This window comes from Burkholderia sp. Bp9090 (genome assembly GCF_003857985.1).
GTDB lineage: Bacteria > Pseudomonadota > Gammaproteobacteria > Burkholderiales > Burkholderiaceae > Burkholderia.
This window is the reverse complement of sequence record NZ_QTPV01000003.1, coordinates 225121-281020: the sequence shown is the minus strand read 5'-3', so window position 1 is coordinate 281020 and position 55900 is coordinate 225121. Positions and strand designations below refer to the sequence as shown.

56 protein-coding genes (2 of these 56 running past the window's edge) are annotated in these 55900 nt (G+C 69.0%); 26 read left to right on the top strand and 30 right to left on the bottom strand.

Annotation, left to right across the window (positions count from 1 at the left end; genetic code table 11):
* Positions 1 to 1534: the 3' portion of an adenosylcobalamin-dependent ribonucleoside-diphosphate reductase gene (locus tag DIE16_RS04780; protein WP_124891915.1), read on the top strand. The gene continues 263 nt to the left of window position 1, outside the view; 1534 of the gene's 1797 nt are visible here — the last part of the coding sequence; the start codon falls outside the window, past its left edge; it ends in the stop codon at positions 1532 to 1534.
* A gap of 68 nt (positions 1535 to 1602) precedes the next feature.
* On the opposite strand, the gene ftsH is transcribed toward DIE16_RS04780, so the two are convergent.
* The 3 genes from ftsH to DIE16_RS04765 are packed head-to-tail and all read right to left on the bottom strand — an operon-like array spanning position 1603 to position 4740.
* Entirely contained in the window at positions 1603 to 3510 is a 1908-nt protein-coding gene (gene ftsH / locus DIE16_RS04775; protein WP_124891914.1) for an ATP-dependent zinc metalloprotease FtsH, read from the bottom strand.
* A gap of 33 nt (positions 3511 to 3543) precedes the next feature.
* Complete coding sequence (locus DIE16_RS04770) at positions 3544 to 4053, bottom strand: BCAM0308 family protein (RefSeq protein ID WP_124519797.1); 510 nt, start codon at positions 4051 to 4053, stop codon at positions 3544 to 3546.
* 39 nt (positions 4054 to 4092) lie between these two features.
* Entirely contained in the window at positions 4093 to 4740 is a 648-nt protein-coding gene (locus DIE16_RS04765; RefSeq protein WP_124891913.1) for a BON domain-containing protein, read from the bottom strand.
* A gap of 379 nt (positions 4741 to 5119) precedes the next feature.
* Between DIE16_RS04765 and DIE16_RS04760 the strand changes: the two genes are divergently transcribed.
* The 9 genes from DIE16_RS04760 to DIE16_RS04720 all read left to right on the top strand — a co-directional run bounded on the left by DIE16_RS04760 (position 5120) and on the right by DIE16_RS04720 (position 16367).
* Positions 5120 to 6613 (top strand): efflux transporter outer membrane subunit, encoded by a 1494-nt coding sequence (locus DIE16_RS04760; RefSeq protein WP_124891912.1) that lies wholly within the window; start codon positions 5120 to 5122, stop codon positions 6611 to 6613.
* Positions 6610 to 7683 (top strand): HlyD family secretion protein, encoded by a 1074-nt coding sequence (locus DIE16_RS04755; RefSeq protein WP_124570390.1) that lies wholly within the window; start codon positions 6610 to 6612, stop codon positions 7681 to 7683. Before DIE16_RS04760 ends, DIE16_RS04755 begins: the two co-directional genes overlap by 4 nt.
* A complete protein-coding gene (gene rbbA, locus DIE16_RS04750; protein ID WP_124891911.1) occupies positions 7680 to 10493 on the top strand; it encodes a ribosome-associated ATPase/putative transporter RbbA in 2814 nt (937 codons plus the stop codon). Before DIE16_RS04755 ends, rbbA begins: the two co-directional genes overlap by 4 nt.
* Before the next feature lie 2 nt (positions 10494 to 10495).
* Positions 10496 to 11620, top strand: coding sequence for an ABC transporter permease (locus tag DIE16_RS04745; protein WP_124891910.1), 1125 nt, complete (start codon positions 10496 to 10498; stop codon positions 11618 to 11620).
* 141 nt (positions 11621 to 11761) lie between these two features.
* Positions 11762 to 11947: a DUF2964 family protein gene (locus tag DIE16_RS04740; protein WP_124519791.1), complete on the top strand. Its 186-nt coding sequence runs from the start codon at positions 11762 to 11764 to the stop codon at positions 11945 to 11947.
* A 32-nt stretch (positions 11948 to 11979) separates the two neighbouring features.
* The gene (locus DIE16_RS04735; RefSeq protein ID WP_124519790.1) at positions 11980 to 13116 is read left to right on the top strand and encodes an ABC transporter permease; all 1137 of its coding nucleotides are present in this window, start codon (positions 11980 to 11982) and stop codon (positions 13114 to 13116) included.
* Positions 13113 to 13817 carry an ABC transporter ATP-binding protein gene (locus DIE16_RS04730; protein WP_185733734.1) on the top strand — a complete coding sequence of 235 codons (705 nt, stop codon included), beginning with the start codon at positions 13113 to 13115 and terminating at the stop codon, positions 13815 to 13817. The genes DIE16_RS04735 and DIE16_RS04730 overlap by 4 nt, the downstream gene beginning before the upstream one ends.
* Positions 13814 to 14899 (top strand): HlyD family secretion protein, encoded by a 1086-nt coding sequence (locus tag DIE16_RS04725; protein ID WP_124666220.1) that lies wholly within the window; start codon positions 13814 to 13816, stop codon positions 14897 to 14899. Before DIE16_RS04730 ends, DIE16_RS04725 begins: the two co-directional genes overlap by 4 nt.
* The gene (locus tag DIE16_RS04720) at positions 14877 to 16367 is read left to right on the top strand and encodes an efflux transporter outer membrane subunit (protein WP_124891909.1); all 1491 of its coding nucleotides are present in this window, start codon (positions 14877 to 14879) and stop codon (positions 16365 to 16367) included. The genes DIE16_RS04725 and DIE16_RS04720 overlap by 23 nt, the downstream gene beginning before the upstream one ends.
* A gap of 48 nt (positions 16368 to 16415) precedes the next feature.
* On the opposite strand, the gene DIE16_RS04715 is transcribed toward DIE16_RS04720, so the two are convergent.
* Entirely contained in the window at positions 16416 to 16865 is a 450-nt protein-coding gene (locus DIE16_RS04715) for a hypothetical protein (protein ID WP_124519786.1), read from the bottom strand.
* A 280-nt stretch (positions 16866 to 17145) separates the two neighbouring features.
* Between DIE16_RS04715 and DIE16_RS04710 the strand changes: the two genes are divergently transcribed.
* Complete coding sequence (locus DIE16_RS04710) at positions 17146 to 18549, top strand: MBL fold metallo-hydrolase RNA specificity domain-containing protein (protein WP_124645759.1); 1404 nt, start codon at positions 17146 to 17148, stop codon at positions 18547 to 18549.
* A gap of 72 nt (positions 18550 to 18621) precedes the next feature.
* On the opposite strand, the gene DIE16_RS04705 is transcribed toward DIE16_RS04710, so the two are convergent.
* Genes DIE16_RS04705 through DIE16_RS04685 form a run of 5 tightly spaced genes read right to left on the bottom strand, consistent with a single transcriptional unit; the run spans position 18622 to position 23797 of the window.
* Complete coding sequence (locus tag DIE16_RS04705; protein ID WP_124519784.1) at positions 18622 to 19662, bottom strand: zinc-dependent alcohol dehydrogenase family protein; 1041 nt, start codon at positions 19660 to 19662, stop codon at positions 18622 to 18624.
* Positions 19659 to 20690, bottom strand: a complete 1032-nt coding sequence (locus DIE16_RS04700) for a bifunctional enoyl-CoA hydratase/phosphate acetyltransferase (RefSeq protein ID WP_124891952.1) — start codon at positions 20688 to 20690, stop codon at positions 19659 to 19661. Before DIE16_RS04700 ends, DIE16_RS04705 begins: the two co-directional genes overlap by 4 nt.
* Positions 20691 to 20698: 8 nt before the next feature.
* Positions 20699 to 22534 carry an alpha/beta hydrolase gene (locus DIE16_RS04695; protein ID WP_124891908.1) on the bottom strand — a complete coding sequence of 612 codons (1836 nt, stop codon included), beginning with the start codon at positions 22532 to 22534 and terminating at the stop codon, positions 20699 to 20701.
* Positions 22531 to 23277, bottom strand: coding sequence for a beta-ketoacyl-ACP reductase (locus DIE16_RS04690; RefSeq protein ID WP_124570385.1), 747 nt, complete (start codon positions 23275 to 23277; stop codon positions 22531 to 22533). The genes DIE16_RS04695 and DIE16_RS04690 overlap by 4 nt, the downstream gene beginning before the upstream one ends.
* Positions 23267 to 23797, bottom strand: coding sequence for a hypothetical protein (locus DIE16_RS04685; RefSeq protein WP_124891907.1), 531 nt, complete (start codon positions 23795 to 23797; stop codon positions 23267 to 23269). The genes DIE16_RS04690 and DIE16_RS04685 overlap by 11 nt, the downstream gene beginning before the upstream one ends.
* 190 nt (positions 23798 to 23987) lie before the next feature.
* Between DIE16_RS04685 and DIE16_RS04680 the strand changes: the two genes are divergently transcribed.
* From DIE16_RS04680 to DIE16_RS04665, 4 genes are all read left to right on the top strand, one after another.
* On the top strand, positions 23988 to 24827 hold the full coding sequence (locus DIE16_RS04680) for a universal stress protein (protein WP_124891906.1): 840 nt from the start codon (positions 23988 to 23990) through the stop codon (positions 24825 to 24827).
* 8 nt (positions 24828 to 24835) lie between these two features.
* Positions 24836 to 26038: an acetate/propionate family kinase gene (locus DIE16_RS04675; protein ID WP_124891905.1), complete on the top strand. Its 1203-nt coding sequence runs from the start codon at positions 24836 to 24838 to the stop codon at positions 26036 to 26038.
* A 69-nt stretch (positions 26039 to 26107) separates the two neighbouring features.
* Positions 26108 to 26611 (top strand): universal stress protein, encoded by a 504-nt coding sequence (locus tag DIE16_RS04670; protein ID WP_124891904.1) that lies wholly within the window; start codon positions 26108 to 26110, stop codon positions 26609 to 26611.
* Positions 26608 to 27441 carry a universal stress protein gene (locus DIE16_RS04665; RefSeq protein WP_124519778.1) on the top strand — a complete coding sequence of 278 codons (834 nt, stop codon included), beginning with the start codon at positions 26608 to 26610 and terminating at the stop codon, positions 27439 to 27441. Before DIE16_RS04670 ends, DIE16_RS04665 begins: the two co-directional genes overlap by 4 nt.
* 52 nt (positions 27442 to 27493) lie before the next feature.
* Here the strand turns inward: DIE16_RS04665 and DIE16_RS04660 are convergent, their stop codons facing one another.
* Positions 27494 to 27964 (bottom strand): universal stress protein, encoded by a 471-nt coding sequence (locus tag DIE16_RS04660; protein ID WP_124519777.1) that lies wholly within the window; start codon positions 27962 to 27964, stop codon positions 27494 to 27496.
* A gap of 250 nt (positions 27965 to 28214) precedes the next feature.
* On the opposite strand from DIE16_RS04660, the gene DIE16_RS04655 reads away from it, so the two are divergent.
* The 3 genes from DIE16_RS04655 to fnr all read left to right on the top strand — a co-directional run bounded on the left by DIE16_RS04655 (position 28215) and on the right by fnr (position 32064).
* Entirely contained in the window at positions 28215 to 30221 is a 2007-nt protein-coding gene (locus DIE16_RS04655) for a PAS domain S-box protein (RefSeq protein ID WP_124891903.1), read from the top strand.
* Positions 30218 to 30865 (top strand): response regulator transcription factor, encoded by a 648-nt coding sequence (locus DIE16_RS04650; protein WP_124519775.1) that lies wholly within the window; start codon positions 30218 to 30220, stop codon positions 30863 to 30865. The genes DIE16_RS04655 and DIE16_RS04650 overlap by 4 nt, the downstream gene beginning before the upstream one ends.
* Positions 30866 to 31290: 425 nt before the next feature.
* Positions 31291 to 32064 (top strand): fumarate/nitrate reduction transcriptional regulator Fnr, encoded by a 774-nt coding sequence (gene fnr, locus DIE16_RS04645; RefSeq protein ID WP_124519774.1) that lies wholly within the window; start codon positions 31291 to 31293, stop codon positions 32062 to 32064.
* A gap of 25 nt (positions 32065 to 32089) precedes the next feature.
* Here the strand turns inward: fnr and DIE16_RS04640 are convergent, their stop codons facing one another.
* Positions 32090 to 33079: a zinc-dependent alcohol dehydrogenase family protein gene (locus tag DIE16_RS04640; RefSeq protein WP_124528575.1), complete on the bottom strand. Its 990-nt coding sequence runs from the start codon at positions 33077 to 33079 to the stop codon at positions 32090 to 32092.
* A gap of 172 nt (positions 33080 to 33251) precedes the next feature.
* Between DIE16_RS04640 and DIE16_RS04635 the strand changes: the two genes are divergently transcribed.
* The 4 genes from DIE16_RS04635 to DIE16_RS04620 all read left to right on the top strand — a co-directional run bounded on the left by DIE16_RS04635 (position 33252) and on the right by DIE16_RS04620 (position 36048).
* On the top strand, positions 33252 to 34259 hold the full coding sequence (locus DIE16_RS04635; protein ID WP_124891902.1) for an Acg family FMN-binding oxidoreductase: 1008 nt from the start codon (positions 33252 to 33254) through the stop codon (positions 34257 to 34259).
* A 19-nt stretch (positions 34260 to 34278) separates the two neighbouring features.
* Positions 34279 to 34614: a c-type cytochrome gene (locus DIE16_RS04630; RefSeq protein WP_124521041.1), complete on the top strand. Its 336-nt coding sequence runs from the start codon at positions 34279 to 34281 to the stop codon at positions 34612 to 34614.
* 22 nt (positions 34615 to 34636) lie between these two features.
* Positions 34637 to 35665, top strand: coding sequence for an LOG family protein (locus tag DIE16_RS04625; protein ID WP_124519770.1), 1029 nt, complete (start codon positions 34637 to 34639; stop codon positions 35663 to 35665).
* Positions 35666 to 35805: 140 nt separating this feature from the next.
* The gene (locus DIE16_RS04620) at positions 35806 to 36048 is read left to right on the top strand and encodes a hypothetical protein (RefSeq protein ID WP_124519769.1); all 243 of its coding nucleotides are present in this window, start codon (positions 35806 to 35808) and stop codon (positions 36046 to 36048) included.
* Positions 36049 to 36170: 122 nt separating this feature from the next.
* Here DIE16_RS04620 and DIE16_RS04615 read toward each other — a convergent pair whose 3' ends face one another.
* The gene (locus DIE16_RS04615) at positions 36171 to 36410 is read right to left on the bottom strand and encodes a hypothetical protein (protein WP_124891901.1); all 240 of its coding nucleotides are present in this window, start codon (positions 36408 to 36410) and stop codon (positions 36171 to 36173) included.
* 48 nt (positions 36411 to 36458) lie between these two features.
* The gene (locus tag DIE16_RS04610; protein WP_059452433.1) at positions 36459 to 37109 is read right to left on the bottom strand and encodes a BON domain-containing protein; all 651 of its coding nucleotides are present in this window, start codon (positions 37107 to 37109) and stop codon (positions 36459 to 36461) included.
* A 230-nt stretch (positions 37110 to 37339) separates the two neighbouring features.
* Here DIE16_RS04610 and DIE16_RS04605 point away from each other — a divergent pair, with 230 nt between their 5' ends.
* Positions 37340 to 38005 (top strand): nitroreductase family protein, encoded by a 666-nt coding sequence (locus tag DIE16_RS04605; protein ID WP_124528579.1) that lies wholly within the window; start codon positions 37340 to 37342, stop codon positions 38003 to 38005.
* Positions 38006 to 38109: 104 nt separating this feature from the next.
* Here the strand turns inward: DIE16_RS04605 and DIE16_RS04600 are convergent, their stop codons facing one another.
* The 4 genes from DIE16_RS04600 to DIE16_RS04585 all read right to left on the bottom strand — a co-directional run bounded on the left by DIE16_RS04600 (position 38110) and on the right by DIE16_RS04585 (position 40156).
* The gene (locus tag DIE16_RS04600; protein ID WP_124519766.1) at positions 38110 to 38544 is read right to left on the bottom strand and encodes an Hsp20/alpha crystallin family protein; all 435 of its coding nucleotides are present in this window, start codon (positions 38542 to 38544) and stop codon (positions 38110 to 38112) included.
* A 177-nt stretch (positions 38545 to 38721) separates the two neighbouring features.
* A complete protein-coding gene (locus DIE16_RS04595) occupies positions 38722 to 38997 on the bottom strand; it encodes a DUF1488 domain-containing protein (RefSeq protein WP_124891951.1) in 276 nt (91 codons plus the stop codon).
* A gap of 41 nt (positions 38998 to 39038) precedes the next feature.
* Complete coding sequence (locus tag DIE16_RS04590; RefSeq protein WP_124519764.1) at positions 39039 to 39512, bottom strand: universal stress protein; 474 nt, start codon at positions 39510 to 39512, stop codon at positions 39039 to 39041.
* 203 nt (positions 39513 to 39715) lie between these two features.
* The gene (locus DIE16_RS04585) at positions 39716 to 40156 is read right to left on the bottom strand and encodes a hypothetical protein (RefSeq protein ID WP_124519763.1); all 441 of its coding nucleotides are present in this window, start codon (positions 40154 to 40156) and stop codon (positions 39716 to 39718) included.
* A 319-nt stretch (positions 40157 to 40475) separates the two neighbouring features.
* Here DIE16_RS04585 and DIE16_RS04580 point away from each other — a divergent pair, with 319 nt between their 5' ends.
* The gene (locus DIE16_RS04580; protein WP_124645768.1) at positions 40476 to 42080 is read left to right on the top strand and encodes a bifunctional aminoglycoside phosphotransferase/ATP-binding protein; all 1605 of its coding nucleotides are present in this window, start codon (positions 40476 to 40478) and stop codon (positions 42078 to 42080) included.
* A 62-nt stretch (positions 42081 to 42142) separates the two neighbouring features.
* Here the strand turns inward: DIE16_RS04580 and DIE16_RS04575 are convergent, their stop codons facing one another.
* Positions 42143 to 42592, bottom strand: a complete 450-nt coding sequence (locus DIE16_RS04575; protein WP_124519761.1) for a CBS domain-containing protein — start codon at positions 42590 to 42592, stop codon at positions 42143 to 42145.
* A gap of 289 nt (positions 42593 to 42881) precedes the next feature.
* Between DIE16_RS04575 and DIE16_RS04570 the strand changes: the two genes are divergently transcribed.
* The gene (locus tag DIE16_RS04570) at positions 42882 to 43475 is read left to right on the top strand and encodes a rhomboid family intramembrane serine protease (protein ID WP_124891950.1); all 594 of its coding nucleotides are present in this window, start codon (positions 42882 to 42884) and stop codon (positions 43473 to 43475) included.
* A 31-nt stretch (positions 43476 to 43506) separates the two neighbouring features.
* On the opposite strand, the gene DIE16_RS04565 is transcribed toward DIE16_RS04570, so the two are convergent.
* The 12 genes from DIE16_RS04565 to DIE16_RS04505 all read right to left on the bottom strand — a co-directional run bounded on the left by DIE16_RS04565 (position 43507) and on the right by DIE16_RS04505 (position 55619).
* Entirely contained in the window at positions 43507 to 43971 is a 465-nt protein-coding gene (locus DIE16_RS04565) for a hypothetical protein (RefSeq protein WP_124570371.1), read from the bottom strand.
* A 153-nt stretch (positions 43972 to 44124) separates the two neighbouring features.
* On the bottom strand, positions 44125 to 45384 hold the full coding sequence (locus DIE16_RS04560) for a nitrate/sulfonate/bicarbonate ABC transporter ATP-binding protein (RefSeq protein WP_185640832.1): 1260 nt from the start codon (positions 45382 to 45384) through the stop codon (positions 44125 to 44127).
* A 119-nt stretch (positions 45385 to 45503) separates the two neighbouring features.
* The gene (locus DIE16_RS04555; RefSeq protein WP_124891900.1) at positions 45504 to 47237 is read right to left on the bottom strand and encodes an ABC transporter permease subunit; all 1734 of its coding nucleotides are present in this window, start codon (positions 47235 to 47237) and stop codon (positions 45504 to 45506) included.
* Positions 47238 to 47435: 198 nt separating this feature from the next.
* Entirely contained in the window at positions 47436 to 48395 is a 960-nt protein-coding gene (locus DIE16_RS04550) for an acetyltransferase (RefSeq protein ID WP_124891899.1), read from the bottom strand.
* Positions 48392 to 48565, bottom strand: coding sequence for a hypothetical protein (locus DIE16_RS36505; RefSeq protein WP_185641226.1), 174 nt, complete (start codon positions 48563 to 48565; stop codon positions 48392 to 48394). Before DIE16_RS36505 ends, DIE16_RS04550 begins: the two co-directional genes overlap by 4 nt.
* A 66-nt stretch (positions 48566 to 48631) precedes the next feature.
* Entirely contained in the window at positions 48632 to 50008 is a 1377-nt protein-coding gene (locus DIE16_RS04540; RefSeq protein ID WP_124891949.1) for a nicotinate phosphoribosyltransferase, read from the bottom strand.
* Positions 50009 to 50553: 545 nt separating this feature from the next.
* Positions 50554 to 50793, bottom strand: a complete 240-nt coding sequence (locus tag DIE16_RS04530) for a hypothetical protein (protein WP_124519755.1) — start codon at positions 50791 to 50793, stop codon at positions 50554 to 50556.
* A gap of 164 nt (positions 50794 to 50957) precedes the next feature.
* Positions 50958 to 51407 carry a CBS domain-containing protein gene (locus tag DIE16_RS04525; protein ID WP_124519754.1) on the bottom strand — a complete coding sequence of 150 codons (450 nt, stop codon included), beginning with the start codon at positions 51405 to 51407 and terminating at the stop codon, positions 50958 to 50960.
* A gap of 61 nt (positions 51408 to 51468) precedes the next feature.
* Positions 51469 to 52119: a BON domain-containing protein gene (locus DIE16_RS04520; protein WP_124528591.1), complete on the bottom strand. Its 651-nt coding sequence runs from the start codon at positions 52117 to 52119 to the stop codon at positions 51469 to 51471.
* A gap of 72 nt (positions 52120 to 52191) precedes the next feature.
* Positions 52192 to 52605: a hypothetical protein gene (locus tag DIE16_RS04515; protein ID WP_124570368.1), complete on the bottom strand. Its 414-nt coding sequence runs from the start codon at positions 52603 to 52605 to the stop codon at positions 52192 to 52194.
* Between the two features lie 168 nt (positions 52606 to 52773).
* Positions 52774 to 55107: an FAD-dependent oxidoreductase gene (locus DIE16_RS04510; RefSeq protein ID WP_124891898.1), complete on the bottom strand. Its 2334-nt coding sequence runs from the start codon at positions 55105 to 55107 to the stop codon at positions 52774 to 52776.
* The gene (locus DIE16_RS04505; protein ID WP_260427850.1) at positions 55104 to 55619 is read right to left on the bottom strand and encodes a flavodoxin domain-containing protein; all 516 of its coding nucleotides are present in this window, start codon (positions 55617 to 55619) and stop codon (positions 55104 to 55106) included. Before DIE16_RS04505 ends, DIE16_RS04510 begins: the two co-directional genes overlap by 4 nt.
* Positions 55620 to 55782: 163 nt before the next feature.
* On the opposite strand from DIE16_RS04505, the gene phaZ reads away from it, so the two are divergent.
* A protein-coding gene (phaZ, locus tag DIE16_RS04500; protein WP_124891948.1) for a polyhydroxyalkanoate depolymerase crosses the window boundary here: on the top strand, positions 55783 to 55900 show its 5' portion. The gene runs 1097 nt beyond the window's last position; 118 of the gene's 1215 nt are visible here — the first part of the coding sequence; the start codon lies at positions 55783 to 55785; its stop codon lies beyond the right edge, outside the window.

Below are 55900 nucleotides of genomic sequence, written 5' to 3'. Positions count from 1 at the left end.
CGACGCCCCCGTGCAGGCCCTCGACACGGCGCTCGCGCATGCGCTCGACGACGCCCGGGTCACGCTGTTGATGGGCGGCGGAATCGGCTACGACTTCTCGCCGGTGCCACCCGCCGACGCGTACGAACGGCGCCTGTCGTCCGCACGCGGCGCGTGCGCGGCGCTCGACCGCTTCGATGCGATGTGCCGGGCGCTGCCGTTCACCGGCCCGCGCCGCGGCGCGCAGATGGGCGTGCTGCGCTGCGATCATCCGGACCTCGTCGCGTTCGTCGCGGCCAAGCGCGGACGCGCGCGCTGGCCGACGTTCAACCTGTCGGTCGGCGTCACGAACGCATTCATGGAGGCGGTCCGGCACGACCTGCCGTGGGCGCTCTTCCACCACGCGCCACCCGCCTGCACGTCCGGCGCATCGCCCCGGCTGCCCGACGGACGCTACCTGTACACAACGGTGCCGGCCCGTACGCTCTGGCACGCGATCGTCACTGCCGCGCGCGACAGCGCCGAACCGGGGCTGCTGTTTATCGACACGATCCGCGCCGCGAATCCGCTGCGCGAGCACGAGCGGATCGACGCGACGAACCCGTGCGGCGAGCAGCCGCTGCCGCCCTATGGCAGCTGCGTGCTCGGACCGATCGACCTGTCGCGGTTCGTCCTCCACCCGTTCGGTATCGACGGCGAGCCGCGCTTCGATTTCGCGACGTTCGCCGATGCGGTGCGCATCCAGGTCCGCATGCTCGACAACGTGCTCGATCTGACCGAGTGGCCGCTCGCCGCGCACGAGCACGAAGCGCGCCGCACGCGCCGCATCGGGGTCGGCGTCACCGGGCTGGGCGACGCGCTGACGATGCTGAGGCTGCGCTACGACAGCGCGGAAGCACGCGCGCTTGCACGCAGGATCGCGCTCGCGATGCGCGAGCATGCGTTCGCCGCGTCGGCCGCGCTTGCCGCCGAGCGCGGCGTGTTTCCGGCCTACGACCCGGCCGCCTATCTGAGCGGCCCCGCGTATCGAACGCTGTTGCCGCTGAAGGTGCATCACGCGATCGCGCGGCACGGTCTGCGCAACAGCCACCTGCTGTCGTTCGCGCCGGCCGGCAGCGTGAGCCTCGCGTTCTGCGACAACTGTTCGAACGGAATCGAGCCGGCCGTCGGCTGGACGCAGCGCCGCATGGTCCGCACCGCGGACGGGCAGGTCCGGCCGTTTCGTGTGGAGAATCACGCTTACCGGCTGTTTCGCGCACTGCATGGCGACAACGTCAGGCTGCCGGGATATTTCGTCACGGCGGCGGATATCGCGCCGGCCGATCACGTCGCGATGCTCGCGGCGCTGCAGCCGTGCGTCGACGCCGGTATCTCCAAGACGGTGACGATGCCCGGCCAGTGTTCGCTCGCGGCGGTCGACGCGCTGTTCTTCCAGGCGTGGCGCGAAGGGCTCAAGGGCATCACGATTTTCCGGCCCGATCCGCGGCTCGCGTCGGTCGTGACCGATGACGCGTCGCACGCGCGGCGCGACGGCCCCGTCTGCATCGGCTGTTGAACGACACGATGAGCGGCGGCGAGCGTCCGGGCAAGCATCCGGGGCGATAGCGGGCGCCGATCGCTCCTTCAGGCGGAGACGCCCGTGGTCGTTTCCGTGTCGGCTTCCGGCGCCCGAGGCGGCTCGCCGTCATCGTCCGGCGGCGTGATGAGTGCCACCAGCATGTCGTGATCGATCGATTCGTGCTGCAGCAAACTGCGCGCGATCCGTTCGAGCGCATCGCGATGCGCGCCGAGCGTTGCCGTGACCCGCGCGTGCGCCTCCTCGAGCAGCGCACGCACCTCTTCGTCGATCAGTTGCGCCGTGTGCTCGCTGCAGTGGCCGTCGCCCGGCGTCCACACGCCCGGCGCCCCGCCCTGGCGTGCGCCATCGTCGAGTGTCGCCAGGCCGATCTTCTCGCTCATCCCGTACTGCATCACCATATGGCGCGCCAGCGCGGTCGCGCGGTCGAGATCGTTCTGCGCGCCGGTCGACACGTCGCCGAACGCGATTTCCTCGGCCACGCGTCCGCCGAGCAGCACGTCGAGCCGGTCGAGCAACTCGCTCCGGCGCAGCACGTAGCGATCCTCCGTCGGCACCTGCTGCGTGTAGCCGAGCGCCGCGATCCCGCGCGGGATGATCGACACCTTCTTCACCGGATCGCAGTGCGCGCGGCTTTGCGCGACGAGCGCATGCCCCGATTCGTGGTACGCGATGGTCCGCTTCTCCTGTTCGTTCATCACGCGGCTCTTGCGCTCCATGCCGGTCATCGCGCGGTCGATGGCTTCGTCGAAATCGGCCATCCCGATCGCGGGCTTGCCCAGTTCCGCCGCATGCAGCGCGGCTTCGTTGACGACGTTCGCGAGATCGGCGCCGACGAAGCCCGGCGTGCGCTGTGCCAGCTCGGCCAGGTCGACTTCCGGCGCGAGCTTCACGCGCTTCGTATGCACGGCCAGGATCTGCTTGCGTCCGGTCAGGTCCGGCCGGTCGATCGCGATGTGCCGGTCGAAGCGCCCGGGGCGCAGCAGCGCGGGATCGAGGATCTCCGGCCGGTTGGTCGCGGCCATGATGATGACGCCCGAATTGGCCTGAAAGCCGTCCATCTCGACGAGCAGCTGGTTCAGCGTCTGCTCGCGCTCGTCGTTGCCCGACATCAGGCCGACGCCGCGCGCCTTGCCGAGCGCATCGAGCTCGTCGATGAACACGATGCACGGCGCCTTCTGCTGGGCCTGCTCGAACAGATCGCGCACGCGCGCCGCGCCCACGCCGACGAACATCTCGACGAACGCCGAGCCGCTGATCGTGAAGAACGGCACCGCCGCCTCGCCGGCGACCGCGCGGGCGAGCAGCGTCTTGCCGGTGCCGGGCGCGCCGACGACGAGCACGCCCTTCGGAATCTTGCCGCCGAGCCGCTGGTAGCGTTCGGGGCTGCGCAGGAACGCGACGATCTGCTGCAGCTCGGCCTTCGCCTCGTCGATGCCCGCGATGTCGTCGAACGTGATGCCGGTTTCCTTCTGCATGTAGACGCGGGCGCGGCTTTTGCCCATGCCGCTCAGATCCCGCATCCCGCCCGGCCTTCGCATCATGAAATTCCAGATCAGGACGAAGCCGATCAACGGGAAGATCCAGGTCGCGAGCGTGCCGATCCAGCCCGTATCCGTCGCGCCGCGGTAGCGAATCCCGGCAGTCGTCAGCGCGGCGACCAGCCCTTCGTCGCTCACCCGGTTCGTCGTGAAGCGCCACGGCGCGCCGGCCTCCTTCACCCCGGCCGCGTCGGACGCGGGCAGCGCGGCGCCGGCTTGCGGCATGCGCAGCGTGCCCGAGATCGTCGCCGGGCCGATCTCGAGATCGTCGACGAGCCGTGCGTCCACCAGGCGGTGAAAATCGCTGTAGGAAATCGTTGTCGACGCCGGCTGGCGCGCGAGCAGTTGAACCGCGACCAGCACGGCGAACGCGACCGGAATCAGCAGCCCGGAGTAGTCGAATGATTTTTTCACGGGGTCGAACCTCTCCGGCAGGCCAGCATCCGCTCACGCATCGTCGCGCTTCCAGTGCGCACGCAGCACGTCCTCGCCGTCGCGATAGTCGAGCGCGAGATCGCCGTGATGCGCATGCAGCAATGCTTCGCCGAGGCGCCGGACCATGTGCACGCCCGTCGTGCGAACGATGAGCGAATCGGCGGATGTGTCGATGTCCATGATGCGTTCGAGCGCGTGCTCGCTCGTCTCCAGATCGGCCTGATGCCGCAGCAGTTCGAGAATCGTCGAACGGTGCGCGCTCAGGTAGGCCCCCTGCAACACCAGTTCGCCCGCCGGCACGTTTTCCCGCATGCGCTTGCAGGCCGGGCATTCGAGCTGGCGCCGGTCGAGCGGGGTCGCATACCAGGTCCAGCGGCCCGCGTCGCAGACGGCGCCGCAGCCTTCGCAGATGCGGTCGCCCGCGGGCCGCTTCGGTTCGCGATAACTGTCCTTCGTATGCGGCTGCATGCGCTTGTCGCGGCGCAGATAGTTTCGGCCGGGGCCGGTATGCGAACGGTTCATCGCAGCTTCTCCTGGTAGTAGACGGCACGTGCAAGCCGGTCAGGCGACGCTCAGTCGGTCGACGACCTGCCGGACACCCCTCACCGACCCGGCCGCACCACACGCGGCGCGCCTTTCGGCCAGCGACGCGACCGTGCCCGTCAGCGTGACGACGCCGTCGGTTGCGTCGATCGAGATTCCCGCGGTTTCGCGCTGCGCGCGGCGCGCAAGCGCCTCGGCGATCCGGGCGCCGACGTCGGGCACCGTATGGTCGGCACGCACCCGGATGCGGTTGGCCACGCCGACGACGCCGATCATCCGGCTCACCATCGCTTCCGCCGCGCGGCTCTGATACGCATGATCGACTTCGCCGTCGAGCGTCACGCAGCCGTGATCGACCTCGACGCTGATCTTGTGATCGCGCAACGCCTCCTGCCAGCCGAGCGCGAACGTGATCGCGATCGCCAGTTCCTGGTCCGCGCACGCGTTCTCCGGCGGGGTGACGTTCAGTTCGAGCACCAGCGCGCGCGCGTCGGCGACGTGCAGTGCCGTCTTCTGCGCCTCGAGCTTCTGGGCCCAGCTGTCGACCGTGCCGCGCAACGTCACGATCCGGTCGTGAACCTCGACGTCGATCCGGCGCGCCTCGATCGCCGGATTCCAGAACAACGCCTGCTCGACATCCTGCTTGAGTACTGCATCGGACTTCATGTCGGTCTCCCGTCGGCCCGTGCCGGCCGCAATGCCTGCGAGCGAATGCGTGCCGCACCGTGTTCAGCATCGCGCACGGCCGCGCCGGCGGCTTGACGAGGATCAATCAACCGCGGGCTCGCGACGGACGTTGCCGCACCGGGCGTGCCGCCCGTGACAGGCATTGCGCGGCCCGGTCCGGCACGCCGTCGCGAAAGCGTCCGACGCATGCTCCGGCACGCGCGTCAAGCGAGCGGCCCCTCGAAACGCATCCCCGCCCGAGTGACACAGATCAAGGGGAAACCCGGTAATCGTCGGATATAAGTGAATCCGAAGCGGCGACGCCCCGCGGGCGGCGCCATCCCGAATTCCCGCATTTCCGTATTCGACGAGGCATTCCATGCGCGCTGCCGCGCTTCCCGTTCGCTGTCATCCTGCCGTCGTGCGGCGCATGCGTGCCATTGCGCTGGCGGCGGGCATGGGGCTGCTGTCGGGCTGCCTGTCGCTTGCGCCACCGGACGAGCGTCCCGCCGCACCGATTCCCGCGTCCTTTCCGGAGCCGTCCGCCGACGCGACACCCGCCGCGCCCGTGCCCGACTGGCAGGCTTACTTCGTCGACCCGCGCTTGCGCGCACTGATCGGCCAGGCGCTCGCCGACAACCGGGATCTGCGCGCGGCGGTCGCACGCGTCGAGCAGGCGCGCGCGGTGTACGGCATCCGCGGCGCGGATCAATGGCCGACCATCGGTGCGGGCGCGGCCTACGCGCGGTTTCGCACGCCGGGCGGCTTTCTCACTCCGGTGCCCGTCATCGGCCAGGTCTATCAAGTCCAGCTGGCCGAGACGCAATGGGAGATCGATTTCTGGGGCCGCGTGCGCAACCTGAAGGAAGCAGCGCTTCAGCGCTACCTCGCGAGCGACGCGGCCAGGCAGGCGGTGACGCTGAGCGTCGTCACCGGTGTGGCGGACGCGTATCTGACCCTGTGCGAGATCGACGAACGCATCGCGCTGACCCGCGCGACGATCGACACCCGCCGCGAATCGCTGCGGATTTTCCGGCTTCGTCACTCGGCCGGCGCGATCTCGCGCCTCGATCTCACGCAATCGGAGATCCTGCTGCAGCAGGCGGAATCGCTCGGCGTGCAGTTGCAGCAGGCCCGCGCGACGGCGGCCGATGCGCTGGCGTTGCTCGTCGGTGCGCCGCCGGCGCTGGGCGCCACGCCGCTCGCGCTCGACGACGGCGCGGTGCTGCCGTCGCTCGCGCCCGGCCTGCCCTCATCGCTGCTGACCCGGCGCCCGGACGTGATCGCGGCGGAGCGCGAACTGCAGGCGAGCCGCGCGAACATCGGCGCGGCGCGCGCGGCATTCTTTCCGCGCATCGCATTGACGAGTGCGATCGGTTCGGGAAGCAGCGCGCTGCACGACCTGCTGTCGTCGGGGGCCGGCGTGTGGTCGGTGATTCCCAACGTCACGCTGCCGCTCGTCGACGGCGGCCGCAACCGGTCGAATCTCGCACTGGCGCGCGCGCAACGCGAAGAAGCGCTCGCCCGCTACGAACAGACGCTGCAGCGCGCGTTCCGCGACGTGTCCGATGCGCTCGCCGCGCGCCATTGGCTCGCCGACCAGCTCGCCATCGAGCGCGCCACGCTGGCGTCGCAGGCCGAGCGGGCGCGCCTCGCGAAGCTGCGCTACGACAGCGGGGCAACCCGCTTCCTCGAGGTGCTCGATGCGCAGCGGGACCTGATGAACGCCGAGCAGCAGCTGGTCACGACCCGTCGTGCGCTGCTGTCGAGCCGCGTCGCGCTGTACGGCGCGCTCGGCGGCGGCGTGATCGACACCGGCAAGACTGCCGCGGCAACGGCGCCCCTTTCGACAGACTCGGACAACACACCATGAAAACCATCCCGCGCCCTCTTCTGATCGGTATCGGTGCGGCCGTGCTTGCGATCGGCCTCGCGTACTACGGGTGGACGCGCTGGCACGACGGCCAGGCGGACGCGGGGCTCGTCAGCGGCAACGGCCGCATCGAGGCGACCGAAATCGACGTCGCGACCAAGCTGCCGGGGCGCGTCACCGCGATGCTCGTCGACGAAGGCGACTTCGTGACGGCCGGCCAGCCGCTCGCACGCATGGACGTCGTCGTCCTGCAGGCGCAGCTCGACGAGGCACGGGCGCGCGAGCAGCAGGCGGTGAACACCGCGGCGAGCATCGACGCGCAGGTCGCGCAGCGCCGCAGCGACAAGGCCGCGGCCGCGGCCGTCGTCGTGCAGCGGGAAAGCGAGCTGGACGCGGCCACGCGGCGGCTCGCGCGGTCCGAAACGCTGTCGCGCGACGGCGCGTCGTCGATGCAGGAACTGGACGACGATCGCGCGCGCGCCGGCAGCCTGCGCGCGACCGTGAATGCCGCGCGGGCCCAGGTGCAAGCCGCTCAGGCCGCGATCGACGCCACGCAGGCCCAGCTCGTCGCGGCGCGCTCGGCCGTGACGGCCGCGCAGGCGACCGTGGCGCGCGTGCGGGCCGACCTCTCGGACAGCGAACTGACCTCGCCGCGCGACGGGCGCGTCCAGTACCGGATTGCCGAGTCGGGCGAAGTCCTGCCGGCGGGCGGCAAGGTGCTCAACGTCGTCGACCTGTCCGACGTGTACATGACGTTCTTCCTGCCCGAAGCGGCCGTCGGCCGGGTCCCGCTCGGCGCCGACGTGCGGATCGTGCTCGATGCGGCACCGGAATACGTGATTCCGGCACGCGTGTCCTATGTGTCGAGCACCGCGCAGTTCACGCCGAAGACGGTCGAAACGGCCACCGAGCGGCAGAAGCTGATGTTCCGGGTGAAGGCACGCATCGATCGCGACCTGTTGCAGCGCCACCTGAAACTCGTCAAGACCGGGTTGCCGGGCGTGGCGTGGCTGAAGACCGACCCGCACGCGGGCTGGCCGGATCGCCTCGCGATCAGGGTGCCGCAATGAAGGCGGCGCCGCCCGTCGAGACGGATGCCGGCGCGACCGGCGCTGCGCCGGTGTCGGCCGATCCGGGCTGGGTCGCACGGCTGTCCGGCGTCTCGCTGCGCTACGGCGACAAGGCCGCGCTCGACGACGTGACGCTCGATATCCCGGCCGGCCGCATGATCGGGCTGATCGGGCCGGACGGCGTCGGCAAGTCGAGCCTGCTCGCGCTCGTTTCCGGCGCGCGCGCGATCCAGCAGGGCCGCGTATGGACGCTCGACGGCGACCTGTCGTCGCGCCGCCACCGCGCGCGCGTGTGCCGGCGCATCGCCTACATGCCGCAAGGCCTCGGCCGGAACCTGTACGCGACGCTGTCGGTCGAGGAGAACCTGCAGTTCTTCGCGCGCCTGTTCGGCCACGATGCGGCGGAGCGGCGCCGACGGATCGACGCGCTGACGCGCAGCACCGGCCTGCAGCCGTTCCTGGACCGCCCGGCCGGCAAGCTGTCCGGCGGCATGAAGCAGAAGCTCGGCCTGTGCTGCGCGTTGATCCACGATCCCGACCTGCTGATCCTCGACGAGCCGACGACCGGCGTCGATCCGCTGTCGCGCGCGCAGTTCTGGGAGCTGATCGGCCGCATTCGCGCCGCCCGCCCGGCGATGAGCGTGCTGGTCGCCACCGCGTACATGGACGAGGCCCGCCGTTTCGACCGGCTGATCGCGATGGACGCCGGCCGCGTGCTGGCAACCGGCAGCCCCGGCGAGCTGCTCGAGCGCACCGGTTGCGACACGCTGGAAGCCGCGTTCATCGCGCTGCTCCCGGAGGCGCGCCGGCACGGACACCAGCCGGTCGTGATCGCGCCGTTCGAGGCCGATCGGGCGGCCGGCTACGCGATCGAGGCGGACGGGCTGACGATGCGGTTCGGCGATTTCGTCGCGGTCGACCACGTGAGCCTGCGGATCCGCCGCGGCGAAATCTTCGGCTTTCTCGGCTCCAACGGCTGCGGCAAGTCGACGACCATGAAGATGCTCACCGGCCTGCTGCCCGCATCCGAAGGCACCGCAACGCTGTTCGGCCGGCCGGTCGCCGCGAACGACATCGACACGCGCCGGCGCGTCGGCTACATGTCGCAAGGGTTTTCGCTCTACGGCGAACTGACCGTCCGGCAGAACCTCGTGCTGCACGCGCGCCTGTTCGGCGTGCCGGAGGCGGACGTGCCCGCGCGCGTGACCGAAATGGTCGCGCGCTTCGGGCTGGCCGACGCCCTCGACGCGCTGCCCGAGCGCCTGCCGCTCGGCATGCGGCAGCGGCTCTCGCTCGCGGTGGCGATGGTGCACAAGCCCGAGCTGCTGATCCTGGACGAACCGACGTCGGGCGTGGATCCGGTCGCGCGGGACGACTTCTGGCGGCTGATGATCGAGCTCGCGCGCAACGATCGCGTCACCATCTTCATTTCGACGCACTTCATGAACGAGGCCGCGCGCTGCGACCGCATCTCGCTGATGCATGCCGGCCGCGTGCTCGCGAGCGCCGCGCCCGAGGAACTGGTGCGCCTGCGCGGCGCCGCCACGCTCGAGGACGCGTTCATCGGCTACCTGAGCGACGCGCAGAAAGCGGATGGCGCGGACGGTGCGCCGGCCGATGCGCCGGCCGACGCCGGCTGGCTCGCCGCGCCGCCCGCGGCGGCCGGCGCCGGTCGTGCGGCGGCATGGTTCAGCCCGGCGCGCGCCGGCAGCTATCTGTGGCGCGAAGTGCTGGAGCTGCGACGCGACCCGTTGCGCGCGACGCTGGCGCTGTTCGGCTCGCTCGTGCTGATGTGCGTGATCAGCATCGGGATCAGTCTCGACGTCGACAACCTGACGTTCGCGGTGCTCGACCGCGATCAGTCGATCCTGAGCCAGGACTATGCGCAGAACCTCGCCGGTTCCCGCTACTTCGTGCCGCGCGCGCCGCTCGCGGACGACCGCGACATCGAGCGCCGCATGCGCAACGGCCGGCTGTCGCTCGCGATCGAGATCCCGCCCGGTTTCGCGCGCGACGTCGCGCGCGGCCGCCGCGTGGAGATCGGCGCATGGGTCGACGGCGCGATGCCGATGCGCGCGGAGACGATCCGCGGCTACGTGGCCGGCATGCACGAAAACTGGCTGCGCGACCAGGCGAAGCGCCGGCTCGGCGTGTCGCTCGCGCCGGCCGTCGACATCGCGATCCGCTATCGCTACAACCCGGACGTCAAGAGCCTGCCGGCCATGATTCCCGCGATCATGCCGATGCTGCTGCTGATGCTGCCCGCGATGCTGACGGCGCTCGCCGTCGTGCGGGAACGCGAGCTCGGGTCGATCGTCAACCTGTACGTGACGCCCGTCACGCGGGCCGAATTCCTGCTCGGCAAGCAGGCGCCGTACGTGATGCTGGCCATGCTGAACTTCCTGCTGATGGTCGTGCTGGCCGACCTCGTGTTCGGCGTGCGGATCAAGGGCAGTTTCGCGACGCTGGCGGCCGCGGTGCTGATCTTCAACGTCGTGGCCACCGGCATCGGGCTGTTCGCGTCGACGTTTACCCGCAGCCAGATCGCCGCGATCTTCATGACGATCGTCGGCACGCTGATTCCCGTCGTGCAGTTCTCGGGCCTGCTCACGCCGCTGTCGTCGCTCGAGGGTAGCGGCAAGTGGGTCGGCACCGTCTATCCGGCCACCTACATGCTCGCGATCAGCCGCGGCGTCTACAACAAGGCGCTCGGGCTGGCCGACCTGTCGTCCCAGTTCTGGCCGATGCTCGCGGCCGCGCCGGTCATCCTGGTCATGACCGGCGTACTGCTGCGCAAGCAGGAGCGCTGACCATGTCGCGCCTGCTCGTCATTTTCCGGCTCGGGATCAAGGAACTGTGGAGCCTCGCCCGCGACCCGATCCTGCTCGCGCTGATCGTCTACACGTTCAGCGCGTCGATCTACGTCGCGGCCACCGCGCGCCCGGAAACGCTGCACAAGGTGCCGATCGCGATCGTCGACGAGGATGCGTCGCCGCTGTCGGCGCGCATCGCGGCGGCGTTCTTCCCGCCGCAGTTCGCGCCGCCCCCGCTCGTCGACGCCGGCGCGGCCGATCGCGGGCTGGACAACGGCGACTACACGTTCTCGCTCGACATTCCGCCCGGCTTCCAGCGCGACGTGCTCGCCGGCCGTCACGCGACGGTCCAGCTCAACGTCGATGCGACCCGCATGACGCAGGCGTTCACCGGCGGCGGTTACGTCCAGCAGATCGTGTCGGGCGAGATCGATGCGTTCGTGCGGCGCCAGCGCGGCACGCCCTTGCCGCCCGTCGATCTCGCGATGCGGATGCGCTTCAACCCGAATCTCGACGAAGTCTGGTTCGGCGCGCTGATGGAACTGATCAACAACGTGACGATGCTGTCGATGATCCTCACCGGCGCCGCGCTGATTCGCGAGCGCGAGCACGGCACGATCGAGCATCTGCTCGTCATGCCGGTGACCGCGGCGGAAATCATGCTCGCGAAGGTCTGGTCGATGGGGCTCGTCGTCGCGGCGGCGGCCGTCGCGTCGCTGACGTTCGTCGTGGGCGGCGCGCTGCACGTGCCGATTCCGGGATCGGTGCCGCTGTTCGTGGCCGGCATGGCGCTGCACCTGTTCGCGACGACGTCGATGGGGATCTTTCTCGCGACGCTCGTGCGCAGCATGCCGCAGTTCGGCATGCTGCTCGTCCTCGTGCTGCTGCCGCTGCAACTGCTGTCGGGCGGACTGACGCCGCGCGAAAGCATGCCGCCCGTCGTGCAGGACATCATGCTGGCCGCGCCGACCACGCATTTCGTCGAACTCGCGCAGCGGATCCTGTATCGCGGTGCCGGGTTCGATGCGGTGTGGGCCCAGTTCGCGGCGCTGTTCGCGATCGGCTGCGTGCTGTTCCTGCTGTCGCTGACGCGGTTCCGCAAGACGATTGGTCAGATGACTTGATCGGCGCATCGCGCCCGTGACGCCGGGATTCGTCCGTTGATACAGATCAATCGTGCCGGCGCGCGGCACGCGATCATGGCGCCATGTCTTGCGCAACCAGTGGCAGCTATGTCCACGGCGGCCGCTTCCCGGGAGAACGTCATGATGGGTCTGCGATACCGAAACGCGCTTGCGACGCTCTGCGTATTCATCGCGCTCGCGTCGCTGCTGGGCGTCGTGCATGCGATGCTGATCGACGAGCGGGTCGTCCCGTACGCGATCGTTGCGCTCGTGTCGGGCATCGTGGCGTTCGTCGCGCAGCTGGATCCGGCGCCGTCCGGGCGCTAGGCGCACGGCCCGGACGCGTCGGATTCGCCATCATGAACGGCATCCTGCGTCTCGCGTTCAAGCTGCTCGTCAACGACAGCGCGAAATTCACCGCGCTGATCGTCGGCATCACGTTTTCGGTGCTGCTGATGATCGAGATGACGTCGCTGTTCGCCGGCATCCTGAACAAGTCGTCGGCGTCGGTCATCAATATCGGCGCGAAGGTATGGGTGATGGACCCGGCCGTGAAGACGATCGCGAACAGCATCGGCATGCCCGACTACGTGCTCGACGCGGTGCGCAGCATCGACGGCGTCAAGTATGCGGTGCCGCTCTATTCCGGCGGCGCGCTCGTCAAGCTGCGCTCCGGCACCTACCAGGCCGTGACGGTCGTCGGCCTCGACGACGCCAGCCTGCTCGGCCGCCCGACGATGCTGCAGGGCCGCATCGAGGACATCTACGCGGAAAACGGCTTCATCGCGATTCAGGATCCCGAGTTCCGGAAACTCGAGAATCCGTCCGTCGGCACCGATTTCGAGTTGAACGATCATCGCGGCGTGATCGTCGGCATCGCGAAGGTCGCCGCGAGCGGCCTGTTCGGCACGCCGACGCTTTACACCACCTACGCCCGCGCGATCCGCTACATTCCGTCGCCACGCTTCACGACCTCCTACATCCTCGTCGAGCCCAAGTCGGATGCCGACATCGCCCACATCAAGGCCGTCGTGCAAGCGCTCGGCTATCGCGCGTACACACGCGACGAATTCATCGCGCAGATCGCGCGCTTCTACAAGTACGAGACCGGGCTCGGCACCAACATCATGCTGATGACGATCATCAGCTTCATCATCGGCCTGTCGATTTCCGGGCAGACGTTCTATGCGTTCATCCTCGAGAACCTGGACAAATTCGGCGCGCTGAAGGCGATCGGCGCGAAAAGCCGCGAGCTGGTCGCGATGATCCTGTTCCAGGCGACGTTCACCGCGCTGACCGGTTACGGTATCGGCGTCGGGCTGTGCGTGCTGATGATCAGTCTCGCGAAACTGCGGATTCCCGACTATGCGGCGCTCATCACGTACGGCAACCTGTCGCTCGCGTTCGGGATGGTGGTCGTGATCGCGACGATTTCGAGCTATCTCGGCGTGCGGCGCGTGCTGCGCATCGAGCCGTTCGACATCTTCCGGGGCTGACGATGGCCGGCATCGCGATCGACGCGCGCGGCGTCAGCAAATGGTTCGGCGAAGGCGACGCGCGCACGCAGGCACTGCGCGACGTGTCGATGCAGGCGAACTTCGGCGAGATGCTGCTGATCGTCGGGCCGTCCGGCAGCGGCAAGACGACGCTGCTCAGCGTGATCTCCGGCATCCTGCGGCCGGACGGCGGTTCGGTGTCGATCGACGGCGTCGACCTGTGGGCGCAGCCGAACGACGCGATCGCCGATTTCCGGCTGAACCGGATCGGCTTCGTGTTTCAGGATTACCACCTGTTCCCGCGGCTCACGACCGCGGAGAACGTCGCGATCCCGCTGATCCTGAGGCGCCGGCCGTGGGACGACGCGCTCAAGGAAGCGCACGCGTATCTGGACGTGGTCGGGCTCGCAAACCGCGCGCAACTGCCGCCCGTGAAGCTGTCCGGCGGCGAACAGCAGCGCGTCGCGATCGCGCGCGCGATCGTCAGCCAGCCCGACCTGCTGATCCTCGACGAGCCGACCGCGTCGCTCGATGGCGACACGGGCCGCATGATCATCGACTTCGTCAAGCACAAGGTGCTCGACGACACGCGCTGCATCGTGATCGTCACGCACGACGCGCGGATCTTCGAGTACGCGGATCGCGTCCTGCGGATGGAAGACGGCAAGCTGAACGGCATCGAGCGCGGAGGCGCACGATGAAACACCGGCTCGTGTTCGTGGCGGCCCTGCTCGGCTTCCTGGCAAGCGTCGTCGCCGCGTGGGTCTACAGCCGCCAGGAGCCGCCGCAGCCGCCGGTATTCAAGCCGGCCGCCAATCCGTACGCGCGCGGCGTCTATGCGAACGGCATCGTCGAGAGCGAGCAGCCGGCCGGCGCGAACGTGAACGTCTATCCGGACGTCTCGGGCGCGGTGACGCGGATCCTCGTGCACGACGGCGATCCGGTGAAGGCCGGCGACGCGCTGCTGACGATCGACGACTCGGTGCAACGCGCGACCGCCGCCCAGCTCGCGGCGCAGGCCGACGCGGCCGCCGCGCTGCTCGACGAGCTGAAGGCGCAGCCGCGCCGCGAGGTGCTCGACGTGGCCAGTGCGCAAACGGCGGCCGCGCAGGCGAGCCTGAAGCTCGCGCAGGACCAGTACGACAAGCAGCGGCACGCGTACGACATCGATCCGAAGGCGGTCAGCCGCGACGCGCTCGACACGGCCGCGAACGCGGTGCGCGTCGCGGCGGCCAACCTGGACGTCGTGACGCGGCAGTATCGTCTGACCAAGGCCGGCGCATGGAGCTACGACGTGCGCAACCAGGAAGCGCAGGCCATCGCGCTGCGGCGCGCGGCCGACGCGGCGGCCGCACTGCTCGCCCGCTACACGCTGCGTGCGCCGGCGGACGGGACCGTCCTGGCGATGAACGCGGCCGTGGGGGCCTACCTGACCTCGCAGGGGCTCTACGACACCTATACGCGGGGCAGCACGCCGGTCGTGGTGCTCGGCACGCCGGTCGACCGGCTGCAGGTGCGCTGCTACATCGACGAGATCCTGATCCACCAGTTACCCGACCTGCATGCGTTGAAGGCGCACATGTTCGTGCGCGGCACATCGGTCGAGGCCGATCTCCAGTTCGTGCGCGTGCAGCCATACGTCACGCCGAAGATCGAGCTGTCCGACCAGCGCACCGAGCGCGTCGACGTGCGCGTGCTGCCGGTCATTTTCCGCATCTTGCCGAACAGGAATGTGCGGCTGTTTCCCGGGCAGATCGTCGATGTCTACGTCGCAGGCAAATAGCGGGGCCCGCCGCGCGCGCGCGCTGCGCCGCGGCACCGGCGCGCTGGCCGTCGCCGTGCTGCTCGCGGGGTGCACGGTCGGGCCGAATTTCGTCCCGCCGCCCGCGCCGCGCGTCGCGCGCTTCGTGCCGCCCGACGATCCGGGCGCGGCGTCCGGCTCCTGGAGCGGCGGCGGCCGGACGCAGGCATTGTCGGCGGACGCGGCGCTCACGCGCGACTGGTGGACACGCTTCGGCAGCCGCGCGATCGACTCGACCGTCGCCGAAGCATTGACCGGCAGCCCGACGCTCGATCTCGCCGAAGCGACGCTGCGGCGCAGCGAGCACGCGCTGCGGGCCGGCCAGGGGATCTTCTTTCCGCAGGTGGATGCACAGGCCGGCGCGTCGCGCCAGCGCGCTGTGCCGCTGCGCACCGGCCAGGCGTTGCCGGCGTCGATCTTCAACCTGTTCACGCTGTCGGCCACGGTCAGCTACACGCTCGACCTGTGGGGCGGCGAACGGCGCCAGGTCGAAGCGCTCGCGGCCGACGTCGATGCGCAACGGCAGGCGCTGGCGGGCGCCTACCTGATGCTGACCGCGAACGTCGTCAATACGATGGTCGCGCGCGCGGCCTATCGCGACGAAGCCGCGGCGACGCGCGAAATGATCGGCCTGCTCGACGAGCAGGTTCGTCTGACGCGCGCGCAGGTGACGGCCGGCGCGGCAGCCTACGTCGCGGTGCTGACGCTGGAATCGCAGCGCGCGTCGTTCGAGGCGACGCTGCCCGCGCTCGACCAGAAACGCGCGCAGGCCGACGATCTGCTCGCGCTGCTGGCCGGCCGCTACCCGGCCGACTGGCGGACGCCGGACCTGTCGCTCGACGGGATCGAGCCGCCCGCCAGCCTGCCCGACACGGCGCCGTCGTCGCTGGTGCGCCGCCGCCCCGACATCCTGCAGGCGGAAGCCCAGTTGCACGTGGCCAGCGCGCGGGTCGGCGTCGCGACGGCCGCGCTTTACCCGAACCTCACGCTGTCCGCATCGGGCGGGTTCGACAGCGTCGTCGCCGGCAAGCTGTTCTCGCCCGCCGGCCGCGTGTGGAGTGCCGGTGCCGCACTCACCGCGCCGATCTTTCATGGCGGCACGCTGCTGAACCAGCGGCGCGCCGCGCAGGATGCGTACGACGAAGCCGATGCGACCTATCGGCAGGTCGTCCTGTCGGCGTTCTCGCAGGTGGCCGACACGTTGCGCGCGCTCGCCAACGACGCGGCGGCGCTCGATGCGCAGGCGCGCGCGATGGCCGCGGCTCGTGACGCGCTGAAGCTCACGCAGGCCGGCTACGACGCGGGGATTGCCGGCTACGTCCAGTTGCTGGTCGCCGACGTGCAATACCATCAGGCGCGGATTGCGTGGCTGCAGACGGTCGCGCAGCGCCTGCAGGATACGGTTGCGTTCTACGTCGCGCTCGGCGGCGGCTGGGGCGATGCGGGCTGACGCGCCTACAAGCGCGCCGCACCGGCATTCAGTTCCGCTCAGCCCCATTCAGCCCGTCTGCGCCACCACGTCGGGCCGCTGCCACGGCGGCAATTCCGCCCAGCCGAGCGGCCCGTAGACGGTGCCGCCGGCGGCCTCGATCCGTTCGACGAACGTGGCGAGCGTGACCCCGGCCGGCACGGTCAGCGTCAGCGCGTCGACGAAATCCTCGCTGCGCAGCCATGGCGCCGCGCCGTGGTTGATCTGCTGGACGCTCCACGCATGCCCGTGCCGCCCCGCCTCGGGCGGTAACAGACCCGGCGCGTCGAACGCGACCCGGAGCAATTGCACGCGCGAATCGCTGTACGGCGGTTTCGCGGCATTCTGGTACGGCACGTCCGCCCAGCGCTCGCCGCATTGCTCGTCGAGCGGCAAGCAGGTAAACCACGCCCAGGGCGCGCGGACGAAGCACAGTCGGTAAAGGTGCCCGGCACCATCCAGATTGGCGATCAACGTCATGATGGGTTCATCCCGAAAGACTCGTGAGGCGACGCGTGATGCCGAACGCATCGCGCGCATGGCATGCGCGGATAACGGGGTCCCGACACCGCATGCACGCACCAACTCACTATCCTGCCGCCGCCGGGGCCCATGCTTGATCGTCGTCAAACCGCGCGCCGGCCGGGAATCTCGCCCGGCCGGCATGGGGATCCCGCAATTCCTGATTTCGGTCAACCGCCGCCCGCGCGTTCAGGATGTAATCGATTTACTGTTCCGTCGACTCCCGCAGAGGCACCCCATGAAACTGACTTTTCTCGGTGCGACCGAAACCGTGACCGGCTCGAAGTACCTGCTCGAGCACGGCGGCCGGCGCGTCCTGGTCGATTGCGGCCTGTTCCAGGGGACCAAGAACCTGCGGCTGCGCAACTGGCGCGCGCTGCCGTTCGCGCCCGACACGCTGGACGCGGTCGTGCTCACGCACGCGCACATCGATCACACCGGCTATCTCCCGGTGCTGGCGCGCGAAGGCTATCGCGGGCCGGTGTACTGCACGGCGGCCACGGCCGAACTCTGCGACATCATGCTGCGCGACAGCGCGCGGCTGCAGGAGGAGGAAGCCGACTTCGCGAACCGGCACGGTTACTCGAAGCATCATCCCGCGCAACCGCTCTACACGCTGGACGACGCGCAGCGCGCGCTGCGCCTGCTGCAACCCGTCGCGTTCGACGAATGCACCGCGCTGGGCGGCAGCCTGTCGTTCCGCCTGCTGCCGGCCGGGCACATCCTCGGCGCGGCGAGCGTCGTGATGCACTGGGACCACAAGGTGCTCGCGTTCTCCGGCGATCTCGGCCGGTATCACGACCCGATCATGCAACCGCCGCGCCCGCCCGCGCATGCCGACTACCTGGTGGTCGAATCGACGTACGGCGACCGGCTGCATCCGGCGTCGGATCCCGAAAACGAGCTGGCCGGGATGTTCGACAAGACCTTCGCGCGCGGCGGGGTCGTCGTGATGCCCTGCTTCACCGTCGGCCGCGCGCAGGAGATCCTGCACTACATCGCACGGCTGAAGGCGGCCGGCCGCATGGCGCGCGTCCCGGTATTCGTCGACAGCCCGATGGCGACGGACGTGACCGAGATCTATCGCCACCATATCCTCGAACACCGGCTGACGGCCTCCGAAGCGAATGCGCTCGGCCACGCGGCCACGATGATCCGCTCGGTCGAGCAGTCCAAGGCGATCGCCGAACACCACGGCCCGATGGTCATCATCGCCGGCAGCGGGATGGCGACCGGCGGGCGCGTGCTGCATCACCTGAGCCGCCATGCGCCCGACGCGCGCAACACGATCGCGCTGGTCGGCTACCAGGCCGCCGGCACGCGCGGCGCGGCGCTCGCCGCGCACGAGCCGACGCTGAAGATTCACGGCGAGTACGTGCGCGTGCGCGCGCAGGTCGAGTCGATCACGACGCTGTCGGCCCATGCCGACTACGAAGAGATCCTGAAGTGGCTCGGCACGATGCAGGGCGCGCCCGTGCGGACCTTCGTCACGCACGGCGAACCCGCTGCCGCGGATGCGATGCGCCGGCGCATCTCGGAGCGCCTGCATTGGCCGTGCGAGGTGCCGACTTACGAGCAGTGCGTCGATCTGGACGCGATTGAGTCAAACAACACGCAGGAACCCACCGCGCTGTCGTCCTGACTGCCGGCGCAACGCCGGCCGCGCGTGACGGGCGGCGGAAGCACCCGGTTTCCGCCACGCGCGGCCCGGCATTCAGCCGATTTCGATGATGACCTTCAGCGCGTGGGTCTGCGCGGCGCGCCCGAACGTGTCGTACGCGCTTTCCACGTCGTCGAGCGAGAACCGGTGCGTGATCAGGCGCGCCGGATCGAGGCGCCCGGCGCCTACCGTCTTCAGCAGCATCGGCGTGCTGACCGTGTCGACGAGCCGCGTCGTGATCGAGATGTTGCGATCCCACAGCTTCTCGAGGTGCAGATCGGCCTTGACGCCGTGCACGCCGACGTTCGCGACGACCCCGCCAGGCGCCACGAGCGACGTGCACATCTCGAACGTCGCCGGAATGCCGACCGCTTCGATCGCGCAATCCACGCCGACGCCGTCGGTCAGCTTCATCACTTCCGCGACCGGGTCGCCGCCGTGGCCGTCGATGCAGTCGGTCGCGCCGAAGCGCCGCGCGACCTCGAGCCGGTTGCCGTCCGGGTCGATCATGATGATCCGCGCGGGCGAATAGAACTGCGCGGTCAGCAACGCCGCCAGCCCGATCGGCCCCGCGCCGACGATCGCGACCGAGCAGCCCGGCTGCACCTTGCCGTTCAGCACGCCGCATTCGAATCCGGTCGGCAGGATGTCGGACAGCATCACGAGCGCGTCCTCGTCCGCGCCGGCCGGGATCCGGTACAGGCTGGTCGGCGCATGCGGGATGCGCACGAACTCGGCCTGCGTGCCGTCGATCCGGTTGCCGAGGATCCAGCCGCCGGTCGTGCAATGCGAATACAGTCCGCGGCGGCAGTACTCGCAGCGGCCGCACGACGAGATGCACGAAATCAGCACGTGGTCGCCCGGCTTCAGCGAATCGACCGCCGCGCCGACCTGCTCGACGATGCCCACGCCTTCATGGCCGAGGACGCGGCCCGGTTCGCACGTCGGCACGTCGCCCTTGAGGATGTGCAGATCGGTGCCGCAGATCGTCGTGCGCGTCACGCGGACGATCGCGTCGGTGGGCGACTGCAGTTCCGGTTTGGGCCGCCGTTCGAGCGCCTTGCGCCCGGGGCCGTGGTACACGAGTGCTTTCATCGCAATTCCTCCATCGAAAGGGGGGCCTGTTCAGGCATCGGCGCGGCGTCATGCCGGACCTGTGCCAGCAACACCGCGAGCGCGCAGGACGCGACCCGGACGGCGACGCCGTCGGCGCGGCTCGTCAGCACGATCGGCACGCGCGCGCCTACGACGACGCCCGCGTTCGCGGCGCCGCCCAGGTATTCGAGCTGTTTCGCGAGCATGTTGCCCGCTTCGATATCGGGCACGACGAGGATGTCGGCACGGCCGGCAACCGGCGAGTCGATCCCCTTCTCGCGTGCGGCCCGTTGCGATATCGCGTTGTCGAACGCGAGCGGGCCGTCGACGACCGCCCCCGTGATCTGCCCGCGCTCGGCCATCTTCGCGAGGGACGCCGCGTCGAGCGTCGAACGCATCGCCGGATTGACGGTCTCGACCGCGCACAGCACCGCGACGCGCGGGCGCGCGACGCCCAGCGCATGCGCGACGTCGATCGCGTTCTGCGTGATGGCCGCCTTCTGCGCGAGATCCGGTGCGATGTTCACCGCGGCGTCGGTCAGGATGAACGGCCGCGGATACGCCGGCGCCTCGATGAGGAAGCAGTGAGACATGCGCTTGTCGGTGCGCAGGCCCGATTCCGCGGCGACGACGGCCCCCATCAGTTCGTCCGTGTGCAGGCTGCCCTTCATCAGCGCGCCGGCGCGGCCCGACGCCGCGAGTGCCACCGCGCGGGCCGCCGCCGCGTGGCTGTGGGGAACGTCCTCGATCGTCCATTTCGCGAGATCGACGCCCGCTTCGCTCGCCACGCGCAACACCTTCGCGCGCGGCGCGACGATCAGCGGTTCGATCGATGCGCCCAGCGGCGACGCGTTGAGCGCGGCAAGCGCGACGAGGCTGGCCGTGTCGCACGGATGCACGACGACCACCGTCAGCGGCGGCGCATGGCGCGCACGCGCGATCAGGGCGGGCAGTTCGCCGTCCGCGCGCGGCAACAGGCCGGGCAGGCACGCGCCGGCGGACAGATCCGGATGCAGGTTCAGGTTCAGGTTCATATTCAGGTCTCCAGCACGTAGCTGCCGGGCGCCGCGCCGAAGCCGGCGGCCGGCACGCGTGCGGGCACCTCACCCGACGAATGCGCGTGCAGCCAGTCGCGCCAGCACGTCCACCACGATCCGTCGAGCGCGGGCGTTTCGCTCACGAAGTCGCGCCGGTTGCGGTAAGGCGCGCCGGGCTCGCGCGTCGCGCAGCGATAGTGGCGTCCCGGATGGCCGGGTTCGGACACGATCCCGGCATTGTGGCCGCCGGAGGTCAGCACGAACGTCAGCGCGTGGTGCGTGAGCAGATGGAGCTTGTAGACGGAACGCCAGGGCGACACGTGATCGCGCTCGGTCCCGACCACGAACGTCGGCACGTCGATATCCGACAGCGCGACCGGCCGCCCGTCGACGCAGTAGCGGCCGGCCGCGAGATCGTTGTCGAGAAAGAGGCGCGTCAGGTATTCCGTATGCATCCGGTACGGCATGCGCGTGGTGTCCTCGTTCCACGACATCAGATCGTTCGGCTTCGTGCGCGTGCCGAGCAGGTACTCGCTCATCATGCGCGACCAGATCAGGTCGCGCGCGTTCAGCAGCTGGAACGCGGCGGACATCTGCGCGCCGTCCAGGTAGCCCTGCCGCCACATCAGCGCATCGAGCGCGGACAGTTCGCTCGCGTCGATGAAGAGGCCGAGTTCGCCGGGTTCGCTGAAATCGGTCTGGGCCGCGAGCAACGTGACGGAGCGCAACGCCTCGTGTTGGCGGCCGTCGCGCGCGAGCGCCGCCGCGCCGATCGCCAGCAGCGTGCCGCCGAGGCAGTAGCCGACCGCGTGGACCGCTTCGCCGCAGATCGAGCGCGCGGCGTCGAGCGCCGCCATGCACCCGTCGCGCAGATAATCGTCGAGCCCGAGCTCGCGCGCTTCCGCGCCCGGATTGCGCCACGACACGGCAAACACCGTGTAGCCGGCATCGACCAGGAAGCGGATCAGCGAATCGTGCGGCTGCAGGTCGAGGATGTAGTACTTCATGATCCACGACGGCACGATCAGGATCGGCTCGCGTGCCACACCGGCCGTCGTCGGGTCGTATTGCAGCAGCTCGCACAACGCGTTGCGCCAGACGACGCGGCCCGGCGTGATCGCCACGTCGCGCCCCGGCAGATAGGCGCGCGTATCGCGGGCCCGCGTGCCGTGCGTGCGCTCGAGCAGCGCGTGCGCGTCTTCCAGCCAGTGCCGCCAGCCTGCCGCGAGATTCGCGCCGCCGCTGCGCATCGTCGCGTCGAGCACGACCGGGTTGGTCGCAAGGAAATTGCCCGGCGAGCATGCGTCGAGCCACTGTCGCGCGACGAATCCGACCAGTTCCTCGTGATGCCGTTCGACGCCCGGCACGCCGCGCGTCGCGTCGCGCCACCAGCGCTGGATCGACAGGAAGCCGTCGCGGTACGCGCGAAACGGCCATCCGGACCACGCGGGCGCGGCGAAGCGCGCATCGGCCTGCCCGGCGTGCACGGCCAGGCCGCCCGCGCCGGCATCGTCGGCCTCGCCCTCGCCCTCGCCTTCGCCTTCCGGGTTGGCCGCGGGTGCCACGGCAGCCAGCCACGCCTGCGTCGCAAGCTCGTAGCATTTTCCCGGCGACACGGCCAGATGGGCGCCCCAGTCGAGCGTGGCCAGCGCGAGCGACACGGGCGACAGCCCGAACGTCATCGCGGCCACGTTCGCATGCGCGGCGCGGTTCCATTCGTCGGCGGGCGACGACCGGGCCGGCGTGCATCCGGCCGAACGCGACGCCGGTACGTTCGTAGCCGTTGGCCGCATCGACTCGTGCTCGATCGGCATGCGCATGACGGATCCGTTCATCGCATGTGCATGCCGCCGTTGACATCGAATTCCGCGCCGGTCGCGAAAGCCCCCGCGTCGGAACACAGGAACGCGACGAGCTCGGCGATCTCGTCGGGATTGCCGAGGCGGCCGACCGGGATCTGCGGCAGGATCTTCGCGTCGAGCACTTCCTTCGGCACCGTCTCGAGCATCGCGGTCGCCAGATAGCCCGGGGCCACCGTGTTGACCGTCACGCCGTGGCGCGCGAGCTCGAGCGCCAGCGCCTTCGTGAAGCCGTGGATGCCGGCCTTCGCGGCCGCGTAGTTCGCCTGCCCGTATGCGCCGCGCGAACCGTTCACCGAGCCGATGTTCACGATCCGCCCGAAGCCCGCCTCGATCATGCCCGGCACGAACGGCTTCGTCATGTTGAACATGCCGTCGAGGTTGGTGCGCAGCACCGCGTCCCACATGCTCTTGGTCATCTTCACGAAGGTGGCGTCCTGCGTGACACCGGCGTTGTTGACGAGCACGTCGACGCGCCCGAACTCGGCCAGCACGCGTGCCGCGCAGTGCTGGCACGAATCGTAGTCGGCGACGTCGACCTCGAACGCGTGGAACGTCCGGCCCGCCTCGCGTTCGTGCGTGAGCCATGTCGCGACGTGGTCGTTGCGCTCCGTATGCGACACCGCCACCGTCATGCCCGCATCGTGCAGGCGACGGCTGATCGCGGCGCCGAGGCCCCCCATGCCGCCCGTGACGAACGCGACCCGATCAGCGCACATGGTCGTTCTCCTGCGCGCCGGTCGTGCCGTTCAGGCGGCGCACGGCAACCGGCGCCCCGTCGTCCGCGTCCTCGATCCCGCGCTCCAGCGCCGTCATCCAGTCGGCCCACGGCATGCTGGCTTCGTTGACCACCGCCAGTCGCCCCAGGTCGGGCAGCCAGTCGGTCTGATAACGCGACATCGCGCCCGCGCCGTATTCGCGCAACCAGGTGCGCCATGCGCCGGCGTTCTCGTATTGCGCACGCATGCACAGCTCGGCGGCATCCTGCCAGATCGCGACGCTCGCGATCGCGTAGTCGCGCATCACCTGCCGGGTCGCCTCGCCGAAGGCCGGCCACTCTTTCGTGTCCGCAAGCGCCTGCTGCAGGTGGCGAACCGCGGCGCGGTCCCGCTCGATGCGCCGCCCTGCCAGCGCATGCCATTCATGCTGCCAGTCGCTATTCAGCGCGACCATGCGCAGCGCGAGATCGCAGCCCGCGCGGCAAGCGTCGTTCGGTGTCGTCAAAGCGTACGTACTCATCGGCGTCCCTCGTTCGATCCGGTCAATGGGTTGGCATCGCGCCTCGTGCCGCCTGCCCGGGATCGGCATCGCGACCGCTTCACTGTGCGGGCATCGCGCAGGGGAGCCGTTGATCTGAGTCAAGTACGCGGAAACCCTGCTCCGTAGACTGGATTGCACTGGCGGTTCCCCCGTCGATGGAGCGATTCCGATGAGCTACAAGAGCATAGTCGTGCACCTCGATACGAGCGCCCGCGCGCATTCGCGCCTCGAGTTCGCGCTGCGCCTCGCGCGGCGCTTCGGTGCGCACCTGACCGGCCTGTTCGCGGTCTACACGCCGGAGCCGCATTCGTTCTACGTGATGGCCGGGTCCGCCGATTACTTCCGCGAGCAACGCGCACAGCGCGACGAGCGGCTCGCCGCGCTGGAACGCCTGTTCCACGCCGAAACGGCCCGCGCGAAAGTGCCGGCCGCGTGGGTGCGAGCCGACGAGCGCGCGAACCTGGCCGTGCCGCGCGCCGCACGCCTGGCCGACCTCGTGATCGCGGGCCAGAGCGACCCGAACGATCCCGAGACCTACATCGACGACCAGTTTCCGGAGAACCTCGTGTTGTCCGCCGGCCGCCCGGTGCTGCTCGTGCCGTACACGGGCGAATTCCCGTCGATCGGCGAGCGGGTGTTCATCGCGTGGGACGGCAGCCGGGAAGCGGCCCGCGCCGCGCACGACGCGCTGCCCTTTCTCGAACACGCGAAGCGCGCGACGGTCGCCGCCGTGGTCGATGGCGCTTCGGAAGCGGCGGCCACGCGCATTCCGGCCGCCGACGCCGCGCTGATGCTGGCGCGCCACGCACGCGACGTGAACGTGCTCGAAATCGATACCGGTGCCGGCCCGACGGTCGGCGATACGTTGCTGTCGCGCGCGTATGAAACGGGTTCCGACCTCCTCGTGATGGGCGCCTATGGCCATCCGCGCTGGCGCGAGCTGGTGATGGGCGGCGCCACCCGCACGGTGCTGGCGTCGATGACGCTGCCGGTGCTGATGTCGCACTGAGCCGGCCGATGCGTACGCTCGCCCTGCTCGTCGTCAATGCCGGTTCGTCGAGCGTGAAGTTCGCGCTCTTTGCCTACCCGCCGCACGGCGACCCCGCGCGGCGGCCGCTGCACGAGGGCGAAGCGGTCGCGGCCGGCAACAGCGTGTCGATCCGCTACGACGCCGAGCCGGACGGTTCGCTGCCGCTCGGCACGGCGGACGATCCCTACCGCGCCGTGCTCGCGCGGATCGCGGCGTGGATCCGCGTGAAGTTGCCGCACGTCACGCTGGGCGCGATCGCGCATCGCGTCGTGCACGGCGGCGCACGCTACGTGGAGCCGATGCTCGTCGACGACGACGTGCTGGACGCGCTGCGCACGCTGACGCCGCTCGCGCCGCTGCATCAGCCGCACAGCCTCGATGCGATCGACGTGCTGCGCGACGCGTTTCCGGACGTCCCGCAGATCGCCGTGTTCGACACGGCGTTTCATCGCACGCTGCCGCGCGTCGAGCAGCTGCTGCCGCTGCCGCATGCGTGGTTCGACCAGGGCGTGCGCCGCTACGGATTCCACGGGCTGTCGTACGAATACCTGTCCGTCGCGCTCGACGAGTCGTTCGGCGCCCGTGCGCACGGCCGCGTGATCGCCGCCCATCTCGGCAGCGGCGCGAGCCTGTGCGCGCTGCGCGACTGCCGCAGCGTCGCGACGACCATGGGCTTCTCGGCGCTCGACGGATTGATGATGGGCACGCGCAGCGGAACGCTCGATCCCGGTGTCGTCCTGCACCTGCTCGAGGCCGGCAAGCTGTCCGGCGACGAGCTGGGACACATGCTGTATCACGAATCGGGGCTCAAGGGCGTGTCGGGCGCGTCGGGCGACCCGCGCGTGCTGCTCGCGCGCGAGGCGGCCGGGGACGAAGCTGCCCGCGATGCGCTGGCGCTGTACGTCCATCGCATCGTGCGCGAGACCGGCGCGCTGACCGCGCTGCTCGGCGGCCTCGACATGCTGGTGTTCACGGCCGGCATCGGCGAACACTCGGCGGTGTTGCGCGAGCGGATCTGCGCGTCGCTCGGCTGGCTCGGCATCGTGCTCGACGCGCGCGCGAATGCCGATCATGCGCATGTCGTGTCGTGCGCGTCGAGTGCGGTCACGGTGGTCGTCGAGCCGACCAACGAGGCGTGGGTCGCGGCGCGCGCCGCGGTGCGCGTGCTGCGCGCCAATCGCGACGCTTGATCCAGATCAGCGCGAGCGGCGCATACGCGCCGATGATGATTCCATCGGCATCCGTTGAAGGGAAACGTCATGTACTCGAACATTCTGGTCGCGCTCGACGGCAGCGATACGTCGTCCCGCGCACTCGACGCCGCGCTGAACCTCGCGGCGGAGACGGGTGCGCGGCTGACCCCGGTCTACGTCGTCGACTTCCTGGTGCCGGCCTACGACACGTACGGATACGATCCGTCGATCCTGATCGATGCATTTCGCGAGGAAGGACTGCGTGTCACGGAGGATGCGGCACGCCGCATGAAAGCGCGCGACGTGGCCGGCACGTCGCAGATCTACAACGTCGCGCCGGCCGGCGAAGACGTTGCGCACCGGATCGTCGGTCTCGCCGGCGAGACCGGCGCCGACCTGATCGTGATGGGCACGCATGGCCGGCGCGGTTTCCGGCGCCTGTTCCTCGGCAGCGTCGCCGAGCGCGTGCTGCGTCAGGCCACGTGCCCGGTCCTGATGATACCGGCAAGCTGCGCCGCGCAGGCGCCCGCCGAAACCACCGTGGCATCAACCGAAAAGGAGCCGTCATGAGCTACAAGACCCTGCTCGTCCATCTCGACGACAGCGAGCGCTGTGCGACGCGCGTCGACCTCGCGCTCGAACTCGCGGGACGCTGGAACGCCCATCTGATCGGCCTCTACGTGGTCTGCCAGGACCTCCTCGAGCCGTTGCGGCGGCCGGACGAACCGCTGAAGCTGGCCGTCTACGAACGCCTGTGCGAACAGCGGCGCAAGGAAGCGGAAGAAAAATTCCTGAGCGCCGCCGAACGCGCCGGACGCAGCGTCGAATGGCGGGCGCCGACCGGCAACGCGACAGAGGCCGCGGTCCTGCACGCGCGCCACGCCGATCTGCTGGTGCTCGGCCAGGAAAACCCCGACGACCGCCTGACCTACGTCGCACGTCACTTCGTCGAGGACGTCGTGATGGGCAGCGGACGCCCGGCGCTCGTCGTGCCGTACGCGGGCGACGTGCGCACGCTCGGCGAGAACGTGCTGATCGGCTGGGACGGCGGGCGCGAAGCCGCCCGCGCGATGGCCGACGCGCTGCCGCTGCTCGCCCGCGCGCGTTTCGTCAACGTCGAGACGGTCGCCCGCGGGCAACCCGATCCGGACAAGACGCCGGCAGGCGTCGACGTCGCCGCGTATCTCGAACGGCACGGCATTCGCGCGTCGTTCTCGAGCACGCCGCGCGAACGGCCTGTGAGCGTGGGCGCGACGCTGCTGAACCGGGTGACCGACCTGCATGCGGATCTGCTGGTGATGGGCCTGTACAGCCATGCGCGCATGCATGAACGCGTGCTGGGCGGCGCGACGCGCACGATCCTCGAAACGATGACGGTGCCGGTCCTGCTGTCTCACTGAGCGAACGAAAACGGGGCAGCCGCTCGCGGCTGCCCTCGTCCCGTCACGACCGTCACAACATGCCGGCACACGCGCCCGGCCCCTCCCGGACGACCAGCACCGGCCGGTCCGCGATACGCACCAGCGATTCGGCGACGCTGCCGAGCAACGCGCGGCGCACGCCGCGCCGGCCATGCGTGCCCATCACGATCAGGTCCGCGTCGCATTCGGCGGCGGCACGCGCCAGCACGTCCGATACGTTCTCTCCACACGCGTCGATCGTTTGCGCGATGCCGCGTACACCCGACAACCGGAACGCGGTTTCCGCATCCGCGAGCGCGATCGCGGCCTTGTCCGCATCCAGTCCGGCCGGGTCGCGCCGGTCGATATAACCGCTGTCGACGTCGGCCAGCCGCGGCCCATCCGACACCACGCACATGGCGATCACCAGACTGCCCGACTCGCGGGCGAGCGAGATCGCCTCGTCGAGCGCGAGGCGCGCGCCACGGCTGCCGTCGAGTGCCGCAAAGATCCTTTGGTACATGACGCCTCCCAATTGTCGTCAGGGGTCGACCGGTTCGTGAAACCAGTCTGATCCTCGCAGGCGGCGCTCCGTTGACGCGGGTCAAACACGCGCGGCGCCGCCCCCTTGCGCATCGGTCCCGATTGGCGAACGTCGGCAAAACGCGCACAATTCCGTGCGATATCGCAGTTGCGTCCCGCTCCGCCTTTCGTGCCCCCCGTCCGGCCCGCCGCCAGCCAGCCGTCGACGAAATCCGTCAGGATGAACGGCAATGACAGTGAATGCGCCTCCCCCCCAGGCCGGACCGGCTTCGCACCGGATTCGGCCCGCCCGATATGCAGCCGCGGCCGCGCTGCTGACGCTGGCGCTTGGCCTGGCTGCAACGTTCGCGGCATCCCGCGTACTGCAGAACGGGGCGCAGCACGCCGCCCAGGCGAGGTTCGCGCAAACCGCGACACTCGCGACGGCCGACCTCCGGCGCAGCCTCCTCGGTGCGGCTGCCGTATTGCGCGGCGCGCGCGGCTTCGCGTCGACCCTGCCCGCGCCGCAATCCGGAGCGGCGTGGCGCCGCTATCTCGCGAGCCTGAATCTGGACGAATTGCAGTCGCCGGTCCGCAGCCTCGGAAGAATCGAGCCGAGCGCGGCGGAGGACGATCAGGCGACCCGGCAGGCGCTGCAGCGCGCGGCGGAAACCGGCAAGGTCGCGCTCGCCGCGAACGCGATCCAGGACGCCACCGATGCCGCGCTCGCGCGGACGGAGCTGACGCTGTACCTGCCGATTTATGCGAACGCTGAAAACCTCGCTTCGTCCGGGACGCGGCACGCCACGGCGACCGGATACGTTTATGCCGCGCTGAATCCGGCTCGTCTCGTCGATTCGTCCGTGCTCGATCGGCTGCGCGTGGAAATCATGGCCGACAATCCGGCCGCGCCGGTGTATGCGGGCGGCTTCGGCGCCGGCGACTCGAACGCGGCCGGCGACTCGAGCGCCGCCGGCGACCTGTTCCGGCGCACCGATTCCGTGACGTTCGGCGGCACGCCGCTCGCGCTGCGCTACAGCGCGCCGCGCGCCGACACGTCCGGTCCGACGACGGCCGTCCTGCTGGCCGGCACCGTGCTCTCGCTGACGCTGGCCGCGCTCGTGCGGCAGGTCGTCGCGAAACGCGCGCCGGCCCCCGCCGGCGACAGCCAACCCACCGAGGCGCGGATGATGGGCATCATCCGGTCGTCGATGGAGGCCGTCATCACCGTCGACGAGAGTCAGACGATCGTGATCTTCAACCCGGCCGCCGAACACGTGTTCGGCGTCAGCGCGATGGAGGCGATCGGCGCGCCGCTGTCCCGCTTCATCCCCGAGCGCTTTCGCGCCGCGCATGCGCGACACGTCGAGCAGTTCGGCGTGACGGGCGTGTCGGAGCGCCAGATGGGGCGGCAACGCGTGCTGTTCGGCTTGCGCGCCGACGGCACCGAGTTTCCGATCGAGGCGTCGATCTCGCAGATTCGCGACGGCACCGGCAAGCTGTACACGGTCATGCTGCGCGACGTGACCGAGCGGGTGCGCGCGGAAAATGCGCTCAAGCGGTCGCGCGAGGAACTGCGCGAGCTGTCCGCCAACCTGCAGAACGTGCGGGAGGAAGAGAAAACGCGGATCGCGCGCGAATTGCACGACGACCTCGGCCAGCAACTCACCGCGCTCAAGATGGATCTGTCGGCCGTCGAGCTGGGGCTCGCGGGCATCGTCGCCCCCAACACCGGCGTGCGCGAGCAGCTGAGCGGCATGCACCGCCTGATCGATTCGATCGTTGCGTCGGTCCGGCGCATCGCGGCCGATCTGCGGCCGGTGATGCTCGACGACCTCGGCCTCGTTCCGGCGATCGAATGGCTTGCAAACGATTTCACGCGCCGCTACAGGATCACGGTCGAGCGGGACATCGCCCCCGTCGATACCGCGTTCACCGGCGCCGGTGCGACGACGCTGTTCCGCATCGTGCAGGAGGCGCTGACCAACGTCGCGCGACACTCGGACGCGACGAACGTGACGCTGGCATTGAAAGTGGAAGACGGTTATTGCATGCTGCGCATCGCGGACAACGGTCACGGCGCGCCGGAGCACGCCCGCAACGAGCAGGATCGCCCGTCGTTCGGCCTGATCGGGATCCGCGAGCGCGCGCACATGCTCGACGGGACGGTGACGATCGACAACCGGCCGGGTGCGGGATTCACGATCACCGTGGCGCTGCCGCTTCACGCCATCCAGCAAGGAGATGTGCTGTCATGATCAGGGTACTCATCGCCGACGACCACGCACTCGTCAGGGACGGTCTTCGGCACATCCTGCAGAGCGCGAGCGGTTTCGAGGTCGTCGGCGAAGCGCAGGACAGTGCCTCGACGATCGCGCTCATGCGCGACACGGATGCCAGCGTGCTGGTGCTCGACCTGTCGATGCCCGGCCGCAACGGTGTCGAACTCATCAAGCAGATCAAGGACGAGAAGCCGGGATTGCATATCCTCGTGCTGACGATGCATGCCGAACAGCAGTACGCGGTGCGCGCATTCCGCGCGGGCGCCTCGGGCTACATGACCAAGGAAAGCGCCAGCGCCGAACTGGTCGCCGCGTTGACCAAGATCGCGGCCGGCGGCGTCTACGTCAGCCTGACCATGGCCGAGCAGTTCGCGCAGAGCCTGAACGAGCCGACCGATCTCCTGCCGCACCAGCGCCTGTCCGACCGCGAATTCGACGTGTTCCGGCGCGTCACCACCGGCGAGTCGATTTCCGAGATCGCGCAGGCGCTCTGCGTCAGCGTCAAGACCGTCAGCACGTACAAGACGCGGATCCTCGAGAAGATGCAGATGCCGAACGACACGGCACTCGTGCGCTACGCGATGCGCCACAAGCTGTTCGAGGACCCGGACGAACTCTGACGGCGGCATCGGGCGCGGGCGGCCCCCGCCCGGCTGTCCCGACGGCATCGGTGACGGCGGCCGGGCCCGCGCGGGCCGCGCCCCGCCCTTCATCAGCGTCCCGCACCCGCCCGCGACGCTCGCGACAAGTTGCCGCGCCCCTGTAGGAAACCTCCTACAAGACTTCCATCTCACCTACTGCAACTTCAATTCCGGCTGATTTTCTTGACGTTGCGCAACATCCATACTGCACATCAAGAAAAACGCACAAACGTGCCTCCCGGAGCCCAAGGCAGCATCATCGACGAGACCGGTGTATCGGTCTCCCGGCGCGCCCGGTGGGGCTTTCCCGACAGGAAGGCGGCAGAGACCAAAGCCGCCGGTACAACGGCCAGCGCGACCCCGCCCGACGGCGAGCCGCCGCTGCCCCCGAACTGGAGCCGATCATGCACAGCAGTGCCGAAGTCTCGACGACCATGCCGTTACGCCCGTTCATCCCGCTGCATCCCGTCGAACCGACGGATCAGCCCAAGCGCGCCGCGTCCCGCTGTTCGACGTGCGCATTGCGTACCGTCTGCATGCCGTCCGATCTGTCGCCCGACGATTTCGCGCGCGTCGACGCGATGATCTGCACGACGCGCCACGTCAAGCGCGGTGAAACGCTGTTTCGCGCGGGCGATGCGTTCAACAGCATCTACGCAGTGAGAACCGGGTCGTTCAAGACCATCGTGATGCATCGCGACGGCGACGAGCAGATCACCGGCTTCCAGATCGTCGGCGAGTCGCTCGGGCTCGACGGCGTGTACACCGGGCACCACAACGGCGACGCGATCGCGCTCGAGGACAGCACGGTCTGCATCATCCCGTTCGGCCAGCTCGAGCAGATGTGCCGCGAAGTGCGGCCGATGCAGCACCACGTGTACCAGATGATGGGCGGCGAGATCGTGCGCGAATCCTCGCAGATGCTGCTGCTCGGCACGATGAGCGCCGAACAGCGGGTGGCCGCGTTCCTGCTGAACCTTTCCGCGCGCTTCAAGGCACGCGGCTACTCGGCCGCGGAATTCGTGCTGCGGATGACGCGCGACGAGATCGGCGAATATCTCGGCATGAAGCTCGAAACGGTCAGCCGCATGCTGTCGAAGTTCCAGCACAAGGGGCTCGTCGCGGCGCAAGGCAAGCAGATCCGGATCGTCGATTCGGAAGGCCTGCGGCAAATCTGAGCGCGCCGCGGCGCCGTCGGGCAGGTCAACCGCGCATGCCCAGCACGGCGGCGCCCGATACGCGCCCGCCGCGCAGGTCGTCGAGTGCGCGGTTCGCGTCGGTCAGCGCATAGCGCACCGCCTCGACCCGCAGCGGCATCGCGGCCGCGATCCGCATGAATTCGACCGCGTCCGCACGCGTCAGGTTGGCCACCGATGCGATGCGGCGCTCGCCCCACAGCCACGCGTACGGAAAGCCCGGGATGTCGCTCATGTGAATGCCGCCGCACACGACGATCCCACCCTTGTCGAGCGCGCGCAGCGCGGCCGGCACCAGCGCCCCCACCGGCGCGAAGATCAGCGCGGCATCGAGCGGCTCCGGCGGCGCTTCGTCGCTGCCGCCCGCCCACGCCGCACCCAGCGACAGCGCGAGCTGCTGCGCGGCCGTGTCGCCGGGCTTCGTCAGCGCGAACACCTCGCGTCCTTCGCAATGCGCGACCTGCGCGACGAGATGGGCCGCCGCACCGAAGCCGTAGATGCCGATGCGGCGCGCGTCGCCCGCCATGCGCAGGGTGCGATAACCGATCAGGCCCGCGCACAGGAGCGGCGCGGCTTCCAGATCGGAATAGCGTTGCGGCAGATGCACGCAATAGCGGTGATCGGCGACCACGCGCTCGGCGTAGCCGCCGTCGATCGTATAGCCGGTGAATCCGGGGCTGTCGCACAGATTCTCGCGGCCGGACCTGCAATACGCGCAATGCCCGCACGTCGAGCCCAGCCACGGCACGCCCACCCGGTCGCCGACGGCGAAGCCCGTCGCGCCTTCGCCCAGCCTGCGCACCGTCCCGACGATTTCGTGACCCGGAATCAGCGGCAGCTTCGGGTGCGCGAGGTCGCCGTCGACGACGTGGAGATCGGTCCGGCAGACGCCGCATGCGTGTACGTCGATCAGCAGCTGGCCCGCCGCGGGCGACGGCTCCGGCACGCGCGCTTCGCGCAAATGCGGGGTCGTGCCGTCAAACATCATCGCAAGCATGCTCGCCTCCCTGCGCGACCGGTTTCGCGCGCTTCGCTTTCCAGGCTAGTCGTCCGCCACCGCGTGCGTTTGCCCCGATGACAGGCGCTTGACGTGGGTCAACGGCCGCCGGACGGTTGCTGACACGATGAAGTGGCGAAACGCCGCCCGCGCGGCAACCTGGAGATGATCGATGATATCCGTTCCCCCGCTTGCCGCAAGCGCCCATCCCGACCAGCAGCTGAGGGAGCTGCTGGGCTACGCGGTGCTGGCGCCGTCCAGTCACAATTCCCAGCCGTGGCGCTTCCTGGTCAACGGCGCCACGATTTCCGTGTGCGCGGACCGCGTCCGCGCGTTGCCGGTGGTCGATCCGTTCGATCGCGAGCTGATCATCAGCTGCGGCGCGGCGTTGCTCAACCTGCGGGTCGCGCTCGATCACGCCGGGCTCGCCCACACGATCACCACGTTTCCTTCCGAAGTCGACCCCGATCTCCTTGCGGTGGTCCGGGTCTGCGACGACGGCTATTCCGATGCGTCCCTCGGCGCGCTGTTCGATGCGATTCCTGACCGCGTCACGACGCGCGCCCCCTTCGAATCGACGGCCGTGCCGGACGAGATCCAGCAAGAGTTGATCGCGGCCGGCGTCGCGGAAGGCGCCGACGTCGCGTGCGTCGACGCGCTCGCGCACCGTGCGCGCGTGGCCGAACTGGTTGCCGAGGCCGACCGCCAGCAGTTCTCGGACCCGCGCTTCCGGCGCGAGCTGGCGAGCTGGATCGACCCGCGCCGGCACGTGGACGGCATGCCGGCATTCGCGGCCGGCGTGCCGACGTTGCTGGACTTCGCCGCGCCCGTCGTGACGATGGCGGTACGGACCTTCGATCTCGGCGACGGGCTGGCCGCGCTGCATCACCAGCTCGTCGGCGCGTCGCCGTTGATCGTGTGCATCGCGACCGTGCGCGACGATCGCGAAGCGTGGCTCGCCGCCGGGCAGGCGCTCGAGCGGATCCTGCTCGTCGCGACGCGCGCCGGTTATACCGCGTCGTACCTGAACCAGCCGATCGAGACGGCCGGGTTGCGCGCCCACCTGCGCCACATGCTCGGGCTGCGCGGCGAGCCGCAGTTGCTGCTGCGCGTCGGGCGCGGCCCGCATACGCCGCATTCGCCGCGTCGCCCGCTCGACGAAGTGATCTCCTTCTCCTGATCTCGACAAGGAAACGAACATGAGCATCATGCGTTGCGCCGCCCTCTGCGCGATTGCGCTGATAGCCGGCACGGCCGCCGCGCAGACGACCGTGCCCGAGCCGACCGAACTCGTCAACGCGCAGCACTGCATGTTCTGCCATACGCCCGACATGACGTTCCTCGGGCCGTCGTTTCACGAGATCGCCGAGCGCTATCGCGGCGATCCGCATGCCGCTGCGCAGCTGGAACGCAAGCTGCGCGTCGGCGGCCGTGTGCATTGGGGCGACACGCCGATGCCGTCCGCCATCGATCGCGGCGGCCCGCTGTCTCGCGACGACGCGCATCGGCTCGTGCAATGGGTGTTGAGCCAGTGACCGTCGCGGGGCGCTTCCGTTCATGTCGACCCTCGTCAAACGCGCGCCCGCCGGCATGACACGCGGCCACGCACGCCGCCGCCCCGCCCCCGCCGCGACGATCGCGAAGATGCGCGGCAAACGGCTACGCGCGAGGCCCGATGCCGTCGTCGGCAAGGACGCCACCCCGCGCATCCCGCGCCGCGCGCGGCGCGTCGTCCCATCCCCGAACCGCGCCTCGGCCGAAGCGGACGCGACCCTTCTGCGGGGTTCCGGCATGCGCGGCATCCGGCTGCAACTCGATTACTGGAAAGCCGAGGAGCGCCTGCAGAACGAACGGATCGGCCATGCGGTCGTGATCTACGGCAGCACGCGTATCGTCGCGCCGTCGGTCGCGAAGGCGCGGCTGGACGAAGCGAATCGCCTGCTCGCGGAGCGTCCGTACGACGCGAGCCGGCGGCGCGCCGTCACGATCGCCAGCCGGCTCGTCGAATACAGCGTGTATTACCGCGTCGCGCGCGCGTTCGGGCGCATCGTCGCCCATGCCGACCGGTGCACGCGCACCGCGCGGCTCGCGATCGTCACCGGCGGCGGCCCCGGCATCATGGAGGCCGCCAACCGCGGGGCGTACGAGCGCGGCGCGCCGAGCATCGGCTTCAATATCGAGCTGCCGCGTGAACAGGCGCCCAATCCGTACATCACGCGGGCGCTCTGCTTCCGGTTCCACTATTTCGCGATCCGCAAGCTGCACCTGCTCGAGCGCGCGAAAGCGGCGGTCTTCTTCCCCGGCGGCTACGGCACGTTCGACGAGCTGTTCGAAGTGCTGACCCTGCTGCAGACGCGCAAGATCGCGCCGCTGCCGGTCGTCCTCGTCGGCGAGGCGTACTGGCGCCGCGCGGTCGACCTGGCGTTTCTCGCGGACGAAGGGATGATCGACCGCCGCGACCTGGAACTGTTCACGTATTGCGAATCCGCCGAGGCGATCTGGGACGCGATAGGCAGCTGGTATGCGCGGCGTCGCGAACGCGCGCCGGCACGCTGCAACGGGTCTTCGAAGCCACGCGCCGTGTAGGAATCCGCCGACGAGACGGGTGCGATTCCTACCTCGACTTCGGGGCACGCTGATTGAATCGGGGGCGCGCGGCAACGATACTGAAATCACGGATACCGGCCGACCGGCAAGCCGATCGCACAACAACCAGGAGAGCCGTCATGTCACACGCCGACTATCGTTCCGATTCGGGGATGCGGGCCGCCGCATCCGACACGTCCGACGCATCCGGCACGGCCGCGCTCGACACGCTGGCACTCGTCGCGCTCGCCCGGGACGCCGGCATGCTGGTGACACTCGACGGACAGATCGGGCGCGAGCGCTACGAAAGCGTGACGGGATCGATCGCCACACTGGCCCGCTTCGCCCAGGCGCTGCAGCTTTCCGCGCTCAAGGTGGAGTGATACCCGGCGTCGTGGCGTCGCGCCTCGGTATCGGTCGCCGGTGCGACGGCCCCCGTCGCTGCGCGGCTGCGCGCAGCGCGCGACGTGACCGACGCCTTCGTCGACCCGCCCCGCCCACCGGTTCAGACCGTGAAGGTATTCGACTTCTTCATCTCGATCCACGTCATCCCGGCGCGCAGCGCGTCGATCGCGGCTTCGCGCTCGGTCGCATGCGTCCTGCAGTGCGCGAACGTCCGCTCGCACGTGCCGTCCGGCGATTCGAGCGTGACGTGGATCCGGCAGCGGAAGCCGCCCGTTTCGGCCGCGACCGTCTCGATCGCGACCGACCAGTCCGTTTCGTGAAGTTCGCCTGAAAGTGTCATCCGGCCACCCTCCTGGATCGCCGCGGATCGCGCCTGCGCCTGCCGGACTTACTCGACCACCAGGTCGTCGACGACGGCACGCACGCCGCGCGCCGACCACGCGGCACCGCGCACGGCCTTGCGCTCGGAGAACGAGCCGACCTTGCCGGATAGCCGCACGGTGCCGTCGTGCACGTCGATCGCGATATGCTTCGCCTCGCGCTCCGCGTGACGCATGATCGCGCGCTTGATGTTCCCGCCGATGTCGTCCGCACCGACCGTCCCCTGTACCGCGATGTGGTCGGTCACGCCCGTCACGCTGCGCATCTGCGAGATCGCGCGCACGGCCAGATGGCTCTGGTATGCCCAGTCGACCTTGCCGGACAACGTGATCCAGCCGCGCTCGACCTGCACCTTGACCGCGTCGTCATGCAGCCCGACCGTCCAGTGCAGCACCGATCGCACCGCTTTCGCGATGTCCTCGTCGGTGCGCACGTCGTCGTCCGGCAGATGCACGGTCATGTCGACGACGAGCGCCTTGACACCGGCCACGCGGTTCGCCGCGCGCTCGATCGCCAGCTTCTCCGCGTAGCTCGGCGGGTGCCCCGAAAGCGTCACGATCCGGTCGGTCACCTCGACGCCGATGCGTGTCGAATCGATCGACGGGTCGGACTCCAGTTCGTCCTGGACATCCTGCTTCAACTGCTTGTCGGTTTTCATCGTCTGCTCTCCTGTGAGCCGCGGCGTGCCTGTCCGCCGCACGTAGCCAGATTTGCACACGTGCGGCGCCCGATCGCTGATGCAGGTCAACGTATGCCGCGCGCCGCACGTCGTGGCCGGCGGGTGCGCCGCTTGACGGAAGTCAAGCCGCTACGGCCCGGCCGTCTTATCGTGAAATCGCCGAGGCGCGACGTTCCAGGCACGCGCAATCACGCTTCAAGGAGACTCGCATGACCGAACAGCAGCTGTTGGCCTATTCGCCGGCGCCCGTGATGCAGCCGGCATCGCCCGAGGGCGAGTCGCCGGCGATCGTCGACCTGCCGCGCCCGATGCTCGACAGCGACGTGCCGCTGATGGCGGCGCTCGCGACCCGAATGAGCTCCCGCGAATTCGCCGCCACACCGCTCCCGCCGATGACGCTCGGCACGATGCTGTGGGCGGCCGACGGCATCAACCGCCCGGCGAGCGGCGGTCGTACGGCACCGTCCGCGCACGCATTCAATGAAATCGACATCTACGTCGCGCTGCCTTACGGCGTCTATCGCTACGATGCGCCCGCGCATCGGCTCGTGCTGAAACACGCGGTCGATGCGCGCAACCTCACGGGCTATCAGGACTTCGTCGGCCGCGCGCCGCTGGATCTCGTCTACGTCGTCCGGACGGCCGCGATACTCGACATGCCGCCGCAGCAGCGCGACGTGTTCTCGGCGATCGCGGCCGGCGCCATCGCACAGAACGTCTCGCTGTACTGCGCGGCGGCCGGCCTCGGAACGGTCGTGCGCGGCTGGATCAATCACCGCACGCTCGCCGACGCGTTGCGGCTGAACGAGGACGAGCTGCCGATCCTCGCGCAGACGGTCGGCTACCGGCCCGGCAGTACGCCATCGCATGCGTGAGGGCAGATTCGGTCGCACCAACGAAGCGGCGCGCGGATCGCTCCGCGCGCCGGATCCACCCGATGGGCGACGCGTGCCCGCATCGCCCGTTGCCCGTCGTCCGATCAGCTGATCGTGAGTTTCTTCTGCCCGACCGGCGCCTTCTTCGGCAGCGTCAGCGACAGCACGCCATCCTGATACGTCGCCGTCGCGCTGGCATCGTCGATGTCGCCCGACAGCGAGAACGAGCGGCTGATCGCACCGCTGTAGCGCTCGCGACGGATCACGCGCTCGCCGTCCTTCTGCTCGTTGTTGCGCTCGACCTTCGCATGGATCGATACGGTATTGCCCGTCACCTGGACGTCGATATCGTCCTTGGCGACGCCGGGCAGCTCCGCGTTGACGGTATACGCCTTGTCGTTTTCGGTGACGTCGATCTTCATCGATGCAAGATCGGGCTGGTCTGCCAGCGCCATGCCGCGCAGCGGCCTGAACAGCCCCTGGAACAGGTCGGATACGGGTTCGATCGAAAACGGATCGTAACGCGTCATGTTGCTCATGGTTCGTACTCCTGATGCGGTGACATACGGCCGGCGCTCTCGTCCCGACAGCAGCGGCCGCAATGAAGATCGGAGGGCGCGACAGCACATGCCGCGCATGGGACGAATGATCTTTCGAAATCCAGCGTACCCTCCCGCCCCGGCACGCGCTTGATGCGCGTCAAGGGCGGCGGCCGATTACGTACAGAAGCGGAAATAGCCGCTGTGAAGCAGGATCGGCCGTCCGCCGATTTCTTCGAGCAGGCAGCGGGCAGCGCGCTCGATGGCGGGACGATGGCGCGCAAAGGCGTCGACGAGATCCTGCTCGCGAGGCGACACCGCGCGGAAGTGATCTTCCAGCGCGGCCGAGGTGATCGCGCAGCGCACGCGGCGGCCTTCGACGAGTGCCGGAAAGCTCAGCGCGGAATCAAGGTCGCAATACGTCGGATGTTCGGAAGGAAACGATATCTGCATGATGATCACCTGTGCAGCTAGCACACTGGCCGACAGCAACACTAGGCCGCCACAACCGTCGCGGGCGCGGCATCCTCACCGCGCACGAGCAGGACCGGGCAACTCGATGCGCGGAGGAAAGTTTCGGCGACGCTGCCGAGTACCAGCCGCCGGACCCCGCGCCGACCGTGCGTGCCGATCACGGCCAGATCGATCGAATGATCGACGACGTAGCGCTGCAGGCGCGCCGCGACGTCCTCGCCGAAATCGGTCTCGATGATGTCCGTCTCGCCGTTGACTGCCGCGCGCGAGATCGTCCGGTCGGCGTCTCGCAGGATCGCGGCGCCGTGGCTACGGATCTCGTCGAGCAAGGCTTCCGGCTCCATGCGGCCGCCGTAGGCGAACAGCGTGGACTTGTCGACGGCGAACACGGCGAACAGGCGGGCGCCGCACAACCCGGCCATCCTGAGACCTTCTTCGAGCGCCCGATGCGCCGAAGGACTGCCGTCCGTGGCGACCATGATATTCGTGTACATGCGAACCTCGCTGATGAACCGACGCGCCGGCGGCGTTCGGATTCGCTTCCATCATCGGTGCTCGCCGCGAGCAGGCGTTGACCGAGGTCAACGGTTTGTAGCCGTTGCGAAACCGGCACGAGAAGAAACTGGCGGCCGCTGGCCGGCATCCGGCCGACCGGGAGGCGAGGCGCCGCATTGCCGAGGACCGACGGCATCCGCCGCTAGCCCGGCGGGTTTTCGTCCGACCGGAAGCCTTGCTCGATTTCAAGGATCTTCCTGGCGCACGCATCGTATTGCCATCCCGGGCCGCCGTTGCTGTCATACATGCCCTTGCACATCGCCTTGAGCCGGATCACCGAGACACCGCCACCCGATTCCGCGCGCGACGCCCAGAGATAGACTTCTCCGGCCACATACGGTTGCGCCGTCTCGATCCGGTCCGCACTGAATCGCGTGATTCGGGTCGACGAATGATCCTGGACGTAGCGCCGCGTGCGGCTCCACGCCCGGTCGCACTCGGACGGCGTCGAACACTGCAGCGAGGCGGCCTGACGCATTGCAAGCAGTCGTGTTTCCATCGTCCTGAATGTCCCGGTTCGCTCCGCCCCGGCACACGCACCCAGCGCGAGGAGCACACTCATCGCCAATGCCCGTCGTTTCATCGTCAATGCCTCGTCCGGCCATGAATTCCGCATACGGTCACGCACCGCTTTGCGCGGGCGCTGGAACCGACTGTATTGCCGCCCCGGCGAATGCGGTTGACCTGCGTCAAGCGCCCTCTCGCGCGGCTGGCTTGACTGGCATCAACCCGGAAAGCGCCGTGGTCGGTTGCAATAGGGTTCGTCGAGTCGGCAGTTCCCGGCCTGCCAGCCGGATCAGGCGACATCGGGCAGACGAGAGCGTGCGTGCCCGTTTCGAATCCATCCCGCCGGGTGCGGCAACGCGTACGTACGCGCGCCCCGTATAACCGATCCGTTCATCATGTCCCGAGCGCCGCATATTCCATTCGCGCTGAGTCGCGCAAATGCACGACGAAAGTCGAGACAATTCGATCGCGCGTTGAGCCGGCCAAACACCTATCCCCACCCCGCGGGCCGGATCGAGCGGATCGAAACCCATCTGTCCGTCGTTTATCTGGCCGGGCGCTATGCGTACAAGCGCATCAAGCCGGTGCACTTCACCTTCGTCGATCTCACGCGGCCTGCACAGCGGCGCCGCTGCGCGCTCGCGGAGTGCACGCTCAATCGGCCGTTCGCCGGCCCGCTGTACCTGGGTGTCTGGCCGCTCGTCCCGCACGGCCGGCGATGCGCGTTCGCCGCACCGGTGCCGACCGGCGGGCGCCGGCGCCGGCAGCAGACAGTACCGGGCGAGTACGTGGTGCGCATGCGCCGGTTCGACGCGCAGGCGATGTTGTCGGTTCGCAGCGCATCGCGCGACGACGGTCTGGCGGATGCGGAGGCCCTCGCGGATACGCTGGCCCACCATCATCTGCACGCGCCGCACCGTGCGCCGCGCGGCCATCCCGGCAGCGCGGCGAGCGTCGCGGCCCAATGCCGGCCGTTGCTCGACACGCTCGACGTCACGGTACCGGACGAAGCCGCGCTGCGCGCCTGGTACGAAGCCGAACTGGCCCGCATCGCACCGCGGCTCGCCGATCGACATGCGCGCGGTTTCGTGCGCGCGTGCCACGGCGACCTGCATCTCGAGAACATCGTGCGCTGGCGGAACCGGATCCTGATGTTCGACTGCGTCGAATTCGACGACGCGCTGCGCTGGATCGACGTGGCGAGCGATCTCGCGTTCGCGCTGATGGATTTCTCCGCCCACGGACGCGAGGATTGCGCCCACCGCCTCCTTTCCGGCTGGCTGGCCCGCACGGGCGACCACGCGGCACTGGGCGTGCTGCCGTGCTACTTCGTCTACCGTGCGCTGGTGCGCGCGCTGACCGCCCGGCTGCGCGGCGACGCGGCGGCACGCGCCCGCTATCTGCGCATTGCGTCGGCGATGGCCGGTGCGCGACGCGATGCGCAACCTGCGCTGCTCCTGTGTCACGGGGTTTCCGGTTCGGGCAAGTCGCTGGCGAGCCGTGCGCTGGCCGAGCGGCTCGGCGCCATCCGCTTGTCCAGCGACGTCGAGCGCAAGCGCCTGGCCGGGGCATCGGCCGGCACCCGCCTGCCCGCCGTTGCCTATTCGGACACGGCGATCGACGAGATCTACGATCGCCTGCTTTCGGAGGCGCGCGTGGTCATCGACAGCGGCTACACGGCAATCGTCGACGCGACGTTCCTGCGCCGGTGCAACCGGACGGCGTTCATCGCGCTCGCCGCACGGCTCGGCGTGCGCGTCGCGATGCTCGATTTCACCGCGAGCCGGGCGACGCTCGCCGCGCGCGTCGCTGCCCGGGCGGCACGCGGACGCGATGCCTCCGATGCCGATGCCGCCGTGCTGGCCCGGCAGATCGAGCATGCCGATCCGCTGACCGAAGCCGAAGCAGCGATCGCGATTCGTTTCGACACCGATTGCGATGCCGTCGCGTATGAAAGCGGCGCGTTCTGGGCGCCGTTGCTCGCCGCGCTGCACGCGTAGGCGCGCGGCGCGAATCCCTCGGACAAGCGGCCCGGCCCGCGCCGGGCGCCGGCCCCGCGGCGTCACGCGCGGAAACGCTGCTCCTCGATCTGCTGCAGCTTGCCGACTTCCGCGACGCTGCCGAGCAGCCCCGCGAGATGCCCGACGATATCGTCGAGCGTCACGATGCCGACGAGGCGGCCTGCATCGTCGACGACCGGCAGTCTCCGAATGCCCGACCGGCGCATCTCATCGAGCGCGACGCCGATCTCGTCCGTGTCGGACACGACGACGAGACCCCGCGACATGATCTGGCCGGCCGTCACGTCGCCCGGATCGTCGCCGCGGGCCATCACCTCGATCACCAGGTCGCGGTCGGTGACCAGGCCGATCGGAATGGCTTCGCCATCACGGTACTCGATCACGACGATGTCGCCGACATGCGCGTGCCGCATGCGATCGGCCAGTTCGAACGCACTGCATTCGACCGTGCACGATTCGACCGGTCGGGTACTGATTCTTCCAATGTGCATGATGAAGCTCCCGTTGTCCTTTGCGTGGACGATACGCATGCGCGCCGCCTCGCGGCGACGCATGTTTCCCGAGTTCAGGGTAAGCGCGGCGCCCTGGGCGGGCTTGACGCACGTCAATGTGCCGTACGCCGTCGGGCCGACAAGGCGCGGACGGCGAGGCGGCGGCCATCCATGATCTGCCTCAACGGCCGCGCATGTGCCACCGCTAACGTGACGGTATGTCGTGACGTTCGATGCCGGCCGCACCGCTGGCCGCCAACGCCACCTCCGTCCCGCGGATTCCGTCGCCATGACCTACGCATTGATTCTGGTGAACTTCGCCGTGTTCATCGCCGAGGCGAGCGGCTGGCCGGTGCTCATCGACCTGTTCGCGCTATGGCCGCCCGCCCGATCGGGCGCGCCGGCGACACCGGATTTCCACGTCTGGCAGTTGCTGACCTATAGCGTGCTGCATGCCAGTCTCGCCCATGTCGCGTTCAACATGTTCGGGCTCTACATGTTCGGACGCGATGTCGAACGCGTGCTCGGGCGCGCACGCTTTCTCGCGCTCTATCTGGCGAGCGTGCTGGCCGGCGCGATCGCGCAGCTCGGGGTGATGCGTGCCCTGCCGCCCGCCGACGCACCGACCGTCGGTGCGTCGGCCGGCGTTTTCGGCGCGCTGATCGCCTACGCCGTGCTGTTTCCGAGACGGCGCGTCGTGCTGCTGTTCCCGCCGGTACCGATGCCCGCCTGGCTCTTCGCGGCCGGCTATGCACTGACCGAATTGCTGTCCGGCCTCAGCGGCGACACGAGCGGCGTCGCGCATTTCGCCCACCTCGGGGGGATGCTCGGCGCGCTCGTGTGCCTCGCCTTCTGGCGAAAACGCGCGGGCATGCGTGCGTGACGCCTGTTCCCGCCGATGGCGGGAGCGAGCCCTAGATGCTGAGATATCCCTGGAACAGCCACGGCGGGCCGGTTCTCTCGCCTGTCGCGCGACCGCTCGCGGCGGGCACGCAGATGCCCGAGAAACCGGGCGACCCGTCCTGCCAGAACGACGGCACGAACGAAAATTCGCCGTTGACCGTCACCACGAAGTCGCGATTGAACTGCGACGGCCCGAAAATCGTCACCTCGCGGAAGAACGACGCGGCCTCGTCGCGCGCCGTGCTGCGCGCGGCAAGCAGCCCCCTGACGTCATAACGCGCCGGCAGCGTGTAGACCTTCCCGCCGCGCTCGACCGCTTCCGCCTCCGTGAAAACGAGTTCCACACCCGGGTACGGCAACCGGTAAGGCTCCCGACAGATCGGGCCGTCCGGCCCGAGCGCGAGCGGCGGATGAGCCCAGAGCGAAAGCGACAGCGGGCTCGTGCGCTGGGCGAAGTATTCCGAAAGCCAGTTCATGGTCAGTCCTCCCGTGAACGGTCATTGACGTCGGGTTGCGGAGCTTGTCTGCCGGATCGACGCGGTCGCGTCGACGGTTCGTCCAGCGTCGCACGCCCCGCCGCGCGACGCTTGATGCCGATCAAGCACGCGCCCGACATGCGGCCCGAGCGGTCAGCGGCCGAACGTGCGGGTATGGTCGTCGTAGTCGAACAGTCCCGCGTAGCGCCCCCAGTCGATCACGACCCTCAGCGCCTGGTCGGCGCTGCGCGGATCGAGATGATCCTCGAGTTCGAGCTCGAAACGCTCGCGCGGCGCGCGGTGCCCCTCGCGTTCGCCCAGCACTTCGTCGATATGCCCGGCGAGCGGCACGAACCGGACGACATGCTCGCGAAACAGACGCCGCCGGGCGTCGTCGTCGCTTTGCGCGAACACGTGACCCGCGGCACTCAGCCGGATGCTCCGGTCGTGCCATTCGGCAAACGCGAGCAGATGGAGCGCGGCCGCCGTCGAATACAGCGCGTCGACCCGGAGCGCGAGCGCCGATGCGATCGTGCCGAGCTCGGCATGCCCCTCGTACGGCGCGGCAGCGAGCGTGTCGACGAATCCGGCGAGATGGTGGCTCGACACGTCGGGCAGCTTCATGGCCAGCGCGCTGCCCGTCGCTTCCCGGCCTGCCGTCGCGTCGGTGATGCGTGCCGTCAGCGTCGCATAGATCTTGCCGGCGATCGCCTGAACGGCCGGATCATGCCGACTGCGCGGACGCGGCAGCGGCACGTTCAGCGTTGCCTCGATGCGCGCCGGACCGGCGCCGAGCACCAGGATGCGATCGCACATGAGCACGGCTTCCTCGATGTTGTGCGTCACCATCAGCACCGACCGGGTCGACAGCTGGTGCGCGTCCCACAGGTCGAGAAAATCCGTGCGCAGCGTTTCCGCGGTCAGCACGTCGAGCGCCGAGAACGGTTCGTCCATCAACATCAGCGCGGGCTCGCTGACGAGCGCGCGGGCGAAACCGACCCGCTGGCGCATGCCGCCCGACAGTTCGCGGGGAAACGCCGATTCGAACCCGTCGAGCCCGATCAGCTCGATCGCGGCGGCCGCGCGTGCGCGCGCGTCGCCCGGCGCGAGGCCCAGCGCGTCGAGGCCGAGCTCGACGTTTTCGATGACGGTCAGCCACGGGTACAGCGCAAAGGTCTGGAACACCACCGCGATGCCGTCGGTCGGGCCGGCGAGCGGCGCACCGCGATACGCGACCGTGCCGGACGAGGGCTTGACGAGCCCGCCGGCGATCCTCAGCAGCGTGGACTTGCCCGAGCCGGAGCGGCCCAGCAGCCCGAGGATCTCGCCTTCATGCAGCGCGAGATCGATATCGGCCAGCACGTGCAGCGGCTCGCCGGACGGCTTCGTGAACGATTTGCATACGGCCCGCATCTCGAGCACGACCGCCGCCGGGTCCGAAGCCGGCGCGGCCGCGCTCGCGACGTTCCCTTCCGTGTATTCGCTGAGGTTCGGCACACGGGTCTCCCGTGAATAAATGATCGGTGGAGGGCTCAATCGAGCCGCGTGCGGCGCTCCGCGAACGCGTACATCGGGCGCCACACGAGCCGATTGGTCGCGATCACGAGCAACGACATCGCGGCCACGCCGAGCGCGATGCGCGGATAGTCGCCGGCGTCGGTCATCCGCGCGATATAGGCGCCGAGTCCGCCGGCATCCAGGCGTGTGCCGCCCCAGCTCACCGCTTCGGCGACGATGCTCGCGTTCCATGCGCCGCCCGACGCGGTAATCGCGCCGGTCACGAAGTACGGCAGGACGCCCGGCAGCATGACGTGACGCCACCAGGTCGGCGGCCGCACCCGGAAGCAGGCGGCCGCTTCGCGCAGGTCGGCCGGGAACGCGCTCGCACCGGCGATCACGTTGAACAGGACGTACCATTGCGCGCCCAATATCATCAGCGGGCACAGCCAGATGTCGGGGTCGAGCCGCAGGCGCACGATCGCGAACACCGCGACCGGAAACAGCAGGTTGGCCGGAAACGCGGCGAGGAACTGCGTGACCGGCTGGATGCGGGCGGCCACGCCCGGCCGGAGGCCGATCGCGATGCCGATCGGCACCCAGATCGCCGACGCGAGGGTGACCAGCACGGTCACGCGGACGAACGTGAGCCCGCCTGCGCTGGCGACGGCGCGCAGGTCCGTCCAGGTCAGCGTCGCGCGTCCGAGCCGGAACAGTTCGTACGCCGCATACGCGCATCCCGCGCCGCACGCCGCGAACCAGAGCACGTCGCCCATGTGTCGCGGCAGCGCGACCCGGCCGCGCCATGCCGGCATGAACCCGCGCAGCCGCGCGCGCGCCGCCCGACGCAGCACCGCCCGGACCGGGCCGACCGCACGGCCGATCCATCGCGATCGGTGGAACAGGTCGAGCATCCAGCTGCGCGGCCCGACCGTGGGCGCGGCATCGCCATAGCGGAACCGTTCCGACCATGCGACCAGCGGCCTGAACAGCAACTGGTCGTACAGGACGATCGCGACGCTCATCGCGACGATCGCCCAGCCCACGGCGGCGAGGTCGCGGCTCGCGATCGCCTGCGCGACGTAGGCGCCGACGCCCGGCAGGTCGACGTGCAGGTTGCCGACCGCGATCGCCTCGGACGCGACCACGAAAAACCAGCCGCCCGACATCGACATCATCGCGTTCCAGACGAGTCCCGGCATCGCGAACGGCACGTCGAGGCGCCAGAAACGCTGCCATGCGGACAGCCGGAAGCTGCGGCTCGCCTCGTCGAGATCGAGCGGCACCGTGCGCAGCGCCTGATAGAAGCTGAACGTCATGTTCCAGGCCTGGCTGGTGAAGATCGCGAAGATCGCTGCGCACTCGGCGCCGAGGATGCGCCCCGGAAACAGCGACAGGAAGAACAGCACCGTCAACGACAGGTAGCCGAGGATCGGCACCGACTGCAGCACGTCGAGCAGCGGGATCAACACGCGCTCGGCGCGACGGCTGCGCGCGGCCGCGGTCGCGTAGACGAACGTGAAGACGATCGACGCGAGCAGTGCCGCGAACATGCGCGCGACCGTGCGCAGCGTGTAGCCCGGCAGCGCCGCGGGCGACAGCGAAATCGCCGGGGGCTGCGCCACCGCCAGCGGGCCGGCCATCTGGTGCGCCGCGATGCCGGCCAGCAACAGGAAACCGACCACGATCAGCGTCGCGACGATGTCCCGCCAGCCCGGCACGGGCAGCGTCCAGCGCCCGCCCCGCAATACCTCAGCATGGTGCTCCACGACGCCTCTCCCGCCGATGATGGCGGTTCATCTTCCCGGGTGGGGCGGCCGGCGGGCTTGACCTGCGTCAACCGCCCTGCATTGCCCGGCGCCACGATCGCAGCGAGTCCTGCCGCGCAACGGCCACCGGTCAGGAGCATCCCGATGACACCCGTTCCGGCCACGCCGTACCACACCGACGAGCGCGCCTGCGTCGGCTCACGCGGCGGGGTATGCGTTCGCGAGCGCCTCGACGAACGCGTCGAGGCGCTCCGGCGCGAGCCGGTTGATGCCGGCCGCCCCTTCCCGGCCGCCGCCCTCCGGAAATGCGCGACAAAGACGATCTGCGCCGTACGGTGCGGCGACCGGCGCGCGAACGCTGACGGTGTACCCACCCGAGGCCGACAACGTCAGCACCGCGTGAGCGCGTGCCGCGTCACCACGCGCGAGCCGATTGGCGAAAACGCCGCGCACGCGACGCGCCCAGCGCGTGTCGGGGAGGATATAGACGTCCGCCCCCGGCAGCGCGATGTTCGCGCGCTGTCGCTCCGCAAGCGTGATATCGCGTCGCCGGTTGGCGTCGAGCCGCCGCGCGAGGGGCGACCTCGCGAACTCGAGCGGGTTCGCATATTGCCGCACCGCCGCATACACGGCCGGCGGCGGCATGAAGAGGTCGTCCGGGCAATCGCCGTAGCCGTTGTAGTTGACGGATTCGCCGAGCACCTGCAGACGGTAGGCATCGGCATCCGTCAGGCCGCAGGCGGCGGCGAGCCTGCCGGCCACGCCGACGAGATTGTCGCCATAGGCACCGACCACCGCCCAGAGTCGCTGCCGGCCCGCCAGGTATCGGTCGACGATGACGCTCGTACAGGTATCCGGCGCCGTGTCGATATGCGTGCGAAGGTGCGGATGAGCGGGCACGGCGGCGGCCATGTGGTGATCGAAATAGTCGATGTCGACCCCGCGCGCCAGCAGCGCGTCGAGTGCCGCGCGGTTCACGTCGAGAGAAATGTCCAGGACGGTGACGATGTCGCCTCGGGCGGCCGGCACGCGCGCGAGCAGCGCGATGTCGCGCTTGGGACCCGTCACGAGCACCGACTCGGCCGGCATCTCGAGCCGCAGCTGCTGAAGCGAACAGATGCCGTCCGCATCACCGTTGAACACGTCAAAGCGCGTCATGATTCGCGCCGCGCGATAACTGCATGAATCGAGGTAGCCATGCCATGGAACGACTCCCTTTCAGCCCGTTTGCCTTCGCCTCGTGTCGCGCCTTCGGCGAACGGATCGCGGCCCGTCTCGGCGTCACGCCCGCCGCGCACGAGGAACGTCCGTTCGAGGACGGCGAACACGAGACGCGCGCGCACCTCCTCGCAACAGAAGCGATGGCGCGCGGCCGGCCGGGATGCGTGCACCGTTCATGCCGCTTGCTGCCCCGCGTGCGTGTCCGGCCGGGCATTCTCCTGCGCGACCAGTGCCGCCAGCGCCGGAGAAATCGCCGGCTGCAGCGGCATGACGGGCGCCAGTGCACGCATCGGATCGGGCAGCGTGGACAGTTCGCGCATTGCGTGAATGCGGCTCTCGCCGAGCGTGGGGGCCGCGAGTCGCGCCCCTCCGATCATGACGGGCCGCAACAGCGGCGTTCCGTCGATGCGCTCGCCGTCGAGTCCGAGGCTGTCGGCGGCGATTCGCCCATCCGGGCCGTATTGCCGGAACACCTGCTTGCGGCCGGGCAGCGTGGCCTTGCCCTCCGAACGTTTGCAGCGCGCCCGGCCCGCATACTCGACGAGCTTGTACGCGCAGTCGAGACACGGTGCGTCCGCCGACGTGCTCATCCGCGTGCCGATTCCGAAACCGTCGATCGGCGCGTGCTGCCGGACGAGTTCCCGCAGCCGGATTTCATCGAGATTGCCGCTCGCGAAGATCGTCGCTTCCGTCAGGCCGCCATGGTCGAAAATCGCGCGCACGTTGCGCGCGTGCGCCGCCAGATCGCCGCTGTCGATCCGGACGCCCTTGATGCGCACGTTGTCGAGCGCAAGCCGCCGCGCCAGTTCGACGACCTTGTGCGCCGCGTGCTCCGTATCGTACGTATCGATCAGCAGCACCGCGTTATCCGGCTGCGATCGGGCGAAATGCTCGAACGCGAGCGCTTCGTCGTCGTGCGCCTGGACGTATGAATGCGCCATCGTGCCGTACACGGGAATGTCGTAGCGCAAGCCGGCGAGCAGGGTCGCCGTGCCGGAGAATCCTGCCAGGTAGCTGGCCCGCGCGGACAGCATCGCCGCCTCCGCGCCATGCGCGCGCCGCAGGCCGAAATCGACCAGCAACCTGCCATGCGCGACGAGCGTGGCGCGTGCGGCCTTGCTTGCAACCAGCGTCGCGTAATGGAGCAGGTTCATCACGCGGCTCTCGACGAACTGCGCCTCGCGAAGCGGCGCCGTGATCCGCAGGATCGGTTCGTCGGCGAAAAACACCGTGCCTTCCGGCATCGCGTCGACCGTACCGGTAAAGCGCAAGCCGGCGAGCGACGCGAGGAAATCCGCTCGCAAGCGCCCGGTCGCGGCCAGTCGCTCAAGGCCGGCGGCCGTAAAGCGCAGGCCCTCCAGATAGTCGAGGACGAGCTCCAGTCCCGCCGCCATCAGGAATGCCCGCTGCTCGGGCAGCGCCCGTACGAAGAACTCGAAGCTGGCCATGTCGTTCATTCCGGCATCGAACGCGGCCTGCATCATCGTCAGTTCATACCAATCCGTCAGCAGCGCGTCGTCGATGCCAGCGTCCGGCCAGGATCCGTTCATCATGCGCCCTCCCGCGTCGCTCGCGCGCAATCGTGCAACCGGTACCCGGCCGCTGCGATCTGGAGCAGCGTCGCTTCCGTCATTGCGGCGCGGGTCCCGGACTCGCCGGGACCGCGGTCCACACGCCATTGCACGACGCGACATACGGATAGTATCCGCGCGGGTCCTCGACCGCGCTGTCACCGCGTACGCTCCCTCGGCGCGAAATGGCGAAAGTCCCGCCCGTGGAAATCCTGGCGGGGAACATGGCGTGCATGCTGCGCATGTGCCGGCTGCGTCGGCACGCAACATGCGGCCGCGCACGGCACAAGCACGCGGCTTGCGCGTCTGAGCCTGTTCATGGTCGTCATTCTTCGCGGAGATGCGATCCATCGTATTGAGGCCGTGCCCCGCGGCCTTGACCGGGATCAACGCATGCCCGCGGCCCGGCGGGACGCCGGCGACGCGGCATTCGCAGGCGCCAGGTCATGCCGCGCGCGCAGGTTTCGTGTCGCCGTGCTTGCCGATGCGCATGCGGTGCAGACGACGGTGAGCAGCACCGTCCGTCAGTACGTGAACGTGTCCGATTTCTTCATTTCGACCCATGTCATTCCGCTTCGCAGTCCCTCCAGCGCTGCCTCGCGCTCGGTCGCGAATACCCGGTGATGCGGGAAGACATGCTCGCACTTGCAGTCGGGTGAGCGAACCGTCACGTGGACACGGCAGCGGTACCCGCCGGACTCGACGCCAACCGTTTCGATCTCCACGGTCCAGTCCGCTTCGTTCAATTCACCGGAAATCGTCATGATTACCCCCTTACCTTGCCGTGCGAGCGCAAGCTGCTTCCCTCATCGGTCGCGCCACGCCGCGAGCCGCGATGGCGTTCGCGCGCGCCCGAAGGGCGCATCGCACCGGCATCGAGACCGCCGCTGCGCGATGCGCGGCGCGACGGAAGCCGGAACCGGCCGGATCAGCCACGCTGCTTCTCCTCGAAATACGGCTGGCGGGCCGCCACGAGCCGCAACTCGTCGAGCAGCGCCGCGGCCGCGCGCAGCAGATCGTCGAGCGAGACAATGCCGACCAGTTCGCCGTCTCCGCCGACGACCGGCAATCGACGGACGCCATGCTGGCGCATCCGCTTCGCGAGCAGCCAGATGTCGTCGTCGACGTTCGCGGTCGCGACGGGCGCCGACATGATGTCACCGACGAACAGCGAGCCGGCCTGCGCATCGGGGCTGACGACCGTCAGCACGATGTCGCGATCGGTCACGACACCGACCGGCACGCATCGCCCCTCCTGTTCGCGCACGACGATCAGATCGCCGGCGTGCGCGCCACGCATCATTTCCGCCGCCTCGACGACGGTTGCTCGTGCCGAACACATTGCAACATCGCGGGTACAGAGCATCGCGGCATTCATGTTCGTTCTCCCGGCCGGGGCGAGGCGGACCATCGATCGATGTCCGCCGCCGCCCGAACCATCATGCAACCGTAAGTTGATCGACCACGTTGCGCACGCCCGGCGCCGACCACGCGGCATGGAAGGCAAGCCGCCGTTCGCCCAGCGAGCCCACCTGGCCCGTCAACGTCACGCAACCGTCCTGGACGGTAATGCCGACGTGTGCGGCCTCTTCCGTTGCATGCCGAATCAAGGCCGCCTGGATCTTGCCCGCGATGTCGGATTGCGTCGGATGCGGCCGGACGTGGATCTCGTTGATGATCCGGGTGACGCCGCGCAGCCGCTCGACGGCCCGCTCCGCCTCCTGCATCTGGTAGCTCCACATCACCTCGCCCGACAGCGTCACGCACCCGTTCTCGACCGTCACGTGCACGGCCTGCTCGCCAAGCCCCGCATCCCACATCAGGAGCGAGCGCGCTGCAATGGCGACGTCCTCGTCCGAGCGATGCTTGCCGTCGTCCGTTTGCACCTCGAGTTCCAGCACGATGCCGCGCACGCCTTCGATACGCTCGACGGCCTTGCGCACCGCGACCTTTTCCAGATAGCTGGCGACGTGCCCAGTCAACGTCACGATGCGTTCGTGCACTTCGACGCCGATGCGCACCGCATCGATCGACGGGTCCCACTCGAGTTCCTGCTCGACGTCCTTCTTCAGCGCGCTGTCGCTTTTCATGGCCATCGACTCCTGTCCGCAATCGATGAAAACAACGGTAATTCCCGCTGCACCGCGTGGAATTGATACAGGTCAGCGCGCGGCGTGGTGAGCGATCGCGACCGATGTCTCCGCTGCGATCGCACGAAACCCGGTCCTTACGTCGACATTGCGCCCCTGCCAGGCGCGATCGCGCCTGGCGAGTCGCGATACCATCCGGCGCCCGTCGGGCGACAGGCGGGCGGGCGCCTCGGCAAGCGATGCCGCATCCAGTCGAACGAGACCGCGATCGGCGAGGCAGCGCAGGTCGGCGGGGTCGCCCTGCTGGCGCCGCGGCTCGCTGGCGAGCACCATCAGGATCGCGATTTCGTGGGGACTCAGCAGCCAGTCGCCGCCGGCGTCGATCGGGTGATGCTGGCGATGCGCGGCAGCCGACAAGCGCAGCGCCGATGCTTCGGAACGGGAAATGATCTGGCGATTCGACGTGTTCGTAAACAAGGCGGGCATGATGGTGTCCGGATCATGAACGTGAAGACGCAGAAGTCACGGGACATGTCGATCGCGGTCGACATGCGAGAACGTCAATATCCGCTCCTGCCGGGCAAGCGTTCTTGATGCAGGTCATCCGGAAGACGCGAGCAATCGAAACGTTCCCCGCCGTGGAGTGGGAAGCGTTCAAGGCGTTGGTGGCCTCGCTCGACCAGGCCGGCCGGCTGCGCCCCCGAGCGGTTCCGCCGCGTTGGACGCGAGCACTGCGAGCGCCGCGCGGCGGCCGAGTTCGAACAGCGCTGCAATCGATGTATCGGAAAAATCGAAGTCGCGCGCGAAAGTGTCCGTGGCTCCGGCGAGGCCATTCAGCGCGATCCTGAAGACCCGTACGGGCGCACGACTCCCCATGAGTCGGATGTATTCCGGGAGTTGTCGCATGCGGGCCGCCGTTTCGGGATCAAGCTGGCAGGTTATACGTTCGACGAGATCGCGAAAGTCGTTCTCGTTTTCCTCGAACCGCAGGTCGTTACGAACCCGATCGGCATAGACGATCTCGTCGCGCCGCAGCATGACCTCGATCAGGTTCGATGGCAACGGGCGCGACCCTGAAAACAAATCGACAACAAACACGCGCCCTGCTATCCGCCCGCACCGTTCGATCACGAGATCGAGCGGCGAGTTGCTGATGATGCCGCCGTCCCAGTAAGCGCGGCCGTCGATGCGCGTCCACGGCATCGCGGGCGGCAGGCTACCGCTGGCGAGCAGGTGCTCGGGCGTGATGCGATCGACATAGCTGTCGAAGATGCGCCGCTCCCCGCTTTCCACGTCCACGGCTCCAAGCAGCAGGCGCGTCGCGCTGCCCGCCAGGGCGTCGAAATCGACATGGCGGCGCAGTAGCGCGAGCATCGGCTGCGTGTCATAGCAGCTCGTCCACCACGTAGCAAAGCCGGACGGCGGAATCCCGTCAGGCCACCAGTGCGGCCGAAGGAAATTCGGAACGCCGAACAGCGCGATATGCCACGCGAGCAACGCATGTCCCGCATAGGCGGACGACGGCACGCCCACCGGACTCCTGATCGACAGCTCGCGCCAGAATGCGTCGAGTGCTTCGGCCGCATGCCCCGGATGGCTCGCTGCGATCGCGCCGTTGAACGCGCCGATCGACACGGCCGCGATCACGTCCGGACGGACGCCCCGCGACTCGAGCGCGGCGATCGCTCCGCTTTCGAATGCGCCGAGCGCACCGCCACCCTGCAGGATCAAGACCGTTTGCGCGGGGAGTTCGCACAGCCGCGATACGTCGTGCGTCACAGCCTCGACTTGCGCGCCGAGATTGACCCGATGGCGTATCGTCTCCTCGGCGGCGGTCATTTCATCCGCGCGGACACCGATCGAGAACATCGCACGCAGGACATGATGTCTCAGATAGAGCAACGAGTACGGAGCATGCGGGAATCGGCCCTGCTCGACGACTTCGGTCGCATCAGCAGCGTTGCCGAGGAAGTTGTACGGTACGTCGAATACACTTCCGTAGAAAATCGATACATCCCGATAGGGCAAGCGCGCACCGCGCATGTTCCTGGCGGCCAAGCGCCCCTGACGCACCGCGTTGTCCCAGTGCTCGATACGCCTCTGCACGCCGAATACCGGATCGCGAAACCGCGCGACGTCGCCGGCCGCATGGACGTCCGGATCCGACGATTGCAGGCATTCGTCGACAAGCACGCCATCCACTGTCGCGATGCCACTGCCCGCGAGAAACCCGCAGTTTGGCTCGACGCCCACGGCAATCACGACGAGGTCGCATTCGATGACGCTGCCGTCGGTGAGCACGGCCGCCTCGATCGAATGCTCTCCGATGAAGCGCTCCACCGTCGTTCCGGTTCGAACGTCGACGCCGCGCGTCGCACACAACCCGGCAAAGTGATCGGATAGCCGAACGGAATTCAGCTGCGGCAACAGCCGCTCGCAGCGCTCGACGAGCGTGACCTCCAGACCGCGCCCGCGCAGCGTGGCCGCCGCCTCGAAACCCGTGAAGCCTCCGCCCACGACGAGCAGGCGTCGTCGCCGGGCGGCGTTGTCGCGAAGCACGAGCGCGTCGTCGAGGTCGTGAAGGTGACCGATGCCCGCCAGCGTCGCCCCCGGCACCGCCAGACGGCGTGGCGACGCACCGGTCGCGATCAGCAGCTTGCCGTAGTGTATCGCGGTGCCATCCTCCAGCCTGACGACATGCGCGCCGCAGTCGACCGACGCGCCCCTCGCCCCTAGGAGCAGATCGATCCTGCGCATCTCGTAGAACCCCGCCGGGTGTATCGCGATTGCCGCCGGGGTGAGGTTTCCTGCGAGAAATTCCTTTGTCAGCGGCTGTCTCTGATACGGCAGCACGTGTTCGCCGCACAGGATCGCGATGCGCGCGGACGGATCTTCGCGCCGCAACGTATGCGCCGCGGACACGCTGGCAATGCCGCCGCCGACCAGCACATGATCGTAGTCGCGCCTGGCCCCGGACTGCGCCGTCACGTTGCCCGCTCCGCGCGCATGTGCCGTTCGCCGGAGGCAAGCCGGCGGGCGATCGAACGCGCAAAACGGGCGAGCTTCCGAGCGGCCAGGCCGCGACCGATATCGCGCCCCGAAATCGCGCACGTCGCGATCGGCCTTTGCCGCGCCAGCGCCTGCATCTGCCCGAATGCAGTGATGTCGCCGCGCAGGCCCATCGTGCAAAAGAATGCGGTCGCGCGCAGTTCGCTCCCGTGCCGCGCGAGCCAGGTCGAAATCGGCGTCGATGCACGGCCCGCCCAGACCGGCGTACCTAGCACGACCACATCGTATGCGGACGGCGAACAGGCTGTTGGCCGAAGGTCCGCGGCACGATCGCGGATCACGTCCGCGAGCGAACGCAGGAAGCCGACGGCCCCCGTCCGCCGCCGATCGTCGGCTTCCCGCAGCCGTTCGCAATCCGCGCCAAGCTCGGCGGCAAGCCGGTGCGCAACCGCCGCCGTCGTTTCACTGCGCGAGTAGAAGACGACGAGCATGCGTCGAGACGTGTCCATGGCCCACTCCGTGCATCCGTCCGGGATCCATGGACCAGCTTATGCACCGGCGATCGGGGCGACACTGATGCAGGTCAACCCGTCGCGGCACAATCCGGCGACAGTAGGCTTGTCCAACTTTCCCGCGATTTTCCGCCCATCCGCCATGTGGTATGACCTGATCGAACGGCAACGGCAATGGTTGCGAACGTGGGGCGCGGCGGCGCGGTTCACGTGCGGTCTTTGGCCCGATGCCGCGGCGGCGTGCTACGCCGACCTTTTCG

Coding starts and splice junctions, on each gene's coding strand:
- DIE16_RS04710 (WP_124645759.1), top strand. CDS start 17,146: ATGAAACTGACTTTTCTCGGTGCGACCGAAACCGTGACCGGCTCGAAG.
- DIE16_RS04515 (WP_124570368.1), bottom strand. CDS start 52,605: ATGCCCGCCTTGTTTACGAACACGTCGAATCGCCAGATCATTTCCCGT.
- rbbA (WP_124891911.1), top strand. CDS start 7,680: ATGAAGGCGGCGCCGCCCGTCGAGACGGATGCCGGCGCGACCGGCGCT.
- DIE16_RS04585 (WP_124519763.1), bottom strand. CDS start 40,156: ATGAAACGACGGGCATTGGCGATGAGTGTGCTCCTCGCGCTGGGTGCG.
- DIE16_RS04565 (WP_124570371.1), bottom strand. CDS start 43,971: ATGAACTGGCTTTCGGAATACTTCGCCCAGCGCACGAGCCCGCTGTCG.
- DIE16_RS04655 (WP_124891903.1), top strand. CDS start 28,215: ATGACAGTGAATGCGCCTCCCCCCCAGGCCGGACCGGCTTCGCACCGG.
- DIE16_RS04600 (WP_124519766.1), bottom strand. CDS start 38,544: ATGAGCAACATGACGCGTTACGATCCGTTTTCGATCGAACCCGTATCC.
- DIE16_RS04625 (WP_124519770.1), top strand. CDS start 34,637: ATGTCGACCCTCGTCAAACGCGCGCCCGCCGGCATGACACGCGGCCAC.
- DIE16_RS04650 (WP_124519775.1), top strand. CDS start 30,218: ATGATCAGGGTACTCATCGCCGACGACCACGCACTCGTCAGGGACGGT.
- DIE16_RS04695 (WP_124891908.1), bottom strand. CDS start 22,534: ATGAACGGATCCGTCATGCGCATGCCGATCGAGCACGAGTCGATGCGG.
- DIE16_RS04640 (WP_124528575.1), bottom strand. CDS start 33,079: ATGCTTGCGATGATGTTTGACGGCACGACCCCGCATTTGCGCGAAGCG.
- DIE16_RS04610 (WP_059452433.1), bottom strand. CDS start 37,109: ATGAAAACCGACAAGCAGTTGAAGCAGGATGTCCAGGACGAACTGGAG.
- DIE16_RS04595 (WP_124891951.1), bottom strand. CDS start 38,997: ATGCAGATATCGTTTCCTTCCGAACATCCGACGTATTGCGACCTTGAT.
- DIE16_RS04590 (WP_124519764.1), bottom strand. CDS start 39,512: ATGTACACGAATATCATGGTCGCCACGGACGGCAGTCCTTCGGCGCAT.
- DIE16_RS04605 (WP_124528579.1), top strand. CDS start 37,340: ATGACCGAACAGCAGCTGTTGGCCTATTCGCCGGCGCCCGTGATGCAG.
- DIE16_RS04665 (WP_124519778.1), top strand. CDS start 26,608: ATGAGCTACAAGACCCTGCTCGTCCATCTCGACGACAGCGAGCGCTGT.
- DIE16_RS04540 (WP_124891949.1), bottom strand. CDS start 50,008: ATGAACGGATCCTGGCCGGACGCTGGCATCGACGACGCGCTGCTGACG.
- DIE16_RS04735 (WP_124519790.1), top strand. CDS start 11,980: ATGAACGGCATCCTGCGTCTCGCGTTCAAGCTGCTCGTCAACGACAGC.
- DIE16_RS04580 (WP_124645768.1), top strand. CDS start 40,476: ATGTCCCGAGCGCCGCATATTCCATTCGCGCTGAGTCGCGCAAATGCA.
- DIE16_RS04520 (WP_124528591.1), bottom strand. CDS start 52,119: ATGAAAAGCGACAGCGCGCTGAAGAAGGACGTCGAGCAGGAACTCGAG.
- DIE16_RS04705 (WP_124519784.1), bottom strand. CDS start 19,662: ATGAAAGCACTCGTGTACCACGGCCCCGGGCGCAAGGCGCTCGAACGG.
- DIE16_RS04740 (WP_124519791.1), top strand. CDS start 11,762: ATGATGGGTCTGCGATACCGAAACGCGCTTGCGACGCTCTGCGTATTC.
- DIE16_RS04675 (WP_124891905.1), top strand. CDS start 24,836: ATGCGTACGCTCGCCCTGCTCGTCGTCAATGCCGGTTCGTCGAGCGTG.
- DIE16_RS04505 (WP_260427850.1), bottom strand. CDS start 55,619: ATGCTCGTCGTCTTCTACTCGCGCAGTGAAACGACGGCGGCGGTTGCG.
- DIE16_RS04770 (WP_124519797.1), bottom strand. CDS start 4,053: ATGAACCGTTCGCATACCGGCCCCGGCCGAAACTATCTGCGCCGCGAC.
- DIE16_RS04715 (WP_124519786.1), bottom strand. CDS start 16,865: ATGACGTTGATCGCCAATCTGGATGGTGCCGGGCACCTTTACCGACTG.
- DIE16_RS04670 (WP_124891904.1), top strand. CDS start 26,108: ATGTACTCGAACATTCTGGTCGCGCTCGACGGCAGCGATACGTCGTCC.
- DIE16_RS04560 (WP_185640832.1), bottom strand. CDS start 45,384: ATGCGGGCCGTATGCAAATCGTTCACGAAGCCGTCCGGCGAGCCGCTG.
- DIE16_RS04760 (WP_124891912.1), top strand. CDS start 5,120: ATGCGCGCTGCCGCGCTTCCCGTTCGCTGTCATCCTGCCGTCGTGCGG.
- DIE16_RS04630 (WP_124521041.1), top strand. CDS start 34,279: ATGAGCATCATGCGTTGCGCCGCCCTCTGCGCGATTGCGCTGATAGCC.
- DIE16_RS04690 (WP_124570385.1), bottom strand. CDS start 23,277: ATGTGCGCTGATCGGGTCGCGTTCGTCACGGGCGGCATGGGGGGCCTC.
- DIE16_RS04720 (WP_124891909.1), top strand. CDS start 14,877: ATGTCTACGTCGCAGGCAAATAGCGGGGCCCGCCGCGCGCGCGCGCTG.
- DIE16_RS04680 (WP_124891906.1), top strand. CDS start 23,988: ATGAGCTACAAGAGCATAGTCGTGCACCTCGATACGAGCGCCCGCGCG.
- DIE16_RS04745 (WP_124891910.1), top strand. CDS start 10,496: ATGTCGCGCCTGCTCGTCATTTTCCGGCTCGGGATCAAGGAACTGTGG.
- DIE16_RS04570 (WP_124891950.1), top strand. CDS start 42,882: ATGACCTACGCATTGATTCTGGTGAACTTCGCCGTGTTCATCGCCGAG.
- DIE16_RS04530 (WP_124519755.1), bottom strand. CDS start 50,793: ATGACGATTTCCGGTGAATTGAACGAAGCGGACTGGACCGTGGAGATC.
- DIE16_RS04765 (WP_124891913.1), bottom strand. CDS start 4,740: ATGAAGTCCGATGCAGTACTCAAGCAGGATGTCGAGCAGGCGTTGTTC.
- DIE16_RS04725 (WP_124666220.1), top strand. CDS start 13,814: ATGAAACACCGGCTCGTGTTCGTGGCGGCCCTGCTCGGCTTCCTGGCA.
- DIE16_RS04550 (WP_124891899.1), bottom strand. CDS start 48,395: ATGACGCGCTTTGACGTGTTCAACGGTGATGCGGACGGCATCTGTTCG.
- fnr (WP_124519774.1), top strand. CDS start 31,291: ATGCACAGCAGTGCCGAAGTCTCGACGACCATGCCGTTACGCCCGTTC.
- DIE16_RS04525 (WP_124519754.1), bottom strand. CDS start 51,407: ATGAATGCCGCGATGCTCTGTACCCGCGATGTTGCAATGTGTTCGGCA.
- DIE16_RS04620 (WP_124519769.1), top strand. CDS start 35,806: ATGTCACACGCCGACTATCGTTCCGATTCGGGGATGCGGGCCGCCGCA.
- DIE16_RS04685 (WP_124891907.1), bottom strand. CDS start 23,797: ATGAGTACGTACGCTTTGACGACACCGAACGACGCTTGCCGCGCGGGC.
- DIE16_RS04755 (WP_124570390.1), top strand. CDS start 6,610: ATGAAAACCATCCCGCGCCCTCTTCTGATCGGTATCGGTGCGGCCGTG.
- DIE16_RS04660 (WP_124519777.1), bottom strand. CDS start 27,964: ATGTACCAAAGGATCTTTGCGGCACTCGACGGCAGCCGTGGCGCGCGC.
- DIE16_RS04575 (WP_124519761.1), bottom strand. CDS start 42,592: ATGCACATTGGAAGAATCAGTACCCGACCGGTCGAATCGTGCACGGTC.
- DIE16_RS04615 (WP_124891901.1), bottom strand. CDS start 36,410: ATGACACTTTCAGGCGAACTTCACGAAACGGACTGGTCGGTCGCGATC.
- DIE16_RS04635 (WP_124891902.1), top strand. CDS start 33,252: ATGATATCCGTTCCCCCGCTTGCCGCAAGCGCCCATCCCGACCAGCAG.